The 42,674-nt window shown below is 33.8% G+C and carries 47 protein-coding genes; 43 read left to right on the forward strand and 4 right to left on the reverse strand.

What is annotated here, in order from left to right:
* The first annotated feature begins 127 nt into the window (after positions 1–127).
* From lpdA to B0A67_RS05040, 29 genes are all read left to right on the forward strand, one after another.
* Positions 128–1,516 (forward strand): dihydrolipoyl dehydrogenase, encoded by a 1,389-nt coding sequence (gene lpdA, locus B0A67_RS04900; RefSeq protein ID WP_072960269.1) that lies wholly within the window; start codon positions 128–130, stop codon positions 1,514–1,516.
* Positions 1,517–1,730: 214 nt separating this feature from the next.
* Complete coding sequence (locus B0A67_RS04905; protein ID WP_072960272.1) at positions 1,731–2,291, forward strand: hypothetical protein; 561 nt, start codon at positions 1,731–1,733, stop codon at positions 2,289–2,291.
* A 214-nt stretch (positions 2,292–2,505) separates the two neighbouring features.
* Positions 2,506–3,411 carry a hypothetical protein gene (locus B0A67_RS04910; RefSeq protein WP_072960275.1) on the forward strand — a complete coding sequence of 302 codons (906 nt, stop codon included), beginning with the start codon at positions 2,506–2,508 and terminating at the stop codon, positions 3,409–3,411.
* Between the two features lie 238 nt (positions 3,412–3,649).
* On the forward strand, positions 3,650–4,159 hold the full coding sequence (locus B0A67_RS04915) for a TPM domain-containing protein (protein ID WP_072960278.1): 510 nt from the start codon (positions 3,650–3,652) through the stop codon (positions 4,157–4,159).
* Positions 4,160–4,331: 172 nt separating this feature from the next.
* On the forward strand, positions 4,332–5,078 hold the full coding sequence (locus B0A67_RS04920) for a DUF2314 domain-containing protein (RefSeq protein ID WP_072960282.1): 747 nt from the start codon (positions 4,332–4,334) through the stop codon (positions 5,076–5,078).
* Between the two features lie 177 nt (positions 5,079–5,255).
* Positions 5,256–5,444, forward strand: coding sequence for a SymE family type I addiction module toxin (locus tag B0A67_RS04925; RefSeq protein ID WP_072960285.1), 189 nt, complete (start codon positions 5,256–5,258; stop codon positions 5,442–5,444).
* A gap of 91 nt (positions 5,445–5,535) precedes the next feature.
* The gene (locus B0A67_RS04930; protein ID WP_072960287.1) at positions 5,536–6,447 is read left to right on the forward strand and encodes an arginase family protein; all 912 of its coding nucleotides are present in this window, start codon (positions 5,536–5,538) and stop codon (positions 6,445–6,447) included.
* 124 nt (positions 6,448–6,571) lie between these two features.
* A complete protein-coding gene (locus B0A67_RS04935) occupies positions 6,572–7,216 on the forward strand; it encodes a suppressor of fused domain protein (protein ID WP_072960291.1) in 645 nt (214 codons plus the stop codon).
* A 114-nt stretch (positions 7,217–7,330) separates the two neighbouring features.
* Positions 7,331–8,233: a PhzF family isomerase gene (locus B0A67_RS04940; RefSeq protein WP_089069510.1), complete on the forward strand. Its 903-nt coding sequence runs from the start codon at positions 7,331–7,333 to the stop codon at positions 8,231–8,233.
* A gap of 31 nt (positions 8,234–8,264) precedes the next feature.
* The gene (locus B0A67_RS04945) at positions 8,265–8,696 is read left to right on the forward strand and encodes a GNAT family N-acetyltransferase (protein ID WP_072960294.1); all 432 of its coding nucleotides are present in this window, start codon (positions 8,265–8,267) and stop codon (positions 8,694–8,696) included.
* A gap of 162 nt (positions 8,697–8,858) precedes the next feature.
* A complete protein-coding gene (locus tag B0A67_RS04950; protein WP_072960297.1) occupies positions 8,859–9,269 on the forward strand; it encodes a hypothetical protein in 411 nt (136 codons plus the stop codon).
* Positions 9,270–9,373: 104 nt separating this feature from the next.
* On the forward strand, positions 9,374–9,784 hold the full coding sequence (locus tag B0A67_RS04955; RefSeq protein ID WP_072960300.1) for a hypothetical protein: 411 nt from the start codon (positions 9,374–9,376) through the stop codon (positions 9,782–9,784).
* Between the two features lie 197 nt (positions 9,785–9,981).
* Complete coding sequence (locus tag B0A67_RS04960) at positions 9,982–10,761, forward strand: hypothetical protein (protein WP_207557311.1); 780 nt, start codon at positions 9,982–9,984, stop codon at positions 10,759–10,761.
* A gap of 5 nt (positions 10,762–10,766) precedes the next feature.
* Positions 10,767–11,222 carry a hypothetical protein gene (locus B0A67_RS04965; RefSeq protein ID WP_072960303.1) on the forward strand — a complete coding sequence of 152 codons (456 nt, stop codon included), beginning with the start codon at positions 10,767–10,769 and terminating at the stop codon, positions 11,220–11,222.
* A 178-nt stretch (positions 11,223–11,400) separates the two neighbouring features.
* Positions 11,401–11,886 (forward strand): SRPBCC family protein, encoded by a 486-nt coding sequence (locus B0A67_RS04970; RefSeq protein WP_072960305.1) that lies wholly within the window; start codon positions 11,401–11,403, stop codon positions 11,884–11,886.
* A gap of 101 nt (positions 11,887–11,987) precedes the next feature.
* Positions 11,988–12,884 carry an NmrA family NAD(P)-binding protein gene (locus tag B0A67_RS04975; protein WP_072960308.1) on the forward strand — a complete coding sequence of 299 codons (897 nt, stop codon included), beginning with the start codon at positions 11,988–11,990 and terminating at the stop codon, positions 12,882–12,884.
* 12 nt (positions 12,885–12,896) lie between these two features.
* Positions 12,897–13,811, forward strand: coding sequence for a helix-turn-helix domain-containing protein (locus B0A67_RS04980; RefSeq protein WP_072960311.1), 915 nt, complete (start codon positions 12,897–12,899; stop codon positions 13,809–13,811).
* Positions 13,812–13,880: 69 nt separating this feature from the next.
* A complete protein-coding gene (locus B0A67_RS04985) occupies positions 13,881–14,297 on the forward strand; it encodes a hypothetical protein (RefSeq protein WP_072960314.1) in 417 nt (138 codons plus the stop codon).
* A gap of 25 nt (positions 14,298–14,322) precedes the next feature.
* Positions 14,323–14,538, forward strand: coding sequence for an ArsR family transcriptional regulator (locus B0A67_RS04990; RefSeq protein ID WP_072960316.1), 216 nt, complete (start codon positions 14,323–14,325; stop codon positions 14,536–14,538).
* A gap of 9 nt (positions 14,539–14,547) precedes the next feature.
* The gene (locus B0A67_RS04995) at positions 14,548–15,228 is read left to right on the forward strand and encodes an aspartate/glutamate racemase family protein (RefSeq protein WP_072960319.1); all 681 of its coding nucleotides are present in this window, start codon (positions 14,548–14,550) and stop codon (positions 15,226–15,228) included.
* 16 nt (positions 15,229–15,244) lie between these two features.
* On the forward strand, positions 15,245–15,943 hold the full coding sequence (locus B0A67_RS05000) for a hypothetical protein (RefSeq protein ID WP_072960321.1): 699 nt from the start codon (positions 15,245–15,247) through the stop codon (positions 15,941–15,943).
* A gap of 16 nt (positions 15,944–15,959) precedes the next feature.
* On the forward strand, positions 15,960–16,565 hold the full coding sequence (locus B0A67_RS05005; RefSeq protein ID WP_072960324.1) for a hypothetical protein: 606 nt from the start codon (positions 15,960–15,962) through the stop codon (positions 16,563–16,565).
* Positions 16,566–16,636: 71 nt separating this feature from the next.
* Complete coding sequence (locus B0A67_RS05010) at positions 16,637–17,005, forward strand: nuclear transport factor 2 family protein (RefSeq protein ID WP_072960327.1); 369 nt, start codon at positions 16,637–16,639, stop codon at positions 17,003–17,005.
* A 178-nt stretch (positions 17,006–17,183) separates the two neighbouring features.
* Positions 17,184–18,230: a serine hydrolase domain-containing protein gene (locus B0A67_RS05015; protein WP_072960330.1), complete on the forward strand. Its 1,047-nt coding sequence runs from the start codon at positions 17,184–17,186 to the stop codon at positions 18,228–18,230.
* Between the two features lie 6 nt (positions 18,231–18,236).
* The gene (locus B0A67_RS05020; RefSeq protein ID WP_072960333.1) at positions 18,237–18,662 is read left to right on the forward strand and encodes a DUF1801 domain-containing protein; all 426 of its coding nucleotides are present in this window, start codon (positions 18,237–18,239) and stop codon (positions 18,660–18,662) included.
* Positions 18,663–18,669: 7 nt separating this feature from the next.
* On the forward strand, positions 18,670–19,767 hold the full coding sequence (locus B0A67_RS05025) for an MBL fold metallo-hydrolase (RefSeq protein ID WP_072960335.1): 1,098 nt from the start codon (positions 18,670–18,672) through the stop codon (positions 19,765–19,767).
* A gap of 111 nt (positions 19,768–19,878) precedes the next feature.
* Complete coding sequence (locus B0A67_RS05030) at positions 19,879–21,003, forward strand: lactonase family protein (RefSeq protein ID WP_072960338.1); 1,125 nt, start codon at positions 19,879–19,881, stop codon at positions 21,001–21,003.
* A 302-nt stretch (positions 21,004–21,305) separates the two neighbouring features.
* Positions 21,306–21,848 (forward strand): GNAT family N-acetyltransferase, encoded by a 543-nt coding sequence (locus B0A67_RS05035; RefSeq protein WP_072960341.1) that lies wholly within the window; start codon positions 21,306–21,308, stop codon positions 21,846–21,848.
* A 373-nt stretch (positions 21,849–22,221) separates the two neighbouring features.
* On the forward strand, positions 22,222–22,803 hold the full coding sequence (locus tag B0A67_RS05040; protein WP_072960345.1) for an LOG family protein: 582 nt from the start codon (positions 22,222–22,224) through the stop codon (positions 22,801–22,803).
* Between the two features lie 15 nt (positions 22,804–22,818).
* On the opposite strand, the gene B0A67_RS05045 is transcribed toward B0A67_RS05040, so the two are convergent.
* Positions 22,819–23,652, reverse strand: coding sequence for an AraC family transcriptional regulator (locus B0A67_RS05045; RefSeq protein WP_072960348.1), 834 nt, complete (start codon positions 23,650–23,652; stop codon positions 22,819–22,821).
* A gap of 85 nt (positions 23,653–23,737) precedes the next feature.
* Here B0A67_RS05045 and B0A67_RS05050 point away from each other — a divergent pair, with 85 nt between their 5' ends.
* The 5 genes from B0A67_RS05050 to B0A67_RS05070 all read left to right on the forward strand — a co-directional run bounded on the left by B0A67_RS05050 (position 23,738) and on the right by B0A67_RS05070 (position 26,814).
* Positions 23,738–24,130, forward strand: a complete 393-nt coding sequence (locus B0A67_RS05050; protein ID WP_072960351.1) for a DoxX family membrane protein — start codon at positions 23,738–23,740, stop codon at positions 24,128–24,130.
* A 5-nt stretch (positions 24,131–24,135) separates the two neighbouring features.
* Positions 24,136–25,086, forward strand: a complete 951-nt coding sequence (locus B0A67_RS05055) for a polysaccharide deacetylase family protein (protein WP_072960354.1) — start codon at positions 24,136–24,138, stop codon at positions 25,084–25,086.
* A gap of 188 nt (positions 25,087–25,274) precedes the next feature.
* Complete coding sequence (locus B0A67_RS05060; protein ID WP_072960357.1) at positions 25,275–25,742, forward strand: SRPBCC family protein; 468 nt, start codon at positions 25,275–25,277, stop codon at positions 25,740–25,742.
* A gap of 16 nt (positions 25,743–25,758) precedes the next feature.
* Positions 25,759–26,127: an iron chaperone gene (locus B0A67_RS05065; protein WP_072960360.1), complete on the forward strand. Its 369-nt coding sequence runs from the start codon at positions 25,759–25,761 to the stop codon at positions 26,125–26,127.
* A gap of 6 nt (positions 26,128–26,133) precedes the next feature.
* Positions 26,134–26,814 carry a mutarotase gene (locus B0A67_RS05070; RefSeq protein ID WP_072960363.1) on the forward strand — a complete coding sequence of 227 codons (681 nt, stop codon included), beginning with the start codon at positions 26,134–26,136 and terminating at the stop codon, positions 26,812–26,814.
* 70 nt (positions 26,815–26,884) lie between these two features.
* Here B0A67_RS05070 and B0A67_RS05075 read toward each other — a convergent pair whose 3' ends face one another.
* Positions 26,885–27,247, reverse strand: a complete 363-nt coding sequence (locus B0A67_RS05075) for a VOC family protein (protein ID WP_072960365.1) — start codon at positions 27,245–27,247, stop codon at positions 26,885–26,887.
* Between the two features lie 167 nt (positions 27,248–27,414).
* Positions 27,415–29,562 (reverse strand): cation:proton antiporter, encoded by a 2,148-nt coding sequence (locus tag B0A67_RS05080; RefSeq protein ID WP_072960368.1) that lies wholly within the window; start codon positions 29,560–29,562, stop codon positions 27,415–27,417.
* 317 nt (positions 29,563–29,879) lie between these two features.
* On the opposite strand from B0A67_RS05080, the gene B0A67_RS05085 reads away from it, so the two are divergent.
* The 9 genes from B0A67_RS05085 (at position 29,880) to ypfJ (ending at position 42,134) form a co-directional block, all read left to right on the forward strand.
* On the forward strand, positions 29,880–31,307 hold the full coding sequence (locus B0A67_RS05085; RefSeq protein WP_072960371.1) for an L-serine ammonia-lyase: 1,428 nt from the start codon (positions 29,880–29,882) through the stop codon (positions 31,305–31,307).
* 123 nt (positions 31,308–31,430) lie between these two features.
* Complete coding sequence (locus B0A67_RS05090) at positions 31,431–32,630, forward strand: SH3 domain-containing protein (RefSeq protein ID WP_072960374.1); 1,200 nt, start codon at positions 31,431–31,433, stop codon at positions 32,628–32,630.
* Positions 32,631–32,679: 49 nt separating this feature from the next.
* Complete coding sequence (gene panB, locus B0A67_RS05095; protein ID WP_072960377.1) at positions 32,680–33,498, forward strand: 3-methyl-2-oxobutanoate hydroxymethyltransferase; 819 nt, start codon at positions 32,680–32,682, stop codon at positions 33,496–33,498.
* Positions 33,499–33,606: 108 nt separating this feature from the next.
* Positions 33,607–33,957, forward strand: a complete 351-nt coding sequence (locus B0A67_RS05100) for a four helix bundle protein (RefSeq protein ID WP_072960379.1) — start codon at positions 33,607–33,609, stop codon at positions 33,955–33,957.
* An 81-nt stretch (positions 33,958–34,038) separates the two neighbouring features.
* Positions 34,039–34,728, forward strand: a complete 690-nt coding sequence (locus B0A67_RS05105) for an RluA family pseudouridine synthase (RefSeq protein WP_072960382.1) — start codon at positions 34,039–34,041, stop codon at positions 34,726–34,728.
* 74 nt (positions 34,729–34,802) lie between these two features.
* A complete protein-coding gene (locus tag B0A67_RS05110) occupies positions 34,803–36,131 on the forward strand; it encodes an aldehyde dehydrogenase (RefSeq protein ID WP_072960385.1) in 1,329 nt (442 codons plus the stop codon).
* A gap of 121 nt (positions 36,132–36,252) precedes the next feature.
* Positions 36,253–37,044: a DUF2189 domain-containing protein gene (locus tag B0A67_RS05115; protein WP_072960388.1), complete on the forward strand. Its 792-nt coding sequence runs from the start codon at positions 36,253–36,255 to the stop codon at positions 37,042–37,044.
* Positions 37,045–37,135: 91 nt separating this feature from the next.
* A complete protein-coding gene (locus tag B0A67_RS05120; RefSeq protein WP_072960390.1) occupies positions 37,136–41,188 on the forward strand; it encodes a PAS domain S-box protein in 4,053 nt (1,350 codons plus the stop codon).
* 94 nt (positions 41,189–41,282) lie between these two features.
* The gene (ypfJ, locus tag B0A67_RS05125; RefSeq protein WP_072960393.1) at positions 41,283–42,134 is read left to right on the forward strand and encodes a KPN_02809 family neutral zinc metallopeptidase; all 852 of its coding nucleotides are present in this window, start codon (positions 41,283–41,285) and stop codon (positions 42,132–42,134) included.
* 270 nt (positions 42,135–42,404) lie between these two features.
* On the opposite strand, the gene B0A67_RS24925 is transcribed toward ypfJ, so the two are convergent.
* A partial coding sequence (locus B0A67_RS24925) for a hypothetical protein (protein ID WP_207557312.1) occupies positions 42,405–42,674 on the reverse strand: 270 nt, incomplete at its 5' end.

Below are 42,674 nucleotides of genomic sequence, written 5' to 3' on the forward strand. Positions count from 1 at the left end.
TACATATCTAAAGTGTTTTTTAAAATAATTCCTTAAATTCGCAATCACAAATAACAAAAGAATAAATCGAAAAATGAGTTTCGGAATTAAACTTCGTTTTCGGTAATAAATACTAAAAACCAAAAAAATGAAATACGACATTATTGTTTTAGGAAGTGGTCCTGGCGGATATGTAACAGCTATTAGAGCTTCACAATTAGGCTTTAAAGTAGCTGTAGTTGAAAAAGAAAACTTAGGGGGTGTATGTTTAAACTGGGGGTGTATCCCAACAAAAGCATTACTAAAATCAGCTCAGGTTTTTGATTACTTAAAACACGCTTCTGACTACGGATTGAAGGTTTCTGAATTTGATAAAGATTTCCCTGCAGTAGTTCAACGCAGCCGTAACGTTGCTGACGGAATGAGCAAAGGAGTTCAGTTCTTAATGAAAAAGAACAAAATTGACGTTATCGAAGGTTTTGGAAAACTAAAACCAGGAAAAAAACTTGACGTTACAGACAAAGACAATAAAGTTACTGAATATAGCGCTGATCACATTATCATCGCAACCGGAGCTCGCTCTCGTGAGTTACCAAACTTACCTCAAGACGGAGTAAAAGTAATTGGATACCGTCAGGCAATGACATTACCAACACAGCCAAAATCTATGATTATCGTAGGTTCAGGAGCAATTGGAGTTGAATTTGCACACTTTTACAACTCAATGGGAACTGAAGTTACTATTGTAGAATTTATGCCAAATATCGTTCCTGTTGAAGATGAGGATATCTCTAAACAAATGGAACGTTCTATGAAAAAAGCGGGAGTAAAAATTATGACCAACTCTTCTGTTGAGAAAATTGATACTACCGGAACTGGTGTAAAAGCCACTGTAAAAACGGCTAAAGGCGAAGAAATCCTTGAAGCTGACATTGTACTTTCGGCAGTTGGAATTAAAACGAATATCGAAAACATAGGTTTAGAAGAGGTTGGAATCGCTGTTGACAGAGATAAAATCTTAGTAAACGCTTACAACGCCACTAACATTCCTGGTTACTATGCTATTGGAGACATTACTCCGGGTCAGGCTTTGGCTCACGTAGCATCTGCTGAAGGAATTAACTGTGTAGAGAAAATTGCAGGTTTACACGTAGACCCAATCGATTACGGAAACGTTCCTGGTTGTACCTATGCAACTCCTGAAATCGCTTCTGTAGGTTTAACAGAAAAACAAGCTAAAGAAAAAGGATACGAACTAAAAATTGGTAAGTTCCCATTCTCAGCTTCCGGAAAAGCAAAAGCTGCCGGTGCTGCTGACGGATTCGTAAAAGTAATCTTTGATGCGAAATATGGAGAATGGTTAGGATGCCACATGATTGGTGCCGGTGTTACAGATATGATTGCTGAGGCAGTTGTAGCGCGTAAACTTGAAACTACAGGTCATGAAATCCTTAAATCGATTCACCCTCACCCAACAATGAGCGAGGCTGTTATGGAAGCTGTGGCTGATGCTTACGGCGAAGTAATTCACTTGTAATACCAAACCGTTTTACGGTTACATATAATTTTCAATTCAAAAATCCGATTTGCGAAAGCAAGTCGGATTTTTTTATGTCTCTATTTTTCAAATCTGCAAAAAACTGAGATCAGTAGAATTTATCATTATTTAAAAGTCAATTATTGTAATAAAAAAGCCTCAAAAAACATATCTTTGTATTCAATATTAATGTTTTACTATTTTTTATTTTCTTATGAAAAATCTTATTTTGAAGAACCTCAACGGAAGAAAAATTATTATTCTCTTTATTTTCACCAATATCATTTATTCATTTATGATGCTGATAACAATTCCAAAAGTAATGGATTATGCCGGAGGAATGAAAATATTAGACATTATACCCAACGGTTACAATTTTGAATATGTCAACTCTTTACTACATGCCTTAGGTTCGAAAGGAAGACATGCGTATTTATACTGCCAGTTACCAATAGATATGATATATCCTTTATTTTTTGGAGTGACTTATTCGCTAATTACAGCCTACATTCTCAATAAACTCAATACACTAGAAACACATTTATTCTACCTCTGCTACGTACCTCTTTTATCCGGACTTTGCGACTATCTCGAAAACATTGGTATAATTACGATATTGAATCGCTATCCTGAAAACTCTATTATTTCAGCACAGCTTACCAGTATTTTTTCTGTTGCAAAAAGTATTTTTACGATTACATCTTTTATCATCCTGACACTCTTATTGAGTGTATTCGTAATAAAGTTCTTTCTTAAAAAGAAAACATCTACTTAAATAAACATCATTCGAACTTCATCCTATTCAAAAATTAAACTTGCGAAAACGGATTCCTTTTTTTCTATCCTATTTTCTTAATATTTAACCTTATTCTATTAGTAAATTGACTTTTGGCAGGCTTTTATCCGCACTACTATTCTTATTTTTATTTTCGTTATAAAAAGCCCAAAAGCTTATTAAACAACTTTTTTAATTTAACAAAGATAATAAAATGAGAAAAAAAATGATGTTTGCCGCATTCGCATTAAGCATTGTGGTCGTGTCTTGTTCAAATGACAACGAAACTACACCAACTCCAGACCCAACAGCAGAATCTAAATTTCTAACTACAACAATTGACAATTTTTCGGATACAAATGTGTACAGCAGTATTACCTATAATGCTGATATGAGTTTCAAAAACTACACCTATTATCAGAAAGGTTCAAAAGCAGGAACCCCAATTGTAACAACTTTACAATATAGCAACGATGTTCCTACAGCAATTATAACAGGTGTAAGAGCTGACGGAACAGATGGAACGGTTTTATACGAATTAAAAAGTAATACTGAAGGACAGGTTGTAAAAGTGATACAGAAAAAAAATCTGCAGAACAACAGAATATCTGATTCCTTGTTTTATAACGACAAAAAGTATCTAACAGAAATTCATCATTATAACAAAACTGATATCGATGACACAGAACGACTGACAGGTATCGAAAAATTTACCTGGGACAATCAAAATCTGGTAAAAGTAGAAGAAGAGTTCTGGCAGCTGGGTGTAAAACTTGCACAGAATTACGTAACCACTTATACTTATGATGATAAAGTAAACCCGCACAAAACGATGCCCAAAATAGCCTGTTTATACAACCAGATGGCAAGCGGTCCCTATTTATACGGAAAGTTACCGTATTATGCTTACCTCTCTCAAAATAATCCGCTTGAAATAGTAAATACTTACTATTCATTTGAGCCAGGAACCGGAATGACAGGCAGCGCCGCAAAGCAAACTTACACCTATACTTATGCCGAAGATGACTATCCTATAACACAACGCTACGAATACATCCCAATGGGAAGCACTAATCCTGTAGAAATTGTAACACTAAAATATTCATACATTAGAAAATAAACTTAAACGAGCCAGCAAATTTCTCTGGCAACGACAAGTGTTTATAGTTTTTTATTTCAAATCCGATTTGCTAAAAACAGGTCGGTTTTTTTTATGTCCTGCCGCAAATGGTAAATTAACACTGCCCTCAATTACACCATATTATTTATAAAAAAAACAGTAACCTTTAGATATCAAACAAAAGAATGACTTACGATAATAAAATGATATTTTTGTAGCACCCAAAATTTATTCTAAGATGAAAAACCTACTGTTCATTATTACAATTTCTTTTCTTTTGCCAAGCACCTTTTTCGGTCAGTCAGACAAAAGCATTCCTGAAAATTCAGCAAATTCAAATGCTTTTTCAAAAGCATATAATTACCTTAACGATTTCGAAAAGATATTAACTCCAAGTCAAATTACAACTTTAAATACAACTCTAAAATCCTCTGAAGAGAAATCAGGCACTAAAATTATTGTTGTTACAACTTCTTCTATAAAACCCTACGCAAGTGTTCCCGACTATTCTTATAATCTGAAAAACTATCTTTCTGAGAATTTAAAACTGACTCCTGCATTTTTAATTATATTAAGCAAAGAGTTGAGACAAATTCAGATTCAGAGCAGCTATGAAGCACGGAACAGACTAACTGAAGACGAAACCAGAAACATTATAAACAGTTTTGCAATTCCTGAATTTAAAAAAGGTGATTATTATAAAGGGTTAGAAAATGCAGTAACGCAGATCATAAAAAAATTGGAATAATACTTTTGATCTAAATCCGATTTGCTTTCGCAAACCGGATTTTTTTTTGAGCTTACTGTAAAAAATCCTTAACTCCTTAAAACATTCATAAAATCAACCATTACTTTTTTTCCTTTCTTACAAAAAATTTATATTTACGTAATAAGAAATAATTATTACTAAAATAGAAGTGATGGAAAATACACCAATATTCTTTGCCGACGGAGAAAGCCCGAAAATGATTGACGCATTTAGAAAAGCGCAGGAAACTTTTAAATATTTCTGGAGAGAACTATCCTGGGAATACCGCAGAATCGTGCCCGCACTTGACGTGGCCTGCGTAAAATTGGCCTTTACCCAGGAAATAAACGGCAATACTGTTGTAGAACATATGTGGATCAATGATATCAATTTTGATGGCGAAAAAATAAAAGGCATCTTAGTAAACGATCCGGACGAATTAACCAATGTCACTAATAGCGAGTATGTCGAAATTCCGGCAAACCAAATTAGCGATTGGTTATTTGTAACACAGGACAAAACTTATGGCGGTTTTACGATACAATCAATGCGTTCAGAAATGAACGAAACTGAAAGAGAAGAACACGATGCCGCATGGGGTTTAAACTTTGGAGACTTCAATGATATTCTGGTTGCCTATGAACAAAAAGAAAAACCTGAAAACCTGACAGAGCATCCTATGAGCAGGAATATGAAAGAAAGCCTTGTTGATTTTGTTAAAGCAAATCCTAATGAAATTACGGCTCAGGACGAATTTGGATATACGTTTTTGCACCGCGAAGCAATTGCAGGAAATAGCACAATTGTAGCGGTTTTATTAGAATCCGGCGCCGATAAAAATGCAAAAACGCACAACGGCAAAACAGCTTTAGATTTTGCAAAAGAACTCAAATGGGATCATCTAGTCCCGCTATTATAAGATATGATCTAAAAATCCGATTTATGAAAGTAAGTCGGATTTTGTTTCTACACATTGAAATTGTTAATAAAATTACCGTTTGTCAGCTTATAATATGACAACATTCTAAACTATTCGTTAGACATTTGATTCATTACAAATCATCCTGTTTTGAATTAACATTAGAAATGTGCAACAATGAAAAATCTTAGAAAACTGAAAATTTATACAAAATACAAAGCCGGACTTTACAGAGGCACACCAATTCCGGGAATACGACTTGAAGGCAAATGGCTTAACAAACTTGGCTTTAACCAAGGCCAGATGGTAACCATACAACAAGAAGAACACAGGCTGATAATCACTGTTGATAAAGAACAAAACTGACTATCGCAAATACGTGATCAAATTGTTTCATTTAATTTAAAAACACGCCAAAACATATATTTTTATAACTTTATCCCTAAATAATAAAGTCATGAAAGAAATATGCATTGTTGAATTTCCGTCTAATTTGGGTTTAAAAGAACCTCAACCCGGAAAAGAACCCGGAGTAAAAAACCTGCCCAACTGGTTCTGGAGACACAACTTGCATAAAGCCATTGATCACAAAGATGTTCTCAGACTTGATCCGCCAAAATATACGACCAATAGAGATAGCGAGACTAATATTCTCAATGCAAATGCATTAGTCGATTATGCCCGTGAGCAGGCGTATCTTATAAATAATTTACTGAGTCAGAATAAATTTCCGTTTATACTTGGCGGAGATTGCAGTATTTTGTTAGGCTCAGCGATAGCTTTAAAACAAAAAGGAAATTACGGATTATTCTATCTTGACGGCCATACTGATTTTATGAATGTTTCGTTGTCTGAAACCGGAGGTGCTGGCGGAATGGCGGCTTCGATAGTAACGGGAAACGGACCTCCTAAACTGACCAATATTCTAAATTTGTCGCCTTACATAAAAGAAGAAAATCTCTGGTGCGCAGGCAATCGCGAATACGATGATGAATACGAAAACGAAATCCGCAACTCCTCTGCAACTTACCTCAGCCTTCATGAAATAAGAAAACAAGGCATTTCGAATGCTGTTCAGACTTTCCTGACCGAAGTAAAAAACAAAAATCTCGACGGTTTCTGGCTTCATATCGATGTCGACGTTTTAAACGACTCGATTATGCCATGCGTAGACAGCAGGACACCTGATGGTCTGACTTACGAAGAATTTAACGAACTTACCTCCTATTTGTTTCAAAGCCCAAAGTTAAGCGGACTTGAAATCACCATTTTAGATCCGGATCTGGATGCAACAGGAAAATATACAAAGAATTTTGTCGAAAATATTTCAGCTACTTTCAAAAAGCATTTCGGTACTTTAGGTTCATAAATCCGCAAAATATTACGCTCTAAAATCAGGTTCTTTTTAAATTTTAGCCTAAATTAGTCTTACGAATATCTTTTACTATAAAAGCTGTTTTTAGAAAGTCTAATTGCCCAAATAATAAAAAAACATGACGCTAGAAGAATATAAAAAAGAATTTTCAGAGGATGATGCTGTTGGCTGGTTGGCTATAGATAAACCATTAGAAGCGCTTTATCCCAATCAGGAACCCAAACATTTTGCTCCTCCACTACATTATATGCTGGGCGGAGAAGATCCGCTTGACGGAATAAGTATCTACGAAAGTAAAAAGCAAACAGATCATTTTCATTTCGTGACTTATGGCTTTTCGGAATTGTATTATAATGAAGAAAAACTAGACAGTGAATTTAGCAAATGGGGTTTTGAACTTACTTTTCGATTAAAACCTTTTGAGCACGACAACGAAACGCCGGCCTGGCCAATTGCGCTTTTGCAAAACATTGCCAAATATGTTTTTAGCAGTGGCAACTGGTTCGAAGAGTTTCATTATATGCCGGCAAACGGCCCAATCAGACTTGATACCGAAACGGAAATAACCGCGATATTGTTTGTAAACGATCCTGAATTAGAGAAAATACAAACGCCACATGGCGAAGTTTCATTTTTGCAGATTGTTGGAATAACAACTGCCGAATATGACTTTTTAAAAGAAAACCCCGAAACGGCTGAAGAATTATACCATAAACTGAAAGAAAATAATCCTTTGTTGATTACTGATTTAACAAGGAAATAAAAGAATATCAATTCAAAAAATCCGACTATGAATGCCCAAACAATTCATAAGCCGAAGACATAAAATGCGATCCATTTTATCCCTATATTGATTTCAACAGCAATTCAAACTATAATGAGAAAACGAATAATCTATCAGATTGATTCTTTTACAAAAGAAAAATTCAAAGGAAATCCTGCCGGAGTTGTCGTAAATGCAGATGGATTAAGTGATTATCAAATGCAGCAAATCGCACGGGAATTAAACAATTCCGAAACGGCATTTCTTTTCTCTCCTGACAGTACAGATTGCGATGGCGTAATTCGATACTTTACCCCAAATACCGAAGTCCCAATTTGCGGACACGCTACAATCGCAGCCATGTATGCCAAAGCTATCGAAGAAAAATTAGATTCCTGTATTCTGAAATTCAAAACCAAAGTTGGCATTCTTCCGTTTGAAATCATCAGGAAAAATGATGATTACCAAATAATAATGACGCAGGGAAATTTTGAACTTAGTCCGGCATTCAACAAAGAGACAAGCAGCAAAATGATAACGGCATTAGGATTAGAGCAATCAGATATTAACGAAAAATGCCCTATTCAAATCGCTTCTACAGGACATTCTAAAGTAATGATAGGAATCAAAAACAGGAAAAAACTAAACTCCTTATCTCCCAATTATGCTGATCTTGCCACTTTAAGCAAAGAGATCAACTGCAATGGTTATTTTGTTTTTACTTTCGATTCTGACGATAATGACATCCTAACCTATGGCAGAATGTTTGCCCCGGCAATTGGCATAAACGAAGATCCTGTGACCGGAAATGCAAACGGGCCACTTGGCGGCTACCTTATAGAAAATAAAATTATTGCCTCAGAAAATAACACATTCGAATTCAACGGAAGACAAGGCCAGAAAATAGATCGTCTTGGTGTTATAAAAGTCAAAGTAATTATAGAAGAAGACAAACCCAAATTGATTCAGATAAAAGGTGATGCCGTAGTTGTATTTAGAACCGAAATAGAAATCTAAATTCATTTCTTAGCCTTATCAAAAAACTAAAATGGAAATCATCAAAATCAGAAAAAGCGACTATCCGTCTTTGAGATCCTTATTCCTAAAAGAAAGACAAACCACTTTCTCCTGGATTGATCCATCAGGTTTTCATCTGAAAGATTTTGATACAGCCATAAAAGACGAAGAAGTTCTGGTCGCTATTATCGATACTATTGTAGTTGGTTTTATTTCGATCTGGATGCCCGATAAGTTCATTCATCATTTGTATGTCGATCAAAAATATCATGATAAAGGCATCGGAACCCAATTACTAAAAGCGGCAATTGACAAAGCCAATTTTCCTCTTATTTTAAAATGTCTCGAGAATAATACCAAAGCCGTTGCCTTTTACAAACGAAAAGGATTTATAGAAAAAGAAAGAGGTCCATCTGAACATGGAGACTATATATTATTTGAATTATTAAAGAATTTGCAATAATTTACAAAATAAATAAAAAGATAACGCAACCATTTAACAAAACGAACATCTATTAATCAAAACATATTACTAACCAGTTAAAAAAGTTATTCTTATTATTTCTTATAGGCTATCACTTATATACGTTTGAAATCAAAACTCTAATTCTAAATAAATAAAATCATGAAAAAAATAATTACTTTACTTCTTATCGCTTTTCTATCTACAAATTGCTCTGGTAATGATGATGATACAACTCAAAATCCGGTTGTTGGAACATGGAAATTAATGAAAACTGACAAAGTTGTTTTTACCGGTACTACGGGGATTGTTTCTACAGATCATTCATCTCAAAATATCATTTATAAATTTGACTCGAAAGCAAATCTAACTATCACGAACGGTGCAGATGTAAAAACTTCTAAATACGAGTATAAATTTGATTATCTGTCAGGAAGTAATACTCCCGGAGAAACAAAACAAAATATGGTCGTAATTGATGGTTCAAAATATCTTTATAGCCTTGTTGATGGACAAATGAAATTAGATGAATCTTATGTCGATGGTCAAACTTTATATCTGAAAAAACAATAATGTTATTTTTAAATAAATAAAAAAAGAATTAAGCGAAGTATTCCCTTATTATATGCTAAAATCAAGCCATTCATATTAGCAAAACAACTTTAGAAAAGATCCTGATGGCCAATACTTTTTACTCTTATTTAGCTTTTATAACACCCGCTTCAGATGCAAATCTTATTGTTTTAAAAAATAATTTAGAAATTTTTTATGCTAGACCAGCAATAAAAGACAAACCGGAAATTGTATTTGAAAATAATCAAATCACAATTATTTTTAATGGAGAATATCGCCTAAGCATTGCATTTTCTGAAGAAGAATATGTAAACGAAGAAGCTCTTGAGATTGCTCAGCAGCAACAGCTTGATTATAATGAAAATGTTTTTGATAAAACACAACTAGAAACTTGCTGTAAAAGATTTGAAGTCTGGGGCGATGATGATTTTGATATGGATTATTTTAATGACAGTTTATTTGTAATTGAAGCAATAGAAAAATTTAACGGCATCATTATTTTTGCTATTCAATAATACTCTTATATAATTAGATTTAAGCCGGATGAAATAAAAGCATAAAACCTTTACATTTTAAAGCAATAAAAACATAAAATCAATTTTGTAAATGATTTTGAAGAAGGGTTAATAAAACCATTAAAACAACGAAATATCTTACTTAAATTTGTACTTTTGCTGACCGAAAAACCTCGGTATAAATTAATAGCAAAATCATGGAAGAATCAGTAATTGAGAAATCAGTCTTCGAAGAAATACCAACAGAAAAAATTTATTCTGAAAAAGCAATTCGGCTAGGCACTTTTTTAGGAGGTCCATTGGTTGCTGGTTATTTTATGGCTGAAAACTTTAAAGTTTTTGGTGATTTTAATAAAGTAAGAAATACATGGATCATAACAATCCTTTCGACCCTTATTATTTTTGGTCTAATTTTTATGATTCCTGAAGATGTCAAGATTCCTAATGTTATATTTCCACTGATTTATATGGGAATTGCAGCTTATTTGACAAAGACATATCAGGAGAAAAACATCCTGCAACACACTCAAAATGGCGGCGAATTCTTTAGTGGATGGCGCATAGCGGGTATATCAATTATTGGATGTATCGTTACTCTGGGTGCAATATTTGGAGTCGCCTTTTTTAATGAGGCAGCAAACGGAAGGCTTACAGAGTCTACAAAAACGTATGGAGCGCTGAATCATGAGATTGTCTATCAAAATAATATCAATGAAAATGAAGTCGATAAAATTGCCAAAGCCTTTGAGAAAGAGACTTTTTTTGATAATTCATTTACAAAATACATCTATCTGGAAAAAATCGATAACAATTACGAGATATCTATTTCCTGCAATGAATCAATTTCTTATGATCCGATAGCTTATAGCTCTTTTGTAGAACTCAGAAAGAATATGCAAAAAGACTTTCCGGACAACAAAATCATTTTCAAACTAGTTGTCAATGACCTGGAGAATGTGGTAAAGAGAATTGAATAATAAACATGAATATAACAACTATAAAAATTTATCATCTTTTCTGGTTTGTTGCCGCAATTATTTTATTGGTGGGAATATGTAATCCCGACAATACGACAGTGGACATTAATATTCATGATACTTATTTTGTAATTGCGCATCTTCATCTCGCAATTGTATTATCTCTATTCTATTTTTTAAACGGATTTGGATATTGGTTCCTTCAAAGAGTACTAAAGAAACCACTTAAAAAATATTTAACCCTAATTCATTCTGTTATCGTACTTGGGAGTTTTATTTTTTACTGGCTTCTCGTCCTTTATTGTAAACTTTTTTTATCCAATTCTGGTTTCACTTTGTTTTATGATCGCAGTCAATTAATCAATATCACTTTGGTCAATGAGTTTATACTTATTGCTTTTATTGCCTTGCCTATTTTTATAGTGAATGTATTGACCACCATTTTCAAAAAGAATAATTAAACAAATCCTTTTTCAAACCCGACAGATTTTAAAAACCTGTCAGGTTTAGAACGGATTCAATTATAAAACCCAATTTTTAAAACTGTCCGATCCGCCCCTTAAAACTGTCGCTTTAAGCCCTTAACTTATTGATCATTAAAGCGTAAATTTGTTGTGTTAATTTCTAAAATCATACAAAATGAGTGCAACAGATTTTACTACAACAATAAAAACAGATCAATCTCCTAAAGAAGCTTTTGATGCTGTTACGAATGTTCGCGGCTGGTGGTCTGAGGAAATCGAAGGCAATACAGCTCAACTTAATGATGTATTCGACTATCATTATGAAGACATTCATCGCTGCAAAATTAAACTCGTCGAAGTAATTCCAAATCAAAAAATCGTCTGGCTGGTCGAAGAAAACTACTTTAAATTTACTAAAGACGAAACAGAATGGACAGGAACAAAACCCACTTTTGAAATCACTGAAAAAGAAGGGAAAACAGAACTACAGTTTACACATTTTGGCTTGAATCCTGCATACGAATGTTTCGAAATATGCCGCGATGCCTGGACAAATTACATTCAGAATAGCCTGAAAAAGCTTATTACAACCGGAAAAGGCGAACCAAACGCAACAGGAAAACCACAAACAGAAAACGAGAAAAAATTGTCTGAAAAATAATTCTCATACTTACCTCCCATCTTTCGACTACGACAATCGTAGATTTGGCTACAGCTGTCATCCTGATGTTGCGCAACTTTGTATTATAAAATTTTAGACAAATGAAAATTATACTTACAGGTTCTCTAGGGAACATAAGCAAGCCATTGGCTCAGGAATTAGTACAAAAAAAGCATCAGGTAACCGTAATTAGCAGTAGCACTGACAAACAAAAAGAGATTGAAGATTTAGGAGCTACTGCAGCAATTGGTTCTGTTGAAGATGCAGACTTTTTAACCAAAACTTTTACAGGCGCAGTTGCGGTTTATTGTATGATTCCGCGTGCGAATTATTTTGATCCCAATCTGGATCTTGATGCTTTTACCCGCAAAATAGGAAATAATTATGCCCATGCGATACAAAAATCAGGTGTAAAACGTGTGGTGTTTTTAAGTAGTATTGGTGCACATTTAGAACAAAACTCAGGAATAATTCAGCGTTATAATGAGATAGAAACTGTTTTGAAAAAACTGGAAGATGTCTCAATAACCTTTATGCGACCAACTTCTTTCTTTTATAATTTGCTGGCCTATATCCCAATGATCCAATCTCAGGGAATAATTGCTGCAAATTATGGTACCGATAAAATGATTCCGTGGGTTTCGCCAAATGACATAGCTGCCGCAATTGCTGAGGAAATCACCACTCCGTCTCAAGGAAAAAAAGCGCGTTATGTTTCGAGCGATGAATTAACAGGCGATGAAACAGCTCGTATTTTAGGCGAGGCTATGGGCAAACCGGATTTAAAATGGGTTTTAATCAGTGACGAAGAAACACTAAACGGCTTGACAAACTTAGGAATGCAGCCTAAAATCGCCCAAGGTTTGGTAGCAATGTATGCTGGACTTTATAATGGTTTATTGAGTGAAGATTACATTAAAAACAGACCTGTAGAAATGGGAAAAACAAAACTGGCAGATTACGCCAAAGAATTTGCTGCTATTTATAACCAGAAATAAGTACCTTAGACGATGGCAAATCAGCAACCTTTGCGAATAAAAAGTATCAGCGAATTTCATGAATTTAGAGATTTGCCAAAACCGGAACATCCGTTAGTGAGCGTTTATAATTTTGAAGATCTTAAACGTCTCAACGAAGATGAACCCAAAAGTTTAATGCTCGATTTTTATTCGATTGCTTTAAAACGCTGTGCAAATGCCAAAATGAAATACGGTCAGCAGGAATATGACTTTACTGAAGGTGTCTTACTTTTTATTGCGCCGGGGCAGGTTTTTTCTATAGAAGGCAATGCAGAGCTGGAACATACAGGATGGGCATTAATTGTTCATCCTGATTTTTTGTGGAATACTCCTCTGGCAAAAAAAATCAAGCAATATGAGTATTTTGGTTATTCGGTTCATGAAGCCCTGCATTTATCTGATAAAGAGGAAAAGATGATTATTGGCATTATAAAAAATATTCAGCAGGAATATCAGTCGAATATTGACAAATTCAGCCAGGATGTTATTATTGCTCAGATCGAATTACTCCTTACCTATGCAGAACGTTTTTACAATCGCCAGTTTATTACCCGTAAAATAAGCAATCATCAAATCCTGGCCCGTTTAGAAAATTTACTTGATGCCTATTTTGCAAATGACTCTCTTGCTAAAAGCGGTTTACCCACCGTTCATTATATCGCCGAAAGCTTACATATCACGCCCAATTATTTAAGTGGTCTGCTAAAATCACTGACCGGACAAAGTACACAACAGCACATACATGACAAATTGATCGAAAAAGCCAAAGAAAAGCTTTCGACCACCAACTTATCGATAAGTGAAATTGCTTTTGAATTGGGTTTTGAGCATCAGCAGTCTTTCAGTAAATTATTTAAGACCAAAACAAATGTCTCACCGCTTGAATTCAGGCAATCTTTTAATTAATTTACCCAAACTTTCAGCCCATACCTTCTTTAATTTTCATAAATTCGTTGGATTAAAAAAAACAAGTTTATGAATCCGATTTTCAAAAATACATTGGCCGTTATCATTGGTCTCTTTGTTGGAAGTGTTGTCAATATGGCTATTATTTTAATGAGCAGTTCGATTATTCCTCCTCCAAAAGGTGCTGACGTTACCACTATGGAAGGATTAAAAGCTACCATACATCTATTTCAACCAAGACATTTTATTTTTCCGTTTGTGGCGCACGCCCTCGGAACCTTTGCAGGTGCTGCAACAACAGCTGTGATTGCTGCCAATAACACAACAAAATTTGCCTTAGCAATTGGGGCTTTCTTTTTGTTGGGAGGTATTATCAATGTTTTCACATTGCCATCTCCTATCTGGTACAGTATTATAGATGTTGTATTTGCTTACTTGCCAATGGCATATATGGGTAAAAAACTAGTAGCAAGCAAAGCTCCTTAAATTTATAATTTAAACTATTTTCAAAATGAGCGAGAAATCAATCACCGGAAAACCAGCAAAAACATGTTATGAACATATTGGTGGAAAATTAGGTCAGTTACTTTTAGAAACTTTTGCTGATAAAGGCTGGATTGCTAAAAATAAACCAACAGACAAACACTTTTATATTACAGATTTGGGTCAAAAAGAATTTGAAAAATTAGGCGTTGATACCACACAAATCAAGTCAGAAGATTTATAAATATAAAAAATGAAAAAAGTTGGACTCGTAGGCGGAACCAGTTGGGTTTCGACAATAGATTACTATAAATTCATTAACGAAGGTGTAAACAAAAAACTGGGCGGACTGCAATTTGCAGAATGCCTGATTTATTCTCTGAATTTTGGTGATATTCAGGAAAAAACCTGGCCAGACTCATACGAACTGATATTGAATGCCTGTTTAAGTTTACAAAAAAGTGGTGTTGATGCCATTGTACTATGTGCAAATACAGCGCATATGCATGCGGACAAAATCGAAAAGGAAATCGAAGTTCCCTTGATTCATATTGGTACTGAAACTGCAAAAGCCATAACACGAGAAAAAATCACAACTGTTGGCCTATTAGGAACTTCGTTTTCTATGGAAATGGATTTTTATAAAGACCGTTTGAAAAGTTTTGGATTAAATGTGTTAATTCCTGAAAAACAGGAAACAAGAGATTATATACAACAAGTTTTAAAACAAGAACTGGGCAAAGGAATTATAAATCCGGAATCGAAAGAAAACTATATCAAAATTGCCAGCGAACTGATCGCGCGTGGCGCCGAAGGCATTATTTTAGGCTGTACCGAAATCCCGTTGCTTATCGATCAGTCTCATTTTGCTGTTCCTGTTTTTGATACTACAAAAATACATTCGGAAGCTATTGTGAGCTTCATGCTCTCTTAAACTTAAATTATAACTTATGGGCTATTTCGGCGGACTGGGTTCCGGAAAAGGATGGAATAAATTTAATTTTATCCTTACACCCAACGAATTTGAATCTATTTTTACCGATCTTAAATTTCACTTTGTGATCACAAATACAAGAGTTCCTATAGATTATAAAGCAACTGATACACTTTATGTATTTGGTGGCTACAAAGATTTTTTTAACGAAATTATAATTGGCAATAAAGAATATGATAGAAAAGAACATTGGTTTTATGAAGATAAAATCCGAATTTCTCTTACTGATGATCTTAATACTATTAACTTTAAAGATATTATCGACAAAAAGGGAGTCATTTCTAATGATTATAAACTAGTTGATCCAACAGAACCGGTAATAAATATCAGTCCTTTTTACATCACTTTTTCAAAGAATAATGAAAGTCTAAGTGTTGCTTATATGAATACTGAAGGAACTATTGGTTTAGAACTGACTTATCCAAAATTCGTAAGTTTTTCAAACGATAAATTCAATTCTATTGTTGATGCAAACACTTTTAATAATTATAACTTATTTAATGATCTGGTAAAAAACATAAAGGCAATATCCAATAAAGCAAAACTGCAAAGTGCTGCAAAACTATATCGTCCAAATTTCTGGATTAGTCCGGAAGCAAAAAAAGTAATTAACGAAAACCGATATTTAAAATCGAATTCATTACTTATTTCTTAAAACTATAAAATCATATATGAAAAAGAAGCTTAGAATATTTGTCCTTTTACTGGTAGCTGTTTTAGTATCAAATTGTGCGTCTTTTTCTAAAAAAGATTTTAAGAACGATTACACTAAAATAGATGAAAGCTCTCTAATTTCATTTAATGGAAAATTTAGCTTCTCTCCAATAAAAAAATTCGACAGGAAAACAGCACATTCAAATATCGAAACTTCAAAAAAGTATATCAATTCATACAATTACATCACAAATGAAAGTTTAAAATTTGAAGACATCGATTCTATTATAAATGGTCTGGTCGACTATCATATCGAATTAAAGCTGAGCAATACTGCCCAATTAAACGTCGAGTTATTCAAGAATAATTACAGTATAAAAAAACAGCAGATCAAAGGTGAACTCAAAAAAGACGGAATGTTCTATCTGCATAATACATTCCTGAAATGCACCGGAATACCCTATCTTTTTGGCGGATGCAATAACAATAAAAGACGAATTGCTATCTCAAAAAACAATAATCTGATTATAAATGAAGCCGTAGACAATACCGGCGCATTCTTGTTCCTTTTTTGGGCAGGACCAAGTTATAATGGTACTTATGAATTTAAACGCCTGGACTAAAATTATTAAGTACTTTTTGTTTTTCATAAATACTTATTTTATAACTTAGTTAGCTTTTAAATTCCAGAACCATGACTAAGAAAGAAATTGCCCAGGACTTTTTAAAACTCGCTGCAAACGGGCATTCACATGAAGCATTTCGCCTTTATATTGGTAAAAATTTCAAACACCATAATGCTTATTTTAAAGGCGATGCCGAGACTTTGATGCTGGCAATGGAAGAATCGACGAGAACAAATCCCAATAAGGTTTTTAAAATTCATCACATTCTTGAAGATGACAATCTGGTCGCTGTACATTCTCATCTCAAACAAACTCCTGTAGAACTAGGTTTTGCAGTTGTTCATATTCTTAAATTCAAGGGAGACAAAATTGTTGAACTTTGGGATTTAGGACAGCCTATTCCTAAAGATCCTATTAATGAAAACGGAATGTTTTAAGTTATTTTACAGCTGACACTAACAACTGATACTCCATTATAAAATTAACCGCAACGCCAAGATTTTTATCAATCGGTAAGTTTAAAAACACAAAGTTCGATAAGCTTTGTACAGACTCAGCTTTGCGCACTTTGCGATAAAAAAAACATTTTAACCTTAAAACCTGAAACTAAAAAAAATGAATTCCATTCTTAGAATCCCCTATTTATTATCTGTCCTTTTCTTATTTTCAAATTGCAATTCATTTGCACAAAAAAAAGACAATTATCCAACTCAAATTGATAGTCTCATAAAAAATACCAATCCTGTTTTTAATGGCGTTATTCTGATTTCTAAAAATGGAAAAAATATATATTCTAAAGTGCATGGTTTTACCAATTTCGACTCAAAAAAACCTTTGACTAGCAACAGTCAGTTCGAAATCATGTCGAATAGTAAACAAATCGCAGCGGTTTTGATTTTATTAGAAGTAGAAAAAGGAAAAATTAATTTACAAGATCCAATTAAAAAATATTTGCCGGAACTTACTCAAACCTGGGAAGATTCTGTAACCGTTCATCAACTTTTAAATCATACACACGGAATTGTCGACATCAATAAACCCCTTGAGTTTAAACCCGGAACTAATTTTCATTACGGAAACCTAAACTACAGTCTTCTTGGTAAAATTCTAGAACATACTTCGAAAAAAAGTTATAGCGAAATAGCCAATGCACTTTTCAAAAAGCTTGAAATGAAAAATACTTTTACTTATAATAAAACCAAAATCCAGAATCTAACTACGGGATACATAAACAACAAAAATACATTTGAACCTGTCAAAGAATCACTAATATCAAATGAAAACCTAGGCGCTGACGGAATCATTTCTACTGTAAATGATCTGGCAATCTGGAACAATAATCTCCATAAAGGAAAAATTTTAAAACCTGAAACGTATCAATTAATGATAAAATCAACTGTGCTATCGCAACACAACCTCTTTGGAAAAGAAAAAGAGCCTTATGGTTACGGTATTCGAATTATCGAAAAAGAACCGTTGAAATATTTGGGCCACACAGGATTAGGTGATGGTTTTTCTTCTGTAAATTTGTATTTTCCTGAAAGTGATGTAAGCTTGATTGTATTAGAAAATCAGATGAATGAAAATTCAGATTTGTTTTATATCAATGAATTTAAAATCAAGAACATTTTATTTAAAAGCAATTTGCTAAATCCAAAATAAAACAGAATGGCAAAAAATAAAACTACTGAAACCAATGAAAGTATTGCTGATTTTATAGATGCTTTTGTCAAAGAGGAAACCAAAAGAAATGATGCTTTTGAACTCATCAGAATAATGCAGGAAGTCACTCATTTTGAACCCAAAATGTGGGGGCCAAGTATAATTGGTTTCGGGAGTTATCACTATAAATATGCCAGCGGTCATGAAGGCGACGCACCGCTTGTGGGGTTCTCACCAAGAAAAGCAGCTATTTCGCTTTATATATATACTTCGCCAGATGATCGAGACGAATTACTTTCTAAACTAGGAAAGCATAAAGCATCTAAAGGCTGTATTTATATCAAAAAATTAGCTGATATTGATGTTGGAGTGCTTAAAAATATGATTTCACTTTCTTTAGAACATTTAAAAAAATTATACCCATCAAATTAATACTACCATGATCCTTACTATAGTTCTTCTCTTAGTTGCCCTTGCAATTTACATTTTTCAACATCCCAGATATGGGAAACAGCCCTCTGGAGAAAGATTGGCCTTAATGCAGAAAAGTCCGCAATTTAAAAACGGAAAATTCGAAAATATAACTTTTACACCAGAACTCGCAGAAGGTTATAGCTTTTCTAAAGTGCTATATGAGTTTCTATTTAAAAAAGTAGACCGCAAAATTCCGACTGATAATATTCCGTCTATCAAAACCAATTTACATGAACTCCCTATAGATCAGGATGTTTTAGTATGGTTTGGGCATTCCTCCTATTACATTCAGCTTGAAGGAAAACGTTTTTTAATCGATCCTGTTTTTAGCGGGAACGCCTCTCCTATTTACGGAACTACAAAAGCATTCAAAGGAACTGATATTTATACTGCCAGTGATTTTCCTGAAATTGATTATTTACTGATCACACACGATCATTATGATCATCTGGATTATAAAACGATTATGGAATTAAAACCCAAAATAAAACAAATAATTTGTGCTCTTGGTGTTGGCTCACATTTTGAGTTTTGGGGATTTGCAAAACACATTATCATCGAAAAAGACTGGCACGAAAAAATAAAACTCGATGAAAATCTGACTCTTTATACTACGCCATCAAGGCATTTTTCAGGCAGAAGCATCAAACGCTGTAATACGCTCTGGACATCGTTTGTACTGGAAGCCAACGATTTTAAAATGTATCTGGGCGGTGACAGCGGTTACGATACCCATTATGCCGAAATTGGAAACAAATTTGGCCCTTTTGACATCGCGCTTCTCGATAACGGACAATATAATCCGGCCTGGAAATACATTCATAATCTCCCGGAAGATGTGATAAAAGCCATGAAAGATATCAAAGCAAAAAGAGTTTTTCCGGTACATTCTTCTAAATTTCCATTAGCGCTGCATCCCTGGGACGAACCTTTGATAAAAGTAACCCAATTGAATGCCGCTTCAGAAAATCCGATTCCGCTAGTGACACCGAAAATAGGTGAATTAGTAGAACTCAGAAATGAAAAACAAGAATTTCAACAATGGTGGAAAGGGGTCAGATAGCTTATTGTAAACGTAAAATGTTTATTATAAAAAATGTGTTCTAAACTGAAATGGAAACACAAACCTGAAACTTGAAACCTGAAACCTGAAACAAAAAAAATCATAAACGCCATGAACCAAAAAATATACCTTCTAGCAATTGCTTTTCTAATTACCCTAAATAGCTTCTCTCAAAATACGTATGTCTTTTTAGGAAGTTACAATCGTGATCTGGCTGCAGAAGGTATTCAGGTGTATCAGTTAGATACTTTAAAAGGTAAATTAACTAAAATAACTTCGGCAAAGAATATCATCAATCCGTCGTATTTGACTTTATCACCAAACGGAAAATATCTTTATGCCTGTACCGATACGAAAACGCCAAATGCAGGAAGCGTTAGCAGTTTTGAATTTAATCCTGAAAATAAAACCCTGACTTTTTTAAACAAGCAATCCAGTGGCGGTGAAAATCCGGTTTATCTTTCGGTTCACAAAAGCGGCAAATGGCTGGTAAATGGTAATTATACAGAAGGAAGTGTATCAGTTCATCCTCTATTAGAAAATGGCAAAATTGATTCGATAGCACAAAATTTTCAATATACTGACGGAAGTATTAATAAGGAAAGACAAACGAAATCTCACGTTCATTCGACGGTATTTTCTCCTCAAAATGATTATTTATTCCTGCCTGATTTAGGCGCTGATAAAATTCGTTGTTATCGTTTTGACACAACTCAGAAACAGCCTTTAGTAGAAACAAAAGTTCCGTTTACCAAAACAGATTTAGAAGCAGGACCAAGGCATTTTACTTTTCACCCCAACGAAAAATCGGGTTATTGTATCGAAGAAATGTCCGGATCAATAAGTGTTTATCAATACGAAAACGGAACTCTGAAACAAATCCAGCGCATCAATACACATCCGGACACTATAACATCCGGTTTTGAAAGTTCAGACATTCATATTTCGCCAGACGGAAAATTTCTATACGCCACAAACAGAGGCAAAGAAAACAACATCGCCATTTTTTCTATTGACGAAAACGGTCTTTTGAAAAACATTGGCTACCAGTCGACTTTCGGAAAACATCCGAGAATTTTTGCCCTTGATGAAACAGGGGATTTTTTAGTGGCAACAAATGTCAATTCGGGAAATGTAGTCGTCTTTAAAAGAAATTCAAAAACCGGATTGCTTAAAAAAACAGGAAATGAAGTTAAAATGGAGAATGTTTCCTGTGTTCAGATTAAGAGAATATAATCATATTTTACGTTATTGCGAGGAACGAAGCAATCTCAAGTGCTGCATTGGCAAAAGTTTATAGTATTGCGATTTCGAACACAGATGACACGGATTCGCAAGCGAAAACACAGATTATCGCGTATTTTCTATTGTTTGGCTTTTATGCAAAATCAGAAATCACACAAAATTTATAAATCATTTATAATCTTATAATCTGTGGCAAAAAACTTCTTTCGCTGAAAACCAAAGTCAAATTTTTATTTTAAATTCGTGGTTCTTCGTCAAATTAGCGGCAAACAAAAAATTTTAAAACTTAAAAAATGACACAATCAGCATTCAATTTACAAACTGAAATTTTAGAAGACGACATTACAAAATTAGTTCCACTACAGGAAAGTGATTTTGATGCACTTTTTAAAGTGGCTTCAGATCCTTTAATTTGGGAACAACACCCAATCAAAGACCGATACAAAATAGAAGTCTTCAGACCTTTTTTTGATGCAGCAATCAACTCAAAAAGTGCTTTCTTGATTTTAGATAAAAAAACAAATGAAATCGTGGGCAATACCCGTTATTATGATTACAATCCGGAGAAATCCAGTATTGCAATTGGCTTTACCTTCATTGGTCGAAAATTCTGGGGCGGACTATACAATAAATCGAATAAAAAACTATTGATAGATTATGCTTTTCAACATGTAGATTCCGTACTATTTCATATTGGTACAGATAATATTCGTTCGCAAAAAGCAGTAGAAAAATTAGGAGGTTTAAAAATTGGTGAAGTAAGTGTTATTAGTAATGTCCCGCTCAATTTACCTCATTTTGAATATGAGTTAAAGGTTGAAAATTATAAATTGTGAGTTGTGAGTTATGAGTTATGAGTTGGAAAATTTCTACTTTTCATTTTGACAAATTAACTTTCAAATGTGCCTTTGGGCACTAAATATTGGTAGTTTATTAGGTTATAAAGTTGGTTAGCGTGCCCTAGTTACGCAATAGGATTTTTTGTTGCGTACCTACAGCACGCTAAATCTATTCTAATTCATATTTTTTCTACCAATCTGTAGTGCCTAACGGCACAAAATACCGTCTTTTAATCTTTGATTTTCATTATAACTTTCAACATTTAACGAATAACAAATAATCCTCTCACTTCTAACATTTAACTAATAACGAATTAACATATAACTAATAATCATCTCACTTCTAACCTTTAACGAATAAATTCTAACAATGAAAAGAATTACAGTATTCTGCGGTTCCAGTTTTGGTACTGAAGAAATATATAAAGAACAAGCAACATTGCTGGGACAAACCCTGGCAAAACAAAACATCGAATTGGTTTACGGCGGGGCAAACGTAGGTTTAATGGGCGCTGTAGCAGATGGCGTTTTGAATGAAGGAGGAAAAGCAATTGGAGTCTTACCTAATTTTTTAAGATCCAAAGAAATTGCACATCTTGGCTTAACGGAATTAATTTTGGTCGAAAGTATGCATGAAAGAAAGACCAAAATGAATGATTTATGCGACGGCGTCATTGCGCTTCCTGGTGGATTTGGAACTCTTGAAGAACTTTTTGAAATGCTGACATGGGCGCAATTAGGATTGCACAAAAAACCAATTGCAATTTTAAATATCAATGGCTTTTACGATTCTTTGATTGAATTAACGAAAGTTATGGTAGAAAAAGGCTTATTGAAAGAAACCAATCAGCAAATGCTTTTGGTAAGCGATACTATTGATGATTTATTAGAGCAAATGAAAAATTACGTGGCACCGACCACCGGAAAATGGATTGATAAAGACAAAGTTTGACCTATCTTAAAAAATCTAATTCTTAAATTGCTTTTTATAGTCACTTGGATTCAATCCTGTATATTTCTTAAACAGTCGGTTCAGGTGACTTGCATCGCTAAAACCAAATTCATATACAATTTCGTTGATTTGCAGATTGGTAAATTTCAATCTCGTTTCGATCAGTTTTATTTTATAGGCAATCGTATATTGCTGAATACTTTGTCCGGTTTTGGTTTTAAAATATTCACTGATATAAGTAGGCGAAACATTAAACTCTAAAGCCATTTTTGTCGCCTTTAGGGCTTGCGGCTGGTAAATATTCTGATGTACATAATTAAGTAAATCCAAACTCGGTTCCGTGGGAACCGGAGCAAATGCAACCGGAGAAATAAGTGAAATATTTCTGGCTGCAATTGTAATAATGGTATTCAGAATCTGTTTGATAACTTCCTGCTGCTGCGGAAAATTACCGATTTCTTCCCGGATCAAAGCCTCAATCATCGCTCTTAATAAAGGTTTATCGGTGACTGTTTTTAAAATACAGCCCGGTAAATGATTGTGATTATGAAATATAAATTCCAACTTCTGGATCCAGTCATTGCTTTGGGTTTTAAGATAACTGTTCTGAAACCTGATAAAGAAAAACTTAGTTTTTTCAGCCACTTCAAAACTGTGCGTATCCTGAGGAAAAATCAAGAATAACTTATCACAGGCGTATGGCAATCTGTGATCGTTTATGATTTGGGTTCCTTTTCCTTCCAAAACAAAAACCATTTCAAAAAATGTATTCTTCCGTTCTTTAGCCTCATATTCTGAAACTTCCAAAAACTGAAGTTCAAAAGGATAGTATAAATTTCTAATTTCCATACTCAAAAATACAAATTATTCCAATGATTGTACAAATTAAAAAAAGTAGTTCTTCCCAACTTTGTCATCTAAAATCATACAAAATATGGAAACAACTTCTTTTTTATTACTGCGTCTTGCCGTCGCCATCAGTATGTTTGGCCACGGATTGGTACGTCTCCCAAAACTAACTGCTTTCAGCAACTGGATGATTGGCAGTTTCGAAAATTCTATGCTGCCTAAAGTCATTGTGATACCTTTTAGCTACATTTTGCCGATAGCCGAATTCGTCATTGGTTTGCTTCTAATACTGGGTTTATTTACAAAACCTTCCTTGATAGCCGGAGGATTTGTCTTGCTGGTTTTATTATTCGGAACTTCAATGATCGAGAACTGGGAAGCCATTCCGTCACAATTAATTCACATTGCATTTTTTGCTTTGCTTTTGCATTTTATCGATTACAATAGTTGGACAATTGACACTTTAATCAAAAAATAATCATCATGGGTTCAAGAAGAAATTTTATCAAACAAACAGGAATTATTGGAATGGTCGGCTTGATCAATCCAATAGAAACTTTCGCAGAAGTATCACAAACAAAATCTTTTTTATCTGCTCCAAAAAAAAAATGGACAGATGGTTCACGATTAGTAGTATCGATTTCGATGCAATTCGAAGCTGGCGGACAACCTGATAATGCCGAAAGTCCGTTTCCTCAAAATATACAAAAAGGCTATATCGATCTTCCTGCCGCAACCTGGTACAATTACGGATACAAAGAAGGAATTCCGAGAATGTTAGACAATTGGGATAAACTGGGCGTAAAAGTTACCTCGCATATGGTGGGAACGGCAGTTTTGAAAAACCCGGAACTTGCTAAAGAAATTGTACAACGCGGTCATGAAGCCGCGGCACATGGCATGAACTGGAGCACGCAATATACAATGCCTTATGAAGAGGAAAAGAAATTTATAAAAGATGGTGTCGATGCCATCAAAAACATTACCGGTTTTACCGCTATTGGTTATAACGCCAACTGGTTGCGCCGGGGAACGAATACACTAAATATTCTGCAAGAACTGGGTTTCAAATATCATATCGATGATATCAGTCGCGATGAACCCTTTATTATTCAGGTAAAAAACAAGGATTTTGCTGTGGTTCCCTATACTTTAAGATGCAACGATATTGTTTTGATTGAAGGAAAAAACTTTTCGGCCGATCAATTCCTGCAACAGGTTAAAATGGAGTTCGATCAATTGTACGCAGAAAGTGAAACACAACGCCGGCAAATGTCGATTAGTTTTCATGATCGTATTGGCGGAACTCCCCAAATGGTCAAAGCGGCAAACGATCTTATTAAATACATGCAACAGCATAAAGGAGTGAGTTTTAAACGCAAAGATGAAATCGCTGAAATGGCATTGCACGATAAAACGACAATAAGAGAATAAAATATATTTTAAACTTTGAAATCCATACCAGTAAAACTTGTGTGGATTTCTTTTTTTTAAGTATATGAGATTTCTTTCTTAAATTAGAGGTTCGAAAAAAACTTGCTTCAAGTTTCAAGTTTACACGCCAATTTTTTGTTTCAAATTTTACAAATAACATTTTACAGACAACATCTCACCAATAAAAAATGAAAACAGAAAACAACCACTTCGCAAAAGCCGAAATGCTGATTAGAAAACCTGTTTCAGAAGTTTTTCAGGCTTTTACAGATCCGGAAATTACCCGTAAATTTTGGTTTACAAAAGGTTCCGGAAAATTAGAACAAGACACCACAACAGAATGGACCTGGGAAATGTATGGTTTTTCATTAACCGTTACCACCCATGTTCTGCAGGAAAATCATAAGATTGTGATCGAATGGGGAAATCCAGATGAAACGACTTTAGTAGAATGGATTTTTAGTCCGTTGAACGAACATGAAACTTTTGTGAGCATTACCAATTCAGGTTTAAAAGGTGATGCTGACAAAATAATCGATCAGGTAAGGAACTCAACAGAAGGTTTTACCTTAGTTTTAGCCGGAGCAAAAGCTTATCTAGAGCATAATATTCAGCTGAATTTAGTCTTGGATCGATTTCCTAAAGGACTGGCATAAAAAAAACATTAAAAATATGGATATAAAGAAACCTTCAACTATCGACGAATATATTGGCGGATTCCCAAATAATATTCAGGAAATTCTGAAAAAAGTCAGAACAACGATTCAGAAAGCTGCTCCGGATGCCAAAGAGAAAATCAGTTATTCGATGCCTGCTTTTGAACAAAACGGAATCGTGGTGTACTTTGCTGCTTTCAAAAAACATATTGGTTTGTATGCTTTACCAAGTGGTCATGAAACTTTTAAAAAAGAACTTTCGAAATATAAATCGGGAAAAGGTTCTGTACAATTTCCACTGAATGCACCAATACCTTTTGATTTAATAACCAAGATTGTAAAGTTTAGAGTGAAAGAAAACCTTGAAAAAGAAAAAAAGAAATAATCTTCAATGAATTTAACCGAACATTACAATCAGCTTTATATAAAATCTTCTGAAGCAATTTTAGAAGGTAATTACAAATTAGATACTCAGATAAATAATGCATCAGATTCCAGATTTGGTATCACTTTATTAATTCGTCCAAATGAAAAAATAAAAGCCAATATTCAGCTGTTTCTAGACGAACTAAAGGCAATAGAACCCCATCAGTATTATTATCCTGATCCAGATATTCATATTACGGTTATGTCGATTATTTCGTGTTACGAGGGTTTTACTTTAGATAAAATAAACATTCCGGAATATATCGATGTCATCCAGCAAAGCCTGGTGCATCTTGATCAAATTACAATCGAGTTTCGAGGCGTTACGGCTTCACCTTCTGCATTCATGATCCAAGGTTTCCCTACGGACGAATCATTGCATAATTTCAGGGATAAACTTCGTGAAAATTTTAAAAAATCCACTTTAGAACAAAGCATCGATAGTCGGTATACGATTGCAACGGCACATACTACTGTGATGCGATTTCAGGAAAAACTTGTAAATCCGAAGGAATTAATAGCAACCGCAGCTCAATTTCGGGATTATGATTTTGGGGAATTTCAGGTTGAAAATTTGGAATTAGTTTATAACGATTGGTATCAGCGAGAAAAAAACACCATTCGCTTAGCCAATTTTATTATTTAATTTACTCGCCACTAATTTTTTTGGGAATTCAAAAAAAACTTTTTGCCTTAGTGTCTTCATGGCAAAAAACTTATTTATTAAACTTCCCAAAATGCCATAAAACACCGGAAGGATCGTGTAAAAAACATTCGCTTCCCCAATCTAAATGTCGGGTTGGCGTTAGTTTTACACCATATTTTTCTGTTAAGTTTAAGGTCAATAACTGATTGTAATAATCATCGACATCCTCGACTTCAAGGAAAATCATGGTGTTTTCGATCCAGCTTTTATCATAATAATCCTGAAGATAAAAGGCTAAATCTCCGGTTTTAAAGACAGAAAACTTTGGATCTAAAACCCCCTCTTCAAAACCTAAATCTTTGTAAAAGTTTCTGGATACTTCAAAATCTTTGGCACCAATAAACGGTCGGATGGATATTGCTTTGTGATTCATTTTCTGTGATATTAAATTGATTATTATCTTTTCAAATTTAGTAAATAAAAATCGTAATGAGATTACCCCATTCTTTGCAAATCCATAAACAAAGTCAATATAAATGTGGTCAGCAAACCCGAAAGGTTTTAAAACCCTGTCGGGTTATCACGATCTAAAAAATCAATTTAGTTCTTCTTCAGAATATTCCCCAAACCACGGCCAATTTGTTCAATCGCTTCAAGTCCTTTGGTTAATGGCGTAGCAGTAAAATCTTCATAGGCATCCATAGAAGTTCCTTTGCGATCGTCTTGCGCATATACCAGAATCAGATTGTTATCATCAAATGATCTTTCGAATTTTTGAGGTAATCTGTCAAAGATCGATTGGTACGATACAGAACCTTTTCTGGATAAATTAAAGACAATCAAATCGTTTGGTTTTATTTCATCTGAAATAGATTCAAAATCATCCCAATCCATAATACTTTTAAAACCTAATTTAGCATTCAGTTTTAAATTTGCTGCAATTTGCTGAATGGTTTGATGTGTTTTATACTCGGCGTAAATCATAATCGGAATACTCAATTCCTGGGATAATCTACAGATTTTCTGTAATAATAAATGAAATCCAACTCCTCTTTCAGAGAATGGCGGGCAAATAAAAACCAGTCTTTTTTCTTCTATAAATGTTTTCTGAAATCTGCAGATGAACAAACTTTTATCAACATTATTAATGATTGAATCTACATTTTCACCAAAAATCTTATCCAGAAAACCTGTTTTTCTAGGCCAGCCTATAATCACAATATCCGACATGATTTCTTTTGAAGTTCTGGCAATTCCGCTTGCAGGATTATGGTCAATTCTGGCAATTGTATTTATTTTTACTTCTGAAGCCGAAGCCTGAATGACGAATTTATCAACTGCTTTTCGATACTTTAGAATATTTTTTTCGGCCTGATCATTATTAGGAACAATCGTTAACAAAGTCACCGGATTAGATGATTTTTTATCTTTAATTAAAAGTGCAAAATCTAATAAAGTGGCTGTCGCCGAAGTTTTTGCTAACGGAATTAAAATGTGTTCGTCTAAAATCTGATCGCTGTGCGCATCTTCATGAGAAACTTCTTCCTCGCAAATTGCAATTTTTTTAGCCGCTTTTTCAGTGGCAAAAGAAGCTACAATACAAGTAATTAATATTAAAATAATAGTTCCGTTTAAGATATTTTCATCCAGAATCTTCGCTTTAAATCCAACCAAAATAACCGCTAACGTTGCAGCGGCATGTGCACTGCTTAAGCCGAAAATAAGTTGCCTTTCGGTTTTAGTATATTTAAAAACAATCTGAGTAAAAAACGCTGCAATCCATTTTCCAAAAATAGCCACGACACTCAAAGTCCCGGCTACAATTAATGCTGTTGGCCCGCTAAGAATCACACTAATATCCACCAACATTCCCACCGAAATCAGGAAAAACGGAATAAACAATGAATTCCCGATAAAATCAATTCTATTCATCAGTGCAGACGAATGCGGAATCAAAGGATTTAATGCCAAACCTGCAACGAACGCTCCAATAATGGGCTCTACTCCTGCTACTTCGGCCAAAAAGGCTGCAAAGAAAACAACCGAAAGAACAAAGATATAATGAGCGTGTTTTTCGCTTTCCAATTTTTTAAAGAACCATTTCGCAATTCTCGGAATCACTAAAAACATAATAGCGGAGAAAATCGCCAGTGAAACGGTTAGTTTTATCCAGAAAGCCTGATTCAGGTTGCCTTGACTGCTTCCCATAATGACCGCCAGAATAATCAAAACCGCAGTATCTGTTAAGATCGTTCCTCCAACGGTGATCGCAACAGCCTGGTTTTTTGCTATGCCCAGTTTACTTACAATTGGATACGCCACCAAAGTATGCGTCGCAAACATACTTGCTGTCAAAAAACTGGCATTAAAATCATATTGCAGTAAATAATAACAAACCGGAAATCCAATGGTTAAGGGAAAAATAAAAGTAAAGAACCCAAATAATAAACTCTTATTTCGATTGGCTTTAAACTCATTCATATCCAATTCCAGACCTGCAATAAACATGATATACAAAAGTCCTATTGTTGAAAATAAATCTACGGCTGAATTTTTTGCAAGGATATTAAGTCCGTGAGGCCCAATAATTACTCCGGAAATAATAAGTCCGATAATTCCTGGAATATTTATTTTTTTTAATAAAATAGGTGACAAGAGAATAATGAAAAGTATCAACGAGAAAATCAATACTGGGTTACTAAGGGGTAATTCGAATTCTTGTAAAAAATGCTTGAAAAATTCTATCATAATGTAATTTTATCTTCTTTATGGTATTTTAATTTTTCGAAAAAAGATGTATTCAAATTAAAATAAAACCTCAGAAGTTATTATTTACCGATTTATTTAAAAGTAAAAAAATCAGATTCTTTAGTGATTGCTTCATTACAAAAATACCTAAAAAAATTGCGAACTTTTTACGAAAACCGCATATTAAGTAATAAAATTTGTTTCGTTGCCAAATTATTAAAATTTAATATTATTTTTAACAAAACTGCAACATTAACAAACGAAAGTAAATATTCATTGCATTATTCAATTATCTTTGTCTTAATAAATATTGCACAATGGAAGAATGTATCTCTGTTTTTGATATGCTTAAAATTGGCGTTGGCCCCTCAAGTTCTCATACTTTAGGGCCTTGGAGAGCCGCTGAACGTTTTTTAGAAGAGCTAAAAGACGAATCAATTTTAGATCAGGTTAAACGTGTGAAAGTCGATTTATACGGATCGCTTTCATTAACAGGAAAAGGTCACGCTACTGATTTATCTGTTATGTTGGGTTTAAGCGGGCAAGATCCTGAATATATTCCGGTTGATAATATTGCCGGAATCATTAAAACTATAGAGGACACGAACGAAATTATTCTCGCTAACAAATATAAAATTCCATTTTATTTTCTTCAGGATATTGTATTCAATAAAGAGTTTCTTCCTTTTCATGCCAACGGATTAAAATTTACGGCTTATAAAGCTGATGATTCTGAATATGAATCTATTTTCTATTCTATTGGAGGTGGTTTTGTTGTAAAAGAAGAACGTACCAATGCCAAAATCAAAGAGGTTATAAAATGTGCTTTCCCCTTCCCTATCCAAAACGCTGTTGAACTTTTAAATTATACAGTTTCAGAAAACAAATCCATTTCGGAAATTGTTTATGAAAACGAAAAATCGATGCGTCCGGAAGCTGAAATTCACTCCGAATTAATGCGCATCTGGAACACGATGTTAGAATGTATGTATATTGGCTGTCATACCGGAGGAATTCTCCCGGGCGGATTAAACGTTCGCAGAAGGGCTTTTGATATGCACCAAAACTTAATAGGATTATCAAACTATTCCGATCCGCAAAGCTGGCTGGAAGAAATTAGAAAAACCGAAGTAAAATTTCGTCAAATCCTTAAATGGGTAAGTTGTTTTGCACTTGCCGTGAATGAAGTAAATGCTTCGTTAGGCCGAGTAGTTACTGCTCCAACAAACGGAAGCGCTGGTGTAATTCCGGCTGTCTTAATGTATTATCTGGTTATTGAAAATCATGATGCAGGCGAAAAAGAAATCAAACAATTTTTGATGGTGGCCGGAGAAATTGGAAGTATTTTCAAAAAAGGATCTACAATCTCGGCTGCAATGGGCGGTTGTCAGGCCGAAATTGGTGTTTCGTCATCAATGGCTGCAGCGGCACTTTGCGAATTAATGGGCGGAACTCCTGCTCAGGTTTTAATGGCTGCAGAAATTGCCATGGAGCATCATCTTGGTTTAACCTGTGACCCAATTGGCGGTTTGGTACAGATTCCTTGTATTGAGAGAAATACAATGGGTGCCATAAAAGCCATAAATGCTGCCGAATTAGCTCTCGAAACTGATTCTAAAAATGCTAAAGTGCCTTTGGATAAAGTCATCAATACGATGTGGCAAACGGCAAAAGACATGAATTCTAAATACAAAGAAACCTCTGAAGGCGGATTGGCAATTGCTGTAAATATGGCTGATTGCTAAAAAAATAAAGGTTGCCACAGATTAAAAGATTTACACAGATTAAATAAGTATGAATTACGCATATTAAAAAAATCATTTTAAATCCTTTAATCTGTGGCAAAAAACTCTTCCAAAATATACTTCATGAAAAAATATTTCTTTCTTTTAGCCTTATTATTTTCCCCCCTTTTAATAAATGCTCAGGAACGTTATTTCCTGAATTCAGATACACGTTTGTATACTTCAGCAAACACTTCTGCTGATTTTTTAGGTTATTTTAAATACGGGGCCGAAGTACAATTATTATCCGAAAGTAAAAATGGCTGGTACAAAGTAAAAGCTGATAATTTATCTGAAGGATATATTCCTGAAAAATTTGTAGCAAAGCGATTAAATGCCAGAGATATTAAGGTGAGGGATAACGAAAATCCGCTTATAGAAGGTGACGATAATTATTATGGAAGTAATCATCTTTTTATATTGGTTGCCAGTTTAAAAGCACGTTCGCAGCCTGATAAAAATTCAAAAATTAGAGAGATTTTATATACCGGTGATCCTGTAGCTATTAATTACCTTCCTAAAAACCAGGAAGAATGGGTCAATATTGGAGGGAATTTTAATGATGAATACTCCAAATTTACATTAAGAAAATTCGTTGGTAAAAGACCTGATTTTAATACGCTGCTAAAAGATTTTGACAAACTCGATGTCAATAATACTACAGAACGCAAAACTATTGGCGAACGAATTGTAGAACTGGCATGGAACAGTGACAATGCTACTTTAACTCCTGCATATCAAAGATATTATGAAGTTGTCAAACAAATAAATGACCCCAAACTTATTGCTGAGACAGAATTAAACATGGCTATAGCCAAAGGATTAGCAAAACATAAAAAACCGGAAGAAATTCTTGCTTTCGTTAAAAAATCAGAGTTTATTTTGAAAGGAACAAAGACTAAATCCTGGTACCTAACTCAAAAAGATTTAGTAAAAACTTTCGGAAAACCTACTAAAAAGGCAACTGTAAGTGATGAATGCGGCATTTACTTAAGTGAAACTTTTTATTACTATCCCGATTTAGAAGCTTCTGTTGATGAAGAAAAAAATCAGGCCGAAATAACTAAAGTTTTTATTAACGAAAACAATAAGCTTGTTTTAAACCAAAACGCAACTTTAGACCATTCCTTAACTGAAAAAGCGTTTATCGAAAAATACGGAACTTACATTGGTGCTTCTATAAAAGCGCCACATTCTTACTCCATACAGATAGAAGACAGTGAATTTAGAATAGAATTTAAAGACGGAAAAATATTTACCATCGAAATATTCTTCTATTGCTGATTTCAATCTATAATTATTCAATACTTTTACATCTTCAAAAAAAAACAAAATGTCAGTAGCAAAAAAAGATTATAAAAGAATCACAACAAAGTCATTAATCGAAATGAAAAGCAATGGAGAGAAAATCTCTATGTTAACGGCTTACGATTTTACAATGGCAAAAATTGTTGATACCGCAGGAGTCGATGTGATTTTAGTGGGCGATTCAGCATCAAATGTTATGGCGGGTCATGAAACGACATTGCCAATTACTTTAGATCAAATGATTTATCACGCTTCATCTGTAGTTCGCGCTGTAGAAAGAGCTTTAGTTGTGGTAGATTTACCTTTTGGAAGTTACCAGTCTGATCCAAAAGAAGCTTTGCGTTCTGCTATTAGAATCATGAAAGAAAGTGGCGGTCACGCTGTGAAACTTGAAGGAGGAAAAGAAATTAAAGAATCTATCAAAAAAATATTAAACGCAGGAATCCCGGTTATGGGACATTTGGGTTTAACACCTCAATCGATCTATAAATTTGGAACTTACAGCGTTCGCGCCAAAGAAGACGAAGAAGCAGAAAAATTAATCGCAGATGCAAAATTGCTTGAAAAAGTAGGCTGCTTTGCTGTTGTTTTAGAAAAGATCCCAGCACATTTAGCGGAGCAAGTTGCCAAAAGCATTTCGATTCCCGTAATTGGTATTGGTGCCGGTGGCGGTGTTGACGGACAAGTATTGGTTATTCACGATATGTTGGGAATGAACAATGAATTCAGCCCGCGTTTCTTACGTCGTTACCTAAATCTTTACGAAGAAATGACAAAAGCAATTGGTCAATATGCAGCTGATGTTAAGTCGAGTGATTTTCCTAATTCTGGGGAACAATACTAGATTAGACTTTCTTAGACTTCTTAGATATTAGACTTCTTAGATTTTTTTAATTTAATTTTTCAAGATCCAAGAAGTCTAAGTTGTCTACAAATAGAATAATCTAAAAATATGCATCAATTTAAAGAACTTCAAATTTGGAAAAAAAGCAGATTGTTTTGTTCTAAAATTTATAACGTAACAGCAACTTTTCCAAATGAAGAAAAGTTTGGAATTACAAATCAATTAAGGAGAGCATCTATGTCAATTCCTTCAAATATTGCAGAAGGTTCATCCAGAAATTCAAATAAAGATTTCTCCCGATTCTTGGAAATTGCAATTGGTTCTGCCTACGAAGTGGAAACACAACTGTTAATTTCATCTGACCTCGGATTTATCAATGAAGAGAACACAGCAGAATTGATAAGCCTCTTAGGAGAAATCACAAAAATGACATCAAGATTTAGAGCAACTTTACTATAAATAAGCCCAAAATTTAATCAAGTCAAACTCTAAGAAGTCTAAGTAAGTCTAAGTAAGTCTAAAAATCTAAGCAAGTCTAAAATGAAAATCCTTTCTAATAAAAACAATCTCCAAATTCTGCACGAAGACAATCATATTATTGTAGTTAATAAACGTGTAGGCGATATTGTACAAGGTGACAAAACAGGAGATAAACCTTTATCTGATGTTGTAAAAGAATACATAAAAGACAAATACAATAAACCTGGTGACGTTTTTCTGGGCGTAATTCATCGTTTAGATCGTCCTACAACCGGAATTGTGGTTTTTGCCAGAACAAGTAAAGCATTAACGAGAATGAATGAAATGTTCAGTAATCGTGAAACCCAAAAAACCTATTGGGCAGTTGTCAAGAATAAACCTCAGGAAACAACTGCCAAATTGGTTCATTATCTTAAAAGGAACGAAAAAAACAATACTTCAAAAGCACATTTGAAAGAAGTTCCGGATAGCAAACTGGCAAGTTTAGACTATACTGTTTTTAAGGAACTTCAGAATTATGTGGCTTTGGAAATTAATTTACATACAGGTCGTCATCATCAAATTCGGGCTCAGTTATCCGCTATCGGATCTCCAATAAAGGGAGATTTAAAATATAGTTCTGACCGAAGCAATCCTGATGGTGGAATTCATCTTCACGCCAGAAAACTGGTTTTTATTCATCCCGTTTCTAAAGAAAACATTACAATTGTGGCGCCAACTCCGGATGAAACAATCTGGAATGCCATTTGATTTTATGATACAATTGTTAATTTTTTAATTTTTATCGATTAACTTGCATAGGCAAAAACCAAGTGATCATAAAAATGGACTATAAAAACGACATCGGATACAGAAAAGAAACGCTAAAAAAATTGTTGTATAACATTCAAAAAAGCGAAGACTTAATTGTAAAAGCTTTATACGATGATTTTAAAAAGCCAGAATTTGAAGCTGTTTTAACCGAAACCAACTATGTTATTTCGGAATTAAAAGACACCATCAAAAACATCAATAAATGGGCGAAACGAAAACGTGTTTTTCCCTCTCTTCTTAATTTTCCTTCTACAGATTATATCTTTAAAGAGCCTTATGGAAATGTTTTGGTAATTGCTCCCTGGAATTATCCTTTTCAATTGGCTTTATGCCCGCTGATTTCAGCAGTTGCAGCCGGAAACAGAGTTGTTTTAAAACCTTCAGAACTTACACCCAATACGTCAGCTATAATCGCTAGAATCGTAGAGAAAACATTTCACATCAGTCATGTCGAAGTCTTTGAAGGCGGTGTAGAAGTATCAAATAAACTCCTGGCACAACGCTGGGACTATATTTTCTTTACAGGAAGCGTTTCTGTTGGTAAAATCGTAGCAAAAGCTGCAGCAGAGAATTTAACTCCCATCACATTAGAATTAGGAGGAAAAAATCCTTGTGTTATTGATGAAACTGCTAATCTAAAATTGGCTGCTAAACGTATTGTCTGGGGAAAATTCATCAATGCAGGACAGACTTGTATTGCACCTGATTATATCCTGATCCAAAAAAATATGAAAGTAAATTTCATTGGTTTTTTAATTGAGGAAATCATAAAAGCTTACGGCAAAAAAATGGATAAATCTCCAGATTTTGCCCGCATTATCAATACCAAAAACTGGTTGCGGCTTGCCAATATGATTGAACCTGAAAAAGTGATTTTTGGAGGAGAAACAGATGCCAATGCCCTTTACATTTCACCCACATTAATAGAAGAACCGGCATTGGACAGTCCGGTTATGAAGGAAGAAATATTTGGACCAATTTTACCTATTTTAACTTATGAGTCACAATCTGATATAGAAGATGTAATCAATCGGTATGAGAAACCTCTTGCATTTTATATTTTTTCGGAAAATAAATCATTTGCTAAAAAATTAATTAAAACCTATTCTTTTGGCGGCGGCTGCATTAATGATACAGTTGTTCATTTTTCTAACAAAAGACTGCCTTTCGGAGGTGTCGGACACAGTGGTATTGGCGCTTACCACGGCCAATTGAGCTTTGACATATTTTCTCACCATAAAGCCATAGTAAAAAAAGGCAATTGGCTCGATTTACCAATGCGATATGCCCCTTATAAAGGTAAATTAGCTTCTATAAAAAAAGTATTAGACTGGATATAACAACGAAAAACAATTTCCTAATGTTTGCAGATTTTCATACGCGTTTGATTAAAAATATTATATTTACGTCATATATTTATCTTTAAACGACAGAATATAAAACAATTCCAGTTAATAAAAAATGAAATCTACCGTTGAACAAATCAAAGACATTCAGAATCATGGTTATACCTTAGATTTTTCAAATGTCTTTAACAATGCTTTTGAAAATTATAAAAAAATAGCCCTTTATGCCGGATTAATATTATTAGTATTTTCGATACTTTTTGGTATTGTCGGTTCTATTGTATTAGCAGCAATTTTTGGTGCAGAAAAATTAAGTAATCCCGCCTTTTTTACTATTCAGCCTATACATCTTTCCAGTCTTGAAGTAGTTTATTATGTTGCAGGAACCGTTATTTTTTCAGCATTGTTAAGCCCTTTTAGTGCAGGATTTCTAAAAATGGCTTATTGTGCTGACAGGGATGAGCAATTTAATGTTTCAACTATTTTTACTTATTACAAAACCAGTCATTTTTTTCAAATATTTCTGGCAACGGCAACAATTTCACTATTTAGTGCCTCTATATCGACATTTCTGGAAATTCAAAAACTCAGTAATTTAGGAATTTTGGTCTCATTGATAATTTCTTATTTTACGTTTTTAACAATTCCGCTTATAGTATTTGGAAACTTAAAAGCGATTGATGCCATAAAATCCAGTTTCATACTAATTTCAAAACAACCTGTTGTACTTATGGGCTTAATGATTACGATTGTTATTGCTCTAATTGTGGGATTTATGGCTTTTTTTATTGGAATTCTGTTTACTGTTCCTCTTAGCTATTCAATGACATATGCCATATATTTTGCCATTTTTAAAAATATAAAAGAAGATCCAATTGATTCAATTGGGCAATCGGATTTAGAATAAAATAGAAAATTCCATATAAAAAGAGAGCCTAACCTACTCTGTTTTTGAATTTTCAAAAAACATTTTACTAAACCAACATACCCCAAAATCTATGGTAGAAGACTATAGTTTTTTCAATTCACTGATTTCAGGAATTGCCAGTCTTGGTAATCCCCTAAAATCAATTATTACAAACTGGTATGTTTTCTCCTCAGATATTATTTTTTTCCACAATCCTAAACTCGTAGTTTTAGGACTAATACTATTTGGTTTTCTTGCCATTCTGGTTTATCAATTCTTTAGAATCAAAAGCAAAATTGGTTATTTTATCGAAAGGAAACTGGAAGTAGAAACCGCAAACAGAGAATACCAACTGTATATCTTGTTTTTTGGCATTGCCATTATTGTAATCGAAATCATCAATGAAATTTTTAAAATCAGACCTAAAAGCTTATTGATTTTAAATTTATCGATAGGTTTTGCAGTGCTGCTTATTTATCTCATAACAGATAAAGTAAAATTTTTACGAAACAACATTCAGCCCATATTCATATTCTTTTTCTTTATTTACATTAGTTATGTCTTGCACAATATTATTGTTTTATCAAATGATGTTGTACCAATAATCGTTTTTTTAATTTCATTTTTCTTTTCTTACAGCATCCTGAAGCCCATAAAAATTTATTGGTTTTTCGTTGCTTTGGTTTTTATTTTTTTGGTTATAACAGTCATTTTTGATCTGATTCCATTACGATCTTCAATTTTATTAATTAATTTCTGCATTCTGATTTTTATTCTCAATCAGGTAAAATATGCCGTTTTATTAAACAATTTAGATAATTTCAGGTTTACAAACGAAATTGTTCATAAAGGAAACTCCTTGACAATTGCCACCAATAAAAAAAATGAAGTCTTATTTTGCAGTGAGACTATAACTTCAATTTTGGGTTATTTGCCGGATGAAGTGATCGGTTTAAAGTTTTGGCAACTAACAAAAGAAACTGATTTTATTGAAGATATAAAAAACTTAAATCACGAAGAAAACAAATTATATATTCGAAAATTAAAAAGTAAAAATGGCGAATACAAGTACATTCAATGGAAAGATAAAAAATTCTCTGAGGACTTAATCATAAGCATTGGCCAGGATGTTACCGAACAAATAAATGTACAGGACCAATACAAAAACCTGATTCAGACTGCTACCGATATCATTTTTGAAATTGACAATGATGGCTGCTTTACTTTTGTAAATGACTTTGGTTTTTCGATTCTGGGATATGCTGAAAACGAAATTATTTCACAACACTATTCCAATTTTATTCATGAAAATTACCAAAGAAATGCAGTTGATTTTTATGAAAATCTGGATTCAAACGAAAACAACTTTCCAACAATTGAAATTCCGATTCTAAAGAAAGACGGAAAATCACTGTGGATTTCACAAAAAATCATAATCCGTAAAAATGATTTAGGCCAGACCATTGGCTATGCCGGAATCGCCAGAGACATTACGGATATTAAAAACATAGAAAACGAGAAAAAAAAGCGGATTAAAAAAATCGAAGCCTACAATAATTCAACGAAAAGATTATCAACTTCAGATTTTAGTAAATATGATCATCTAAATACTGTAATCGATTATATTATTAAAGAAGCGGCGACTGTAACCAAAACAAATCGCGTAAGTTTCTGGAAATACTCTAAAGATATAATTACTTGTAAAAATCTATTCAGTGTAGATAAACAAAGGTTAAGCGATAAAAATATTCTCGATAAAGAATCATATCCCATTTATTTTGAAACTTTAAAAAACAAAGCCATCATAAATGCTCCAGATGTATTTAATAAATTAGAAACCTCTGAATTTCAAAAGCTTTATTTTACAAAAAATCATATCAAATCAATGCTGGATGTCCCAATATTCCTGAGTGGACAATTAGCTGGTGTTATTTGTTTTGAAAGCACAGAAGAAAAAAGAGACTGGGATAATGAAGATATCACCTATGCCCGAACTATATCAGATGTAATTTCTATTGCCATTTCTTCACAAATGCGACTTGAAGCTGAACGAAGATTAGAATTTAAGAGCCAGTTGCTTTATGCTCTTTCTCAATGTACGGAGAAGTTCTTACTGAGTAAAACCACTCACGAAATGTTTCAGGAAACTTATGAGCTAATTGGCAAAGCAGCAAAAGTAGACCATATGTACTACTATGAAAGAGATCTTGCAACTGAAACTATATCGCAGAAATACAAATGGTCCAGAAAAGGAATCAAACATCAATCAACCAATTTGCAACAGCTCACAAAAGACAACTTGCAAGAAATTTATGAAGCTGTAAGAAACAGAAAAATTCTAAACAAACTCACGCGCAAACTTGATAATACTTTTTTCAAAAATTTGTTAATCGATAATGAAATCAAATCAATTTTGATTTTGCCTTTATATATCAATGATGTCTTTACGGGTTTTATTGCTTTTGATGATTGCACCAACGAAAGAAAATGGTCAGAAGAAGAAATCTATATCTTTCAGGTTCTTGCCAATAATATTTCATCAGCATTAGAAAGAAACCGAAATGAGGCTAAAATACTCGAAAGTGAAGAGAAATTTAAATTAATAGCCAATAATATTCCCGGAACAGTTTATCTCTCGAAATTCGATGCCTTTTCGACTAAAATATTTCTTAATGATGAAATTTTAAATTTAACAGGTTACTCAAAATCGGAATTTATTGAAAACAACTTATCCTTTTTATCCCTTATTCACCCCGATGACAAAGATGAAGTGATCAACAATCAAATTGATAACCTTCAAAACGGAATACCTTTGCATAATATTTACCGGATTCGCAGAAAAACCGGGGAATATATATGGGTAGAAGAATTTGGAGATGTTATTAAAAAAGGAACAGAAATTGAGTTTGTGGGCGGGATTTATTTTGATATCACGAACAAAAAAGAAACTGAAGATGCCATAAAAGCCAAACAACTGGCTGAAGCTGCAAATAAATCCAAATCAGATTTCCTTGCCAATATGTCCCATGAAATCAGAACGCCACTAAATGGTATAATAGGTTTTACCCATTTGTTGATGAAAACTGACCTCGAAGAAATTCAGGAAAAATACATGACTACGATCAATCAATCTGCACATTCGTTGTTAGAGATTATAAATGACATCCTAGATTTTTCTAAAATTGAAGCCGGCAAACTAGAACTATTCATAGACTTATATGACATTAAAAAAGTATTAGGTCAGGTTTTTGATTTAATTGTTTACGAATCGAATCAAAAAAACCTTCAACTGGAATTAAATGTCGACGACGATGTCCCTAAATACATTTGGACAGATATTGTCAGGATCAAACAAATTTTAATCAACTTACTTTCAAACGCAGTAAAATTCACAAACGAAGGTTCTATAAAACTGAACGTTTCTATTCTCGATAAGAATAAAAACGATACTTGTATGATCCGATTCTCCGTTATTGACACCGGAATTGGAATTTTGGAAAAAAATCGAAATAAAATCTTCAAAGCTTTTTCACAGGAAGACAGTTCTACAACAAGAAAATTTGGAGGAACCGGTTTAGGATTAACGATTTCAAATCAGTTATTAGCCCTAATGGAAAGTAAATTACAATTGGAAAGCAAAATTGATGTAGGCAGTAATTTTTATTTTGACTTAAATTTAAAAACAAGCAACGAAAGTATCAACGAAAAGTACAATGCCGAATTAAAAAAAATCAATTCTGAACTGAGTTTTGAAAATAATACTAAAAATCATAAAAACATTACATTTTTAATTGTCGAAGACAACAAAGTAAACATGTTGTTACTCAAAACTATTATTAAAAACTTATATAATACTGCTCATATCTATGAATGTGAAAATGGGTATGAAGCCGTAAATCAGTTTGAAAGCATTAATCCCGATCTTGTTTTTATGGATATTCAGATGCCAATTATGAACGGTTATGAAACGACCAAAGCCATTAGAAATATCCCCACAGGAAAAAACATTCCGATAATAGCCGTAACAGCAGGCGCTGAGAAAGACGAGAGAAATAAATGCCTGTCAGCAGGAATGGATGATTATATTTCAAAACCAATTATCAAAGGAACTGTAGAAGAAGCTCTAGTAAAATGGTTAAAATAGTTTAAACTAAATTGTATTAATTAACGTATAATTCCCAAAAAAAATATAAATTCGTACAACATAAAACACAAAATAAACTAAAATACAATATTATATGAAGTGGCAAGGCAGAAGACAAAGTGATAATGTAGAAGACAGAAGAGGCCTTTCTGGCGGAAAAGTAGCCGTTGGAGGCGGTGTTATTGGTATTATTATTTTGTTACTGAATGTTTTTGGCGGCGAAAATGGCCAGACTATAGGAAATGTATTAGAGCAAATGCAAGGCGGTCAGCAAACACAAACTGAAGCAGCAGCGCCATTAAGTAAAGAAGATGAAGAAATGGGTAATTTTGTTAGAGTAATTCTGGCAGACAATGAAGATATCTGGAGTAAAATATTTGCTGAACATGGGATGAAGTACAAAAATCCTAAATTAGTACTTTTTAGAGGCTCTGTAAATACCGCTTGTGGTGGTGCATCGTCTGCATCCGGACCATTTTATTGTCCTGGGGATCAAAAAGTATATATGGACTTAGGTTTTTTTGAAGAACTTAAAACTAAATTTGGTGCAAAGGGTGGTGATTTTGCTATCGCCTATGTTATCGCACACGAAATAGGGCATCACATACAAACCTTACTGGGAACTTCAGCAAAAATGCGTGAGGCACAGGAAGGAAAAAGTCAAGCGCAAGCAAACAAACTTTCCGTTGCTTTAGAATTACAGGCGGATTTTTATGCAGGAGTGTGGACACATTATAATCAGGAAAACTTAGATACAGGAGATATCGAAGAAGCTCTAAGTGCCGCTAATGCAGTTGGTGACGATGCTATTCAAAGCAAAATGTCCGGTCAGGTAGTTCCTGATTCCTTTACACACGGAACATCGGAACAAAGAATGTACTGGTTTAAAAAAGGTTTCAAAACCGGAGATATCAACCAGGGAAATACTTTCGAAGAAATAAGATAATTCATAAACCAAACTATTATAACCAAATGAGCATGATTAACGTCATGCTTTTTTTTGTTTTTAATAATGTATGGCTTAAACAAACTTTATTACAGAATTCAAAATATCATCCACTTACGTACTGTAATTTGGGCGTTTCCCTGCGGGCTGGGCTGTCCGCTAAATCTTTTGCGATAGGCTTATCGGTTTACACCGAAAAAATTTAGTTTTCCACAAAAGGATACCGCTGCCATCCCTAACGCAGTTTACGGGTAATTAGAAATATAATTTTTAAAATTCTAAAGTGTTATGACTACTAGTCTTTGCAAACTTAACATTTACAAACAATTCAAACTCCTTTGTGTGCCTTGCGGTTAAATAAAGGTAAAACCGTAAACCAATTAAAACAAAAAACTCCGTTTGGTTAGAAACAGGGTTTTCAAAAGAAAGGCGACAGACCCCGATAGCTATCGGGGTTCCCACATAATTACTGCATTTTGTAAAACAAAAAATCCCCATCAAATAAATGATGAGGATTCTTAAAAGAAAGGCGACGACATA

The organism is Flavobacterium aquidurense (assembly GCF_002217195.1).
Taxonomy (GTDB): Bacteria; Bacteroidota; Bacteroidia; order Flavobacteriales; family Flavobacteriaceae; genus Flavobacterium; species Flavobacterium frigidimaris.

Coding starts and splice junctions, on each gene's coding strand:
- lpdA (WP_072960269.1), top strand. CDS start 128: ATGAAATACGACATTATTGTTTTAGGAAGTGGTCCTGGCGGATATGTA.
- B0A67_RS04905 (WP_072960272.1), top strand. CDS start 1,731: ATGAAAAATCTTATTTTGAAGAACCTCAACGGAAGAAAAATTATTATT.
- B0A67_RS04910 (WP_072960275.1), top strand. CDS start 2,506: ATGAGAAAAAAAATGATGTTTGCCGCATTCGCATTAAGCATTGTGGTC.
- B0A67_RS04915 (WP_072960278.1), top strand. CDS start 3,650: ATGAAAAACCTACTGTTCATTATTACAATTTCTTTTCTTTTGCCAAGC.
- B0A67_RS04920 (WP_072960282.1), top strand. CDS start 4,332: ATGGAAAATACACCAATATTCTTTGCCGACGGAGAAAGCCCGAAAATG.
- B0A67_RS04925 (WP_072960285.1), top strand. CDS start 5,256: ATGAAAAATCTTAGAAAACTGAAAATTTATACAAAATACAAAGCCGGA.
- B0A67_RS04930 (WP_072960287.1), top strand. CDS start 5,536: ATGAAAGAAATATGCATTGTTGAATTTCCGTCTAATTTGGGTTTAAAA.
- B0A67_RS04935 (WP_072960291.1), top strand. CDS start 6,572: ATGACGCTAGAAGAATATAAAAAAGAATTTTCAGAGGATGATGCTGTT.
- B0A67_RS04940 (WP_089069510.1), top strand. CDS start 7,331: ATGAGAAAACGAATAATCTATCAGATTGATTCTTTTACAAAAGAAAAA.
- B0A67_RS04945 (WP_072960294.1), top strand. CDS start 8,265: ATGGAAATCATCAAAATCAGAAAAAGCGACTATCCGTCTTTGAGATCC.
- B0A67_RS04950 (WP_072960297.1), top strand. CDS start 8,859: ATGAAAAAAATAATTACTTTACTTCTTATCGCTTTTCTATCTACAAAT.
- B0A67_RS04955 (WP_072960300.1), top strand. CDS start 9,374: ATGGCCAATACTTTTTACTCTTATTTAGCTTTTATAACACCCGCTTCA.
- B0A67_RS04960 (WP_207557311.1), top strand. CDS start 9,982: ATGGAAGAATCAGTAATTGAGAAATCAGTCTTCGAAGAAATACCAACA.
- B0A67_RS04965 (WP_072960303.1), top strand. CDS start 10,767: ATGAATATAACAACTATAAAAATTTATCATCTTTTCTGGTTTGTTGCC.
- B0A67_RS04970 (WP_072960305.1), top strand. CDS start 11,401: ATGAGTGCAACAGATTTTACTACAACAATAAAAACAGATCAATCTCCT.
- B0A67_RS04975 (WP_072960308.1), top strand. CDS start 11,988: ATGAAAATTATACTTACAGGTTCTCTAGGGAACATAAGCAAGCCATTG.
- B0A67_RS04980 (WP_072960311.1), top strand. CDS start 12,897: ATGGCAAATCAGCAACCTTTGCGAATAAAAAGTATCAGCGAATTTCAT.
- B0A67_RS04985 (WP_072960314.1), top strand. CDS start 13,881: ATGAATCCGATTTTCAAAAATACATTGGCCGTTATCATTGGTCTCTTT.
- B0A67_RS04990 (WP_072960316.1), top strand. CDS start 14,323: ATGAGCGAGAAATCAATCACCGGAAAACCAGCAAAAACATGTTATGAA.
- B0A67_RS04995 (WP_072960319.1), top strand. CDS start 14,548: ATGAAAAAAGTTGGACTCGTAGGCGGAACCAGTTGGGTTTCGACAATA.
- B0A67_RS05000 (WP_072960321.1), top strand. CDS start 15,245: ATGGGCTATTTCGGCGGACTGGGTTCCGGAAAAGGATGGAATAAATTT.
- B0A67_RS05005 (WP_072960324.1), top strand. CDS start 15,960: ATGAAAAAGAAGCTTAGAATATTTGTCCTTTTACTGGTAGCTGTTTTA.
- B0A67_RS05010 (WP_072960327.1), top strand. CDS start 16,637: ATGACTAAGAAAGAAATTGCCCAGGACTTTTTAAAACTCGCTGCAAAC.
- B0A67_RS05015 (WP_072960330.1), top strand. CDS start 17,184: ATGAATTCCATTCTTAGAATCCCCTATTTATTATCTGTCCTTTTCTTA.
- B0A67_RS05020 (WP_072960333.1), top strand. CDS start 18,237: ATGGCAAAAAATAAAACTACTGAAACCAATGAAAGTATTGCTGATTTT.
- B0A67_RS05025 (WP_072960335.1), top strand. CDS start 18,670: ATGATCCTTACTATAGTTCTTCTCTTAGTTGCCCTTGCAATTTACATT.
- B0A67_RS05030 (WP_072960338.1), top strand. CDS start 19,879: ATGAACCAAAAAATATACCTTCTAGCAATTGCTTTTCTAATTACCCTA.
- B0A67_RS05035 (WP_072960341.1), top strand. CDS start 21,306: ATGACACAATCAGCATTCAATTTACAAACTGAAATTTTAGAAGACGAC.
- B0A67_RS05040 (WP_072960345.1), top strand. CDS start 22,222: ATGAAAAGAATTACAGTATTCTGCGGTTCCAGTTTTGGTACTGAAGAA.
- B0A67_RS05045 (WP_072960348.1), bottom strand. CDS start 23,652: ATGGAAATTAGAAATTTATACTATCCTTTTGAACTTCAGTTTTTGGAA.
- B0A67_RS05050 (WP_072960351.1), top strand. CDS start 23,738: ATGGAAACAACTTCTTTTTTATTACTGCGTCTTGCCGTCGCCATCAGT.
- B0A67_RS05055 (WP_072960354.1), top strand. CDS start 24,136: ATGGGTTCAAGAAGAAATTTTATCAAACAAACAGGAATTATTGGAATG.
- B0A67_RS05060 (WP_072960357.1), top strand. CDS start 25,275: ATGAAAACAGAAAACAACCACTTCGCAAAAGCCGAAATGCTGATTAGA.
- B0A67_RS05065 (WP_072960360.1), top strand. CDS start 25,759: ATGGATATAAAGAAACCTTCAACTATCGACGAATATATTGGCGGATTC.
- B0A67_RS05070 (WP_072960363.1), top strand. CDS start 26,134: ATGAATTTAACCGAACATTACAATCAGCTTTATATAAAATCTTCTGAA.
- B0A67_RS05075 (WP_072960365.1), bottom strand. CDS start 27,247: ATGAATCACAAAGCAATATCCATCCGACCGTTTATTGGTGCCAAAGAT.
- B0A67_RS05080 (WP_072960368.1), bottom strand. CDS start 29,562: ATGATAGAATTTTTCAAGCATTTTTTACAAGAATTCGAATTACCCCTT.
- B0A67_RS05085 (WP_072960371.1), top strand. CDS start 29,880: ATGGAAGAATGTATCTCTGTTTTTGATATGCTTAAAATTGGCGTTGGC.
- B0A67_RS05090 (WP_072960374.1), top strand. CDS start 31,431: ATGAAAAAATATTTCTTTCTTTTAGCCTTATTATTTTCCCCCCTTTTA.
- panB (WP_072960377.1), top strand. CDS start 32,680: ATGTCAGTAGCAAAAAAAGATTATAAAAGAATCACAACAAAGTCATTA.
- B0A67_RS05100 (WP_072960379.1), top strand. CDS start 33,607: ATGCATCAATTTAAAGAACTTCAAATTTGGAAAAAAAGCAGATTGTTT.
- B0A67_RS05105 (WP_072960382.1), top strand. CDS start 34,039: ATGAAAATCCTTTCTAATAAAAACAATCTCCAAATTCTGCACGAAGAC.
- B0A67_RS05110 (WP_072960385.1), top strand. CDS start 34,803: ATGGACTATAAAAACGACATCGGATACAGAAAAGAAACGCTAAAAAAA.
- B0A67_RS05115 (WP_072960388.1), top strand. CDS start 36,253: ATGAAATCTACCGTTGAACAAATCAAAGACATTCAGAATCATGGTTAT.
- B0A67_RS05120 (WP_072960390.1), top strand. CDS start 37,136: ATGGTAGAAGACTATAGTTTTTTCAATTCACTGATTTCAGGAATTGCC.
- ypfJ (WP_072960393.1), top strand. CDS start 41,283: ATGAAGTGGCAAGGCAGAAGACAAAGTGATAATGTAGAAGACAGAAGA.